Origin of the sequence: Brevundimonas sp. NPDC058933 (genome assembly GCF_049315965.1) — a bacterium.
Classification (GTDB): domain Bacteria; phylum Pseudomonadota; class Alphaproteobacteria; order Caulobacterales; family Caulobacteraceae; genus Brevundimonas.
Map to the genome: position 1 here is coordinate 1 of NZ_JBMOSL010000005.1, position 54,554 is coordinate 54,554.

Genomic DNA, 54,554 nt, shown 5'->3' on the forward strand with positions numbered 1-54,554 from the left:
GGCTTCGCCCTGCGGGCTCAGCCACCCTCCCCATGAAGGGGAGGGAGAGGCGTCGCGCTATTGGGATAATCGGAGGATTGAAGACATGACGGCGCAACGCGGCAAGGACATCTTGCTGAAGATCGAGGGCGCGGCGGGCGCCTTCACGACGGTGGCGGGCCTGAGGGCGCGGACGATTTCGTTGAACGCCCGGACGGTGGACGCCACCGACGGCGACAGCGCCGGGCGGTGGCGCGAGCTGCTGGCCGGGGCGGGTGTGAAGTCGGCGGCGGTGTCGGGGCAGGGGATTTTTCGCGATGCGGCGTCGGACGCCCTCATACGCGAGGCCTTCTTTGAGCAGGCGGCGAGGACGTGGCGGCTGATCGTGCCGGACTTCGGCGTGCTGGAGGGGGCCTTCATCGTGGCGGCGCTGGAATACGCCGGCGAGCACGAGGGGGAGGCGAGCTTTGCGCTGAGCCTGGCGAGCGCGGGCGAGATCAGTTTCGAGGCGCTGTGATGGTGAACGGCGTGCGGGGCGAGGCGACGGCGGTGCTGGCGGGGGCGGAGCGGAAGCTGTGCCTGACGCTGGGGGCTCTGGCCGAGATCGAGACGGGGCTGGGCGTCGCCGGGATGGCGGCGCTGGCCGAGCGGATGCGGGCGCTGTCGGCGCGGGATCTGATGGTGGTGCTGGCGGCCTTGTTGCGCGGAGGCGGCGAGGGGGTGTTGGCGGACGGGCTGGCGGCGGCGGCGGTTGATCCGCGCGAGGCGGCGCAGGCTGTAGCGAAGGCGTTTGCGGCAGCCGCATGACGCCCCAGGACCGGCAATGGAGCGAGATGATGCAGGCGGCGGCGCGGATGGGCGTGGGGCCGGAGGGGTTCTGGCGGCTGTCGCTGAAGGAGTGGCGGATGCTGACGGCGGGGCCGGTTCAGGCGGCGCCGCTGGGGCGCGGCGAGCTGGAGCGGATGGCGGCGGCGTGGCCGGATTGATGTGTGTTTTCCTCCCCATTTCATGGGGAGGTGGATCGGCGCCGTAAGGCGACGAGACGGAGGGGGCGGCGGGACGTCGGGAGAGGGCGGCGTCGCCCCCTCCACCACTTCGTGGTCCCCCTCCCCATGAAATGGGGAGGAAAGTTGAGATGACGGACAGTTTCAGGCCGGACGGGATCGACGCCGTGCCGGTGAAGGCGGCGGAGGCGGCGGCGGCGCTGGAGGCGCTGCGCGAGCCGGCGGAGCGGGCGGCGGCCTCGATCGAGGAGGCCTTCGGGCGGGCGGGCGAGAGCCTGACGCGGTCGCTGACGCGGGCGGCGGCGGACGGGGAGGTGACCCTGGCCGAGCTGGCGCGGGCGGTGCTGAACGCGGTCAATGCAGCGGCGGGCTCGGGCGGCGGCGGGCGGCTGTCGGATGCGATCGCGGCGGTGATGGGCGGTTTCGGCGGGGCGCGGGCCGAGGGCGGGCCGGTGCTGGGCGGCGGGGCCTATCTGGTCGGCGAGCGGGGGCCGGAGGTGTTTCGACCGGCGGGCGCGGGCAGCATCGAGCCGATCAGCGGCGGGGCCGGGGTGACGGTCAACGTCAGCGTGGACGGCGGGGCGCAGGGCTTGCTGCGGTCCGAGGCGCAGATCGCGCGGATGCTGGCGCGGGCCACGGCCCTGGGCGCCAGAAGGATGTAGCGCCGCGCGCCGAGCGATAGTCTCAAACCAGGGTGGCTCAAGCAGCGAGGCGCCGCGCGCCGAGCGATAGTCTCAAACCAGGGTGGCTCAAGCAGCGAGGCGCCGCGCGCCGAGCGATAGCCTCAAAAAAGAAGGGGCGCTCCGAAGAGCGCCCCTTGAACCTATTCGCCCTTGGGATTGGGGCCGAACTTGTTGTCGCCGCGCTGGCTGTCGGTGATGCCGATCCAGAGCAGGAAGGCCAGGCCGACCAGACCCATGACGGCGAAGCCGCCCATCATGGAGCCGACCATGGACATGAGCACGGCCGGGTCCTCGTTCTCGAAAGCCTGGGGGTCGGTGAAGATCGCCAGGCCGGCGGCGCTGATGATCATGATGAAGCCGATGATGGTGGCGACCCAGGGAATGACGACGAACCAGCCGGTCTTGCCCATGTCGTGCAGGCGCTTCACCGAGATGGCGAGGTTGGGCCAGATCAGGACAAGGCCGATCAGGCCGCCGATGATCGGGATCCAGCCGGTGACGACGCTGACGCCGAGCAGGATCAGCCAGCTGATCCAGAAGTGCTGGCGGCGCAGACGGCCGTTGAACGAGAGCATGGCGCTGGCGAAGTCGTAACCGCCGCCGGTGTCGCGGGCGACGTAGGCCGAGCTGGCGGCCTGGCCGAAGGCGGCGGCGGGCGAGCCGGCCAGGACCATGATCTGGGTCGCTTCCAGACCTTCAGGCACGAAGTCGACCCGAGCGCCAGTGGCGATCACGCCGCCGGCCTGGATGGCCGAACGGGCGAAGCCGTAGCGGATGCTGTCGTCGCCGCTGATCAGGCCGGTGCCCGACACGTCGTCGTAGCTCAGAATTTCACCGCGCACTCGGAAGTCTCCATGTCTGAACGGCCCCCGGCCGCTTTGGCGCGAGCATGACCGAGCGGCGGTTTGCAGACAACCCGAAGCGTGACCTTGGGGAAGAATTTCTGCGAATAAATCGCAGCTTGTCCCGGAATGGCGCAGTTCAAGACACAGGCGAGGACCCATGGCCTTTCACGAGGTGCGCCTGCCGGCGCGACTGGCGTTCGGATCGACCGGCGGGGTCGAGCGGCGGACGGAGATTACAACGCTGGGCTCAGGGTTCGAGCGGCGCTCGACGCCCTGGGCCGAGGGGCGACGGCGCTATCTGATCGGAGCGGGCCTGCGGTCGCTGGACGACATGGCGGCGCTGACGGCCTTTTTCGAAGCGCGACGGGGGCGGCTGTACGGCTTCCGGTTCCGGGACTTCGCCGACTTCAAGAGCTGCGCGCCCGGCGAGGCGGTGACGGCGACGGATCAGAGGATCGGGACGGGCGACGGGGTGCGGTGGACGTTTGGGCTGTGCAAGACCTATGGCGACCATGAACGGCGGATTGCGAAGCCGGTCGAGGGCTCGGTGCGGGTGGCGGTCGCGGGCGTCGAGACCACGGAGTTCGAGGTCGATGCAATGACCGGGGAGGTGACGCTGGCGGCGGCGCCGGCTGCGGGCGCTCTGGTGACGGCGGGGTTCGTCTTTGATGTGCCGGTGCGGTTCGACGCCGACCGGATCGAGGTGACGCTGGAGAGTTTCGACGCCGGCCGGATGGTCGCCATGCCCCTGATCGAGGTGCGGGTCTAGAGATGCGCGACATACCGGAGGAGATGGCCGCCCGCATCGAGAGCGGGGCGGCGACGCTTTGCCATGCCTGGGTGCTGAGGCGCGCGGACGGCGCGGCGTTGGGATTCACCGATCACGATCGGGACCTGACGGTCGAGGGCGTGAGCTGTCGCGCCGGGAGCGGCTGGACGGCGGGGGCGGGCGACGGCGAGGCGGGGCTGGCGGCGGGCGGCCTGTCGGCGTCGGGCGGGCTGGACGATGAGGCGATCACCGAGGGGGATGTGGCGGCGGGCCTCTATGACGGGGCGAGGATCGCCCTGTGGCGCGTGGACTGGGCGCGGCGGGATCTGGCGGTGCGACTCTGGGCCGGGACCTTGGCGCGGATCCGGCGCGAGAACGGAGCTTTTGTCGCTGATCTGGAAGGGCCGATGGCGGCGCTGGAGCGGGTGGTCGGGCGGACCTATGGCCGGACCTGCGACGCGGCGCTGGGCGACGGGCGTTGTCGGTTGAGCGCGGCGGCGACGGCGGGACGGAGCTGCGACAAGCGCTGGGCGACCTGTACGGGCGTGTTTGGCAATGGGGTCAACTTCCAGGGCTTCCCCGACATTCCGGGCGACGATTTCCTGATGGCGCGACCCGCGGGCGGCGGACGAAACGACGGCGGGAGCCGGCGATGAGGGCGGAGGTGGTGGCCGCCGCACGCGGCTGGCTGGGCACGCCCTATCGTCATCAGGCCAGCGTGAAGGGCGAGGGGGCGGACTGTCTGGGTCTGGTGCGCGGGGTGTGGCGCGAAGTCGTGGGCGAGGAGCCGGAGACGCCGCCCGCCTATCGCGCCGACTGGGCCGAGGTCGGGGGCGAGGAGGCGCTGTTGCAGGCGGCGCGGCGACGGCTGGTCGAGGTTCCTCTGGCTAAGGCGCGAGCGGGCGACGTCCTGCTGTTCCGGATGAGCGCGGGATGTCCGGTCAAGCATTGCGCCATCCTGAGCGCCGATGACGGGCCGGAATGGAAGATGATCCACGCCTATTGGGGGCGGTCGGTGGTCGAAGGCTGGATGGGGCCGTGGTGGCGGCGAAGACTGGTCGCGGCCTTCCGCTGGCCGGCGACGAAGGAGACCTAGATGGCGCAGGTGGTTCTGACGGCGGTGGGCGGGTCCATCGGCGGGCCGGTCGGCGCCTTCATCGGCGCGACCATTGGCCGGGCCATCGACAATCGCGTGGTCGCCAGCCTGTCGCCGGCGCGGCAGAAGGGGCCGAGGCTGGAGGCCCTGAGCCTGCAGTCGTCGGCGGACGGGGCGCCGATGGGCTGCGTCTTCGGCCGGGCCCGGGTGGTGGGTCAGGTGATCTGGGCTGCGCGGTTCCTCGAGACCAGGCACAAGCGGTCGGGCGGCAAGGGCGGGCAAACGACGGTCGAATACGACTATTCGCTGAGCTTCGCCGTGGGGTTGGGCGAGGGGCCCATCGACGCTGTGGGGCGGGTCTGGGCCGACGGTCAGCCGCTGGACCTGACGGGGGTGACGATGCGGGTGCATCGCGGGACCGAGGCGCAGACGCCGGACCCGCTGATCGAGGCGGTCGAGGGGGCGGCTCCGGCGTTTCGCGGCACGGCCTATGTGGTGTTCGAGGACCTGCCGCTGGGGCCGTTCGGCAATCGGCCGCCGCAGCTGGCGTTCGAGGTGTTTCGTCGGCCGATGGGCGTCGAGCGGCGGCTGGAGGACCGGCTGGAGGGGGTCTGTCTGATCCCCGGGGCGGGGGAGTTCTGTCTGGCGACCGAAGCCGTGATGCGGCGCGAGGGGTTGACGAAGAGCAGGCCTGAGAACGTCAACAACGCCGAGGGGCGGGCGGATATCGAGGTGTCGCTGGACCAGCTTGTGGTGCAGGCGCCGAACCTGAAGCGGGTCAGCCTGATCGTCGGCTGGTTCGGCGACGACATGCGGGCCGGGCATTGCCGCGTCCAACCCGGTGTGGATCGGCGCGACAAGATGACCAAGCCCATGCGCTGGAGCGTGGCCGGGCTGGAGCGGCATGAGGCGCATCTGGTGTCCCAGGTCGATGGCGGGCCGGCCTATGGCGGGACGCCGTCGGACGAGAGCGTGCGTCAGGCGATCCGCAGTCTGAAGGCGCGGGGCCTGGAGGTGACGCTGTATCCCTTCGTCTTCATGGACTGCCCTGGCTATCCGTGGCGCGGGCGCGTGGCGGGGACGGACGGCGCGGGGGCGGCGGCGGAGGTCGCAGCCCTGTTCGGGACGGCGGATGGTTGGGGGCTGCGGCGGCTGGCGCTGCACTATGCGCGGATGGCGGCGGAAGAGGGCGCGGACGGCCTGCTGATCGGCTCGGAGATGCGGGGGCTGACCGGCACGCGCGACGCGGGCGGCGGCTTTCCGGCGACGGCGCAGTTCAAGGCGCTGGCGGCGGAGTGTCGGGCGATTGTCGGGGCGCGAGTGAAGCTGTCCTATGCGGCGGACTGGTCGGAGTATTTCGGCTGGCGGAAGGACGGGGAGGCGCGGTTTCATCTGGACCCGCTGTGGGCCGATCCCAACATCGATTACGTCGGCATCGACTGGTATCCGCCGCTGGGCGACTGGCGCGCGGGCGACGGCGGGCTGGATGCGGAGGCGTTCGAGGGGCCGTCCGACCCGGCCTATCTGGCGATGCAGGTCGCGGGCGGCGAGAACTTCGACTGGTATTACGCCAGCGCCGAGGATCGGGCGGCGCAGGTGCGGACGCCGATCAGCGACGGGGCGCACGGCGAGGACTGGCTGTATCGACCCAAGGACCTGAAGGGGTGGTGGTCGAACGCTCACCACGAGCGGGTGGCGGGCGTGCGGTCGGCGACGCCGACGGCCTGGGTTCCGGGGATGAAGCCGATCCGGCTGACCGAGTTCGGCTGTGCGGCGGTGGACCGGGGCGGCAATGCGCCGAACCTGTTTCAGGACCCCAAGAGTTCGGAGAACGCCCTGCCGCCGTTTTCGACAGGGGCGCGCGACGACCGGATGCAGCGGCGGGCGATGGAGGCCGTGCTGGAGCATTTCGAGGGGCTGGAGAACAATCCCGTGTCGGTGGTCTATGGCGGACGGATGGTCGAGGGGGCCGACGCCTGGTGCTGGGACGCGCGGCCGTTTCCGGCCTTTCCGGCGCGAAGCGAGGTCTGGGCCGACGCCGGCGCTTGGCGGGCCGGACACTGGCTGAACGGGCGTATGGGCGGAGAGGCGGCGGATCTGGTCGCGGCGGTGCTGAAGCGCGGCGGGCTGGCGGAGGAGGCATTCGAGATCGGGGCGCTGGACGGCGAGATCGCGGGCTATGTGATTGATCGACCGATGCGGACGCGGGATGCGCTGGAGCCGCTCCTGGCGGGTCTGGGGGCGACGGCGGCCGAGCGGGGCGGGCGGATCGCCGTGCTGGGCGAGACAGCCGCGGGGCTGACGCTGACGGCGGAGGCCCTGGCCCTGCCGGACGAGGCGGCGAGCGTCGTGGTCGATCGGTCGCTGGAGCCGCGTCCAGGGGCGGCGCGGGTTCGGTTTGTCGATGAGGCGGCGGATTATCAGACCGGGTCGGTGGTGGTGCGCGGCGCGGGCGACGGCGGCGCGGTCGATCTGGAACTGCCGGCGGTGTGCGGCGCAGGCGTGGCGGGGGCCCTGGCGCGGCGGACGCTGGCGACGACCGGGGGCGAGACGGATCGGCTGACCGTGCGGCTGGGGCCGCTGGAGGCGCTGCGTCTGGAGCCGGGCGAGGTGGTGACGGTCGAGGGGCGGACGGGCGATTGGCGCGTGACGCGGCTGGATGTGGACGAGCAGCCGTCGGCGGTGCTGGAGCCGGTAGTGGTGGTGCGAGCGGACGAGGCGCCGGCGGACTGGCGGCCCGGCGACGGGCCGGCGGTGGTCGGGGCGCCCTTCCTGCGGCTGCTGGACCTGCCGCCTTTGCCGGGGGCGGAGGAGGACGGACGGCCGGTCGTGGCGGTGGCGGCGGAGCCGTGGACGCCGATGGCGGCGCACGGGGGCGCGAGCGTGGAGGCGCTGACGCCGCGGGCGACGGTGGTGCGACCGGCGACGGTCGGGGTCCTGACCGAGGCGGTCGGGCGCGGCGTGGTCGGGCGCTGGGACCAGGTGAATACGATCATGGTGCGCGTCGAGGGGCGGGCGCCGGAGAGCCTGACGGCGGGCGCGGTGCTGGGCGGCGGCAATGCTTTGGCGCTGGAGACGGCGGCGGGCTGGGAGGTGGCGCAATACCGGCGGGCGGAACTGGTCGGCGGCGAGGTCTGGCGGCTGAGCGGTCTGCTGCGCGGGCAGCAGGGGAGCGAGGAGGCGACGGCGGCGGGGGCTGTGGTCGGGGCCGTCGTGGCGTTTCTGGAACGCGATATGGCGCGGGCGGAGGTTGCGGCGGCCGAGCGGGGGCTGCCGAGGGTCTGGCGGGCGGGACCTGTGGGGGCGCCGCCGGGCGGGGCGGGCTTTACCGAAGTCGATTTCGTCTGGACCGGGCGGGCGGCGCGACCCTGGGCGCCAGCGCATCTGCGCGCGACGATTGAGGGGGGCGGGCGTCGGCTGTCGTGGACGCCGCGCGTGCGGGTGAACGGCGAGGGCTGGGAGGCCGAACCGGTCGAGGTCGATCCGCGCCGCTTCCGGCTGCGGGTGCTGGACGGCGCGGTCGAGCTACGGGTCTGGGAGGTCGAGGGCGTGGAGGCGCTCTATGCGGCGGGTCAGATGGCGGCGGACTGGCCCGGCGGGCTCGGCGAAGGCGCGCGGATCGGCGTGGCGCAGTGGGGCGCCGGCTATGGCTGGGGGGCCGAGGCAGTCGCGCGGTTGGTCTAAACCACGTCTGCCCCTTCCAGCGGGGGGGCGCATGGCTTAACTGACGCTCTGGTCTTTTTCTGATGTCGGAGTGAAGCGAACGTGGCTGGCGATCCCTACAAGGAACTGGGCGTTGCCAGAGGCGCGAGCGCGGACGAGGTCAAGAAGGCGTTCCGCAAGCTGGCCAAGGAACTGCACCCGGACAAGAACCCGGGCGACAAGGTCTCTGAAGAGCGGTTCAAGCGCATCACCGCCGCCTTCGACCTGCTGGGCGACGCCGAGAAGCGGGCCAAGTATGATCGCGGCGAGATCGACGCCGATGGACGCGAGCAGTATCGCGCGCCGCCGGGCGGCGGCGGCGGTCGTTCGGGCGGCTTTGGCGGATTCGGCGGTTCGGGCGGACGCGGCGGGTTCGAGGATATCGACCTTGAAGACCTGTTCGGCGCCTTTGGCGGCGGCGGGCGCACGGCGGGACGCGGCGGCTTCGGCGGCGGCGCCGGCAAGGGTCAGGATGTACGGGCCACGCTGGATATCAGCCTGGAAGACTCCATCGCCGGGACGACGCGCCGCATCCAGTTCTCGGACGGGCGGATGCTGGACGTGGCCATTCCCAAGGGGGCGTCCGAGGGCCAGGTGATCCGGCTGAAGGGCCAGGGCGCGCCGGGGCGCGGCGGTCAGGCGGGCGATGCTTTGATCGAGCTGAAGATCGCGCCGCACCCGGTGTTCAAGCGCGATGGGGCGGACCTGACCATGGACCTGCCGGTGTCGGTTCCTGACGCTATTCTGGGCGGCAAGATCCAGGTGCCGACGCCCGAGGGCGCGGTGATGATGACCATTCCCAAGGGCTCGAACAGCGGCAAGATCCTGCGTCTCAAGGCGCGGGGCGCCTATGCCGCAGGCAAGCGTGGCGATCTGTTGGCGAAACTGGTGGTGACGCTGCCGGAAACGCCGGACGACGATCTGATCCGCTTCGCCACCGAATGGCGCGACAAGCGCCCCTATACGCCGGGACGCTGACCCGACCCTTACTCTCCTCCCCTGGATACGACGATGACCGCCCAAGCCGTTGCCAAGCCTGACGCCAAGCCTGCTCGCCCGTGGTTCTCCGCCGGTCCGACGGCCAAGCGTCCGGGGTGGTCGCTGGCGGGGCTGCCGACCAACCTGCTGGGACGCGGCATTCGCGCGCCGGAGGTGGTGGAGCGGTTCGCCTATGGCTTGCGGCTGACGCGCGAGGTGCTGAGCCCGCCCGAAGACTATGTCATGCTCTATACGCCGGGATCGGACACGGGCGCGGTCGAGGCGGCGCTGTGGGGGATGCTGGGCGAGAGGCCGGTTCAGGTCGTGGCCTATGAGAATTTCGGCCAGGTCTGGGCGACGGACGTGCGCGATCACCTGAAGCTGGAGCCCGAGGTGCTGACCGCGCCCTGGGGCGAGCTGCCGGACATGAGCCGGGTCGATCCCCGCAAGGACGTGGTCTTTCCTTGGAACGGCACGACGTCGGGCGTGCGCATGGCCAACGCCGACTGGATTTCCGACGACCGCGAGGGGCTGACCCTCTGCGACGCGACCTCGGCGGCCTTCGCGATGGACCTGCCGTGGGACAAGCTGGATGTGACCACCTTCAGCTTCCAGAAGGCGCTGGGCGGCGAGGCCGGCATCGGCGTCATGGTGCTGTCGCCGCGCGCCGTGGCGCGGCTGGACAGCTATCGGCCCGAGCGGTCGATCCCCAAGGTGCTGCGCCTGACCGACAAGACCGGCTTTGACCGGACCCTGGCGGACGGGGTGGCGATCAACACCTTCTCGATCCTGACCATCGAGGACTGGATCGACGCCCTGGAATGGGCCAAGAACGCGGGCGGTCTGAACGAACTGATCCGGCGCACGGACCGGAACTATGCGGCGCTGGCGGAATGGGTGGAGCGGATCGACTGGGTCGCCATGCTGCCTGATCGGCCGGAAATCCGCTCGACCACCTCGGTCTGCCTGAAGTTCACCGATGCGCGCATCGCGGCGATGGACGAGGCGGGGCAGAAGGCTTTCGTGAAGCGGTTCAAGGCCCTGCTGGAAGACGAAGGCGCGGTGTTCGACATGGAGCCGCACCGTTACGCGCCGCCGGGCCTGCGGTTGTGGTGCGGCTGCACGGTCGAGACGGCGGACGTCGTGGATGCAACGCCTTGGCTGGAATGGGCGTTTGCGACGGCGGTCGGCGAGCTGGCCGCATAATTCTGCGACCTTGGGGCGACTCCGGACGATTCAGGGGTTATAGGCTCCCACCGCATTCTGGATTGCGGAGAAACGATCTTGGCGAACGTCGCGGTAGTCGGCGCCCAATGGGGCGACGAGGGCAAGGGCAAGATTGTCGACTGGTTGTCGAACCGGGCCGATATGGTCGTGCGGTTCCAGGGCGGCCATAACGCCGGGCATACGCTGGTCGTCGACGGCAAGGTCTACAAGCTGGCATTGCTGCCGAGCGGCGTGGTGCAGGGCAAGCCCTCGATCATCGGCAACGGCGTGGTCGTCGATCCCTGGCATCTGGTCGGCGAGATCGAGAAGATCGTCGCCCAGGGCGTGGCCATCAGCCCCGACATCCTGACCATCGCCGACAACGCCTGTCTGATCCTGCCGATCCATCCGGCTCTCGACGTGGCGCGCGAAGCCGCCGCCAGCGCGCCGGGCGCCAAGATCGGCACGACCGGGCGCGGCATCGGCCCGGCCTATGAGGACAAGGTGGGGCGTCGCGCCATCCGCGTCTGCGACCTGGCCAACGAAGACGACCTGAAGATCAAGATCGACCGTCTGCGCTCGCACCACGATCCGCTGCGCGCCGGTCTGGGGCTGGAGCCGATCGACCCGGCGGCCCTGCTGGCGCAACTGCTGGAGATCGCGCCGAAGATCCTGCCCTATGTGAAGCCGGCCTGGCGCGTGCTGGATCAGGCGCAGAAGGACGGCAAGCGCGTGCTGTTCGAGGGGGCGCAGGGCGCCTTCCTGGACGTGGATCACGGCACCTATCCCTATGTGACCTCGTCCAACACCGTGGCCGGACAGGCGGCGGCGGGCTCGGGCATCGGGCCGCGCGGCGTCGGCTATGTGCTGGGCATTGTGAAGGCCTATACGACCCGCGTCGGCGAGGGGCCCTTCGCCTGCGAGCTGAACGACGAGGTCGGCGAGCATCTGGCGGTCGTGGGCCGCGAGGTCGGGGTGAACACGGGACGGGCGCGGCGTTGCGGCTGGTTCGACGCGGTTCTGGTGCGCCAATCGGTGGCCATCAACGGCATCGACGGCATCGCGCTGACGAAACTCGATGTGCTGGACGGGTTGAAGACGCTGAAGATCTGCGTCGGCTATCGCATCAATGGCGAGGTTCTGGATTATCTGCCGTCCAGCCTGAAGGCCCAGGCCTCGGCCGAGCCGGTGTTCGAGGAACTCGAAGGCTGGAGCGAGAGCACCGCCGGGGTTCGCACCTTCAAGGATCTGAACGCCCATGCGCTGAAATACGTGCGTCGGATCGAGGAGCTGATCGGCGCGCCGGTGGCCCTGCTGTCGACCAGCCCCGAGCGGGACGACACCATTCTGATGCGCGATCCCTTCCAGGGGTAGGGAGCGAAGGAGGGGTGCGTCCCGGAACGGGAAACGGCCCCTTAACCCCCTGAGTTTACCTTCTTGGTTCCAGATGGAGCCGAGCCGTGTTCGCTTTAGACGCCAAGACGATGCAGAGGATTGCGCCGGTCGTGCGCCGGGTGCTGATCGTCGACCCCAATCCCGCCGCCGCGCGCCTCTTGTCCGACCTGCTGAAGGGTTTCGGCTCGCGCGATGTCGCAGTCGAGGGCGACGAGGCGCGGGTGATCGATCTGGCGCGCGAGATGGAGCCGGGTCTGATCCTGACCGAGCGCACAGGGCCGCGCCTGGACGGCGAGGCGCTGGCGCGGCGCATTCGGCGCTCCAGCCTGGCCTGCCGGCGCGTGCCGCTGATCATGGTCACGGCCGAGGCCACCGCCAGCAGCATCAAGGGCGCGCGGGATTCCGGCGTGCATGAGTTCCTGAGGAAGCCCTTCACCAGCGGCGACCTGTTCCGCCGGGTCGAGAACCTGGCCACCAAGCCGCGCGACTGGGTCGAGGCGGTAGGCTACATCGGGCCGGATCGCCGTCGCTTCAACTCCGACGATTACGCAGGGCCGGGAAAGCGCAAGGCCGACAAGCCCGCGTCGGCGGCGGAAGCCGTGATCGCGGTCAAGGATCAGGCGATGCGGATCCTGGCCTCGGCCATGACCCAGTTCGACACTGATCCTATGCAGGCGGTGCGGGCCATCAAGCAGCAGGCCGAGACGCTGAAGGCCCTGGCCATCAAGACGGGTGACGCCTCGCTGGCCATTGCTGCGGCGGGTCTGGAGACAAGCCTGACTGCCGGCGCGACGACCAAGGCGGCCCTGGCCGGACCGATCAGTGCGGTTCTGGCCCTAGCCTCGCCCGAGAGCCTGTCTCGGGCGGGCTAGGGCGTTTCTTTCCTCCCCATTCTATGGGGAGGGGAACCACGAAGTGGTGGAGGGGGCGTCGCCGCCCTCCACGATTTGGCGCGAGCCCGGACAGTTGGCGCCGCCCCCTCCGTCACGGCGCTTTGCGCCGCGCCACCTCCCCATGGAATGGGGAGGAAAGGCTCAGGAGCGCCCGTCAGGCGTCGACCAGGTTCCGCTCTTCGGCGGCGGCGCGCATGGCCTTTTGCAGCTTCTCGAAGGCGCGGACCTCGATCTGACGGACGCGCTCGCGCGACACGCCGTACTGGCCGGCGAGTTCTTCCAGCGTGACCGGATCGTCCTTGAGGCGGCGTTCCGTGAGGATGTGCTTCTCGCGGTCGGTCAGTTCCTGCATGGCTTCTTCCAGCAGGCTCATGCGGATGGATTTTTCCTCGGAGTCGGCCAGGGCCGTTTCCTGGGACACCGCATTGTCGTCGGCCAGCCAGTCCTGCCACTCGCTTTCGCCGTCGGCGCGCAGGGGCGCGTTCAGCGAGGCGTCGCCGCCGAGGCGGCGGTTCATGTTGGTGACCTCTTCTTCCGACACGCCCAGCTTGGTGGCGATGGCGGCGAGGTGTTCGGGACGCAGGTCGCCCTCTTCAAACGCGGAGATCTGGCTCTTGGCCTTGCGCAGGTTGAAGAAGAGCTTCTTCTGCGCGGCGGTGGTGCCCATCTTCACGAGCGACCAGGAGCGCAGGATGTATTCCTGGATCGAGGCGCGGATCCACCACATGGCGTAGGTCGCCAGACGGAAGCCCTTGTCGGGATCGAATTTCTTCACGGCCTGCATCAGGCCGACATTGCCCTCGGAAATCACTTCGCCGATCGGCAGGCCGTAGCCGCGATACCCCATGGCGATCTTGGCCACGAGGCGAAGGTGCGAGGTCACGAGGCGGTGGGCCGCTTCTGGGTCCTGATGCTCCGACCAACGCTTGGCGAGCATGAACTCCTCGTCCTTGGTGAGCATCGGAAACTTGCGGATTTCCGTGAGATAGCGCGACAGTCCCTGTTCAGGCGACATCACCGCGAGCGTCGAATTAGCCATTAGACGTGGTCCCTCCGACCAGTAAGCAAGAGCAGGCTTCGCGGCGTCGACCACCCAATGTGCATCGTCGCCTCACCCCTCAACCGATCCAGATGGGTATGGGTTGCCGCCATTTTTAGAGGCGGATCGTCACACGAAAGCGTGACTGTGGCTCCCACGCCACCCATTCCGGCGAGGCTCTATATAAAACATCTTCTGTTGCTATTCAAGGCGGGGGCGCATCAGCCTGACACGCTTGCCAGTCGCCCCGGCGGTTTCGTATGACACCGGTGGACATATGCTTCTGGGGAGGGGTGAATGGCGCAGGGCATGACACGAAGGGGGGCGATCCTCACCGTTGGCGCGTTGAGCCTGGCCGGGGCGGCAAACGCTGAAGGCCAGAACCGTGTCGAGCGTTGGGGTCTGTATGAGATCGCCCTGCCGGCGACGGCCGTGGGCAATCCCTTTGATGTGAAGCTGGTCGGCGTCTTCACCAATGGTCGGACCACGCTGCGTGCGCCGGGCTTCTATGATGGGGAGGGCGTGTGGCGCATCCGCTTCTCGCCGCCCGAAACCGGGGCATGGCGATGGACCAGTGAAAGCTCTCTGTCGGCCTTGGACGGACGGCAGGGGGGCTTTGAGGCGATGGCGCCGGGGGCAGGCAATCATGGGCCGGTCGGGGTCGTAGAGACCTATCATTTCGCCTATGCGGACGGGACGCCCTATCGCCAGATCGGCACGACGGCCTATGGCTGGACCCATCAGCCGCAGGCGAAACGGGCGCAGACGCTGGAGACGCTGAAGACCGCGCCGTTCAACAAGATGCGGATGCTGGTCTTCCCCAACGCCTCGGTAAAGACGAACGAAGCCCTGTTCCCCTTCGAGAAGACCGGGGCGGGCGAAAAGGACTGGGACCTGACGCGGTTCAATCCCGCCTATTTCCACCGACTGGAAGCCTGCGTCGCGGCGCTGGGCGCGCTGGGGATCGAGGCGGACGTCATCCTGTTCCATCCCTATGACGGGCGCTACGGTTTCGACGAGATGCCGGCCGAGGCCGATGATCGCTATGTCCGCTACGTCGTGGCGCGGCTGTCGGCCTATCGGAACGTCTGGTGGTCAATGGCCAACGAGTTCGACATCCTGAAGACCAAGACGGACGGCGACTGGGACCGCATATTCCAGGGGGTGCAGGCCAGCGATCCCTATGGCCGGCTGCGGTCGATCCACAACTGGCGGCGGCTGTACGACAACTGCAAGCCCTGGGTGACCCATTCCAGCATCCAGAACGGTTCGGCGGTGCTGGACGACGCACGGGCCGAGACCTATCGCAGCGTCTGGAAGAAGGCGGTGGTCTTCGACGAGGTCTGTTACGAGGGCTCGCTCAGCGAACGGTGGGGTAATCTGACCGGGCCGCAGATGGTGCGCGCCTTCTGGCATGGCCTGATCGCCGGAACCTATGTCGGCCATTCCGAGTGTTTCCCGATCGACGGCGGCGAGTTCTGGCTGGGCGAGGGCGGCGAACTTCGCGGCGAAAGCGCGCCGCGTCTGGCCTTCCTGAAGTCGATCATGGAGGCGGGACCGCCTCCGGGCATAGAGCCGATCGACAAGTGGTGGGAGCAGCATCTGGGCGGCGCGCCGGGGCAGTATTACCTGCGTTACTTCGGCGACGACGCTCCTGCGGAATGGGCGGTGGATATTCCGCGTGACGAGATCACTGGCGGCGAACGTTTCCGGGCCGATGTCATCGACACCTGGAACATGACGGTTGAGCCAGCGCCCGGCGTCTTCACCCTGGCGCAGAAGGACACCAAATACTTCTTCCACGATCCGGCGCGACCGACGCTGGCCCTGCCGGGACGGAAGTGGATGGCGGTGCGTCTGACGCGGGTCGCCTAGAGCGCGGCCAGAAGCGCCTCGAGTCGCTGCATGTCCTCCGGCGGGGCGGTTTCGAAGCGCAGGGCTTGGCCGGTGACCGGGTGGACGAAGCCGAGGACGGCGGCGTGCAGGGCCTGGCGCGTCAGGCCGACTTCGGCGACGGCGGCGCGGACGGCGATGGCGGGGCTGCCCGAGCCATAGACAGGGTCGCCGAGCAGGGGAGAACCCTTGGACGCCAGATGGACGCGGATCTGGTGGGTGCGGCCGGTGTGAAGGGTGCAGGCGACGCGGGCGGCGAGCGGGGCGGCCGACGCCTTGGCGGGCTGGCCGAAGGTTTTCTGCACCACATAGTCGGTGATGGCCTCGCGACCGCCGGCCTTGAGCACGGCCATCTTCTTGCGGTCGCTGCTGGAGCGGCCGATCTGGGTCTGGATGCGGCCCTTCTCGGGGGAGGGCGCGCCGCGGGTCAGGGCCACATAGGTGCGCTCGATGTCGTGGGTGGCGAACAGGGCCGAGAGGCCGGCGTGGGCGCGGTCGGACTTGGCGGCGACCATGACGCCCGAGGTGTCCTTGTCCAGACGGTGGACGATGCCGGGGCGGGCCACGCCGCCGATGCCCGACAGGCTGTCGCCGCAGTGAGCCAGCAGGGCGTTGACCAGGGTGCCGGTCTCGCAGCCGGGCGCCGGGTGGGCGGCCATGCCCGGCGCCTTGTCGATGACGATCAGGTCGGCGTCCTCGAACAGGACGGTCAGGGGGATGGCCTCGGGCTGGGGCGTGGCGGCGACGACCGGGGGCATGACGACGGCGTAGAGGCCGGCCTGGGCCTTGGCCGAACCGCTGGTGACGGGCTGGCCGTCACGACGGACGGCGCCCTCGGCCAGCAGGGCCTGAAGCCGGGCGCGCGACAGCGCAGGGAAGGCGGCGGCCAGGGCTTTGTCGAGACGGACGCCGGGCGCGTCGATCTGCGCCTCGAGAATTTCCGCGTCGTCGTCTTCCGTCAGCAAAGGTTCATCGGCCATAGGGCGATCTAGCATGGCTTGCCCGGCGGGTCGTCATGTCGTCCATTGCTGCGGCCAAGCTGTCGCAACGCCGACCGGAAGAGATCGAGATGAAGGCTCTGATCGCCGCTGCTGTCGCCGCCACGGGGATCGCCCTTCTGGCCGGCTGCACCACCATGACCAAGGACCAGTGCCTGGCGGGCGCCTGGGGCGAGAAGGGCTATCAGGACGGGGTGTCGGGCTATCGCCCCAGCCGTCTGGATGACCATACCCAGGCCTGCGCCAAGTTCGGGATCGCGCCGAACCCAAGCGCCTATCTCGCGGCGCGGGACGACGGGCTGAGGACCTACTGCACCTGGGAGAGCGGTTTCCGGCAGGGGCGGCAGGGCGCCAGCTATGGCGGGGTCTGCTCGCCCGCCGAGGAGCGCGATTTTCTGCCGGCCTATGAGGATGGACGGCGGATCTATGGCGTGGAGCAGGCCGTGTCCTCGGCGGAAAGCGCGCTGAACTCGGCCGTCAGCCGCATCGACGACCGCGAGGACAAGCTGGAGGCCAAGCAGCGGGAGTTGCGTCAGGACGGGCTGACGGACGAGCAGCGCCAGCGCATCCGTGATCGCATTCGAGAGGTGCGCGGCGAGATTCAGGACGCACGGCGCGACGCACGCCGCGCAGAAGAAGAGCTGAGCTACGCCGAGATCGAGGCGCGGGCGGTGCGCGCCGCCATCGGCGGTCGATACGGGGTGTGGTGAAGGCAACGGCCTCTTGATCCTACCCCGAGCAGCGTAGCGGAACGGGGAGGATCAAAGGCGGGAAATATCAGGCCGCCTTGGTGGCCGAGGCGCCGAAGTGCGGGTCCAGGTCGCCGGCGGCGTAGCGCTTGGCCATCTGGGCGGTGGACAGGGGGCGGATCTTCGACGCCTGACCTTCGCAGCCGAACTGCTGGTAGCGCTCGATGCACAGCTTGCGCATGGCTTCCTTGGCGGGCTTGAGCCAGGCGCGCGGGTCGAACTCGCCCGGCTTTTCCATCAGCAGTTTGCGCACGGCGCCGGTCATGGCCATGCGGTTGTCGGTGTCGATGTTGATCTTGCGCACGCCGTGCTTGATGCCGCGCTGGATTTCCTCGACCGGCACGCCCCAGGTCTGGGGCATCTGGCCGCCGTAGGCGTTGATGATGTCCTGCAGGTCCTGCGGCACCGAGGAGGAGCCGTGCATGACCAGGTGGGTGTCAGGCAGGCGGCGGTGGATTTCCTCGATCACGTTCATGGCCAGGACTTCGCCGTCCGGCTTGCGGCTGAACTTGTAGGCACCGTGGCTGGTGCCCATGGCGATGGCCAGAGCGTCGACCTTGGTGGCGCGGACGAAGTCCACGGCCTGATCCGGGTCGGTCAGCAGGGCCGAGTGGTCCAGCTTGCCTTCGAAGCCGTGGCCGTCTTCGGCCTCGCCCATGCCGGTTTCCAGCGAGCCGAGCACGCCCAGTTCACCCTCGACCGAGACGCCGCAGCTGTGGGCCATTTCGGTGACGCGACGGGTGACGTCGACATTGTATTCGTAGGAGGCGGGGGTCTTGGCGTCTTCTTCCAGCGAGCCGTCCATCATCACCGAGGTGAAGCCGTACTGGATGGCGGTGGCGCAGGTCGCCGGGCCGTTGCCGTGGTCCTGGTGCATGCAGACCGGGATGTGCGGATACAGTTCGGCCAGGGCGTCGATCAGCTTGGCCAGGACGATGTCGTTGGCGTAGCTGCGGGCGCCGCGCGAGGCCTGGATGATGACCGGGGCGTTGACGGCTTCCGCCGCCTCCATGATGGCCAGGCCCTGTTCCATGTTGTTGATGTTGTAGGCGGGCAGGCCGTAGTCGTTCTCCGCCGCGTGATCGAGCAATTGTCGCAGCGTGATGCGCGCCATGGGTATCTCCTGAGCCGGATATTGTTTTGCTGAGGCTTTAGCCCGAAGGGGCGAGGAAGTCACGCCGGGTTACAGGACCAATCCGGCGTTCGCTCAAGTCTGAGGCAAAGAAAACCCCGCCTCTTTGCCGAGGCGGGGTCGAAATCTCGACAAGAGGTCAGGTCAGGCGCGCAGGGCCTCGACGCCCGGAAGGACCTTGCCCTCCATCCATTCCAGGAAGGCGCCGCCGGCGGTGGAGACGAAGGTCATGTCGTCGGCCGTGCCGGCGTGGTTCAGGGCCGCGACGGTGTCGCCGCCGCCAGCCACGGCGACCAGCTTGCCGGACTTGGCCAGTTCGGCGGCGTGCCTGGCGGCGGCCACGGTGGCCTTGTCGAAGGGCGGGACCTCGAACACGCCGAGCGGCCCATTCCAGATCAGGGTCTTGGACAGGTCCATGGCGCGGGCCAGGCGGGCGACGGTTTCAGGACCGGCGTCCAGGATCAGGTCGTCGGCGGCGATGCGGTCCAGGGCGCGGACGCCCGATTCGACGCCCGGCTTGATCGTCTTGGCCACCACGACGTCGACCGGCAGCAGCAGCTCGCAGCCCTTCTGACGGGCCTCCTCGATGATCTCGAGCGCGGTGTCGGACAGGTCCTTTTCGCACAGCGAACCGCCGACATCGACGCCTTGCGCGTGCAGGAAGGTGTTGGCCATGCCGCCGCCGATGGCCAGATAGTCCAGCTTGGCGACCAGGTTCTTCAGCAGGTCCAGCTTGGTCGAGACCTTGGCGCCGCCGACGATGCCGATGACGGGCTTCTGCGGATTGCCCAGCGCCGCGTCCAGGGCCGACAGCTCGCGCGCCATGGCGCAACCGGCGTATGCGGGCAGCAGACGGGCCAGCCCCTCGGTCGAGGCGTGGGCGCGGTGGGCGGCCGAGAAGGCGTCGTTGACGTAGAGGTCGCCCAGTTCGGCCAGCTGTGCGGCGAAGGCCGGGTCGTTCCTTTCCTCGCCCTTGTGGAAGCGGACGTTTTCCAGCAGCAGCACGCCGCCGGCGTCGAGGTCGGCCACGGCGGCCTTGGCCTCGTCGCCCACGCAGTCGTCGGCGAAGCGGACGGGGCCGTGCAGCAGCAGTTCCAGCGGCTCGACCACGGGGCGTAGGCTCATCGCGGCCACGCGTTCGCCCTTGGGACGGTCGAAGTGGGCCAGCAGGACGACCTTGGCGCCCGCTTCGCGCAGGCGGTGGATGGTCGGCAAGGCGGCCTTCAGGCGGGTGTCGTCGCTGACCTTGCCGCCCTCCATCGGCACGTTGAAGTCCACGCGGACCAGAGCGGTCTGGCCGGACAGGTCAGCGGCGTCGTCGAGGGTGCGGAAGGTCATGATGAAGTTCCAGGTCTTCCTTCTCCCTGTGGGAGAAGGTGGCCCGCAGGGCCGGATGAGGGTCGAACGTATCAGTCGGCGTAAGCCGTGGTCAGGACGCGATCAAGCGGACGTGTGCACGAATAGCGGCGCTCATATCGGACTACCGCCGGAGAAGACATGTCCCATGAACATCAGCAGGCCGAGAAGCATCAGTTGAAGCTGCAAGGCGACCGCAGGGACGAGCCAGGCGACGAGCCGTCGTCCGTGGCGTGCATGATCGCGGGCGGCGGTGATCGCCAGTGCGGCCAGCAGGGTCGGGGGCGCAAACCAGGCCAGGGTGGAGACTGGATCAGGCCATGACCGCGTCAGAAAGGGAAGGGCGAGGCCGATGAGGAGCAGTAGTCCGGCACCGAACCCACGGATGACGATGGCGCCGTCCGCTAAGGGGCCGAGGTCGGCCTTTCTCAGGCTCCACCATGCCAGTAAGCCCCAAAAGGCGATGGCGGCAAAAGACCATGGCAGGGTGTGTCCTGCAAAAAGGAAGAACCCCGGCAGTCCTGTGAACAAGAGCATGCCGGGGTTCTTTGCGAGGTCTTAAAGGAACTTGGCCATCACCAGGGCGGTGTCGGCCATGCGGGTCGCGAAGCCCCACTCGTTGTCGTACCAGGTCAGGACGCGGGCCAGCTTGCCGTCGACGACCTGGGTCTGGGGCAGGGCGGCGGTCGAGGAGGCCGCAATGTGGTTCAGGTCGATGGAGACCAGGGGGTCGGTCGTCGTGGCCAGGACGCCCTTCATGGCGCCGTCGGCGGCGGCTTGCAGGGCGGCGTTGATTTCCGCAACCGTGACTTCGCGACCGGCGACGACCTTCAGATCGACGACCGAGACGTTCGGGGTCGGGACGCGGATCGACGAGCCGTCCAGCTTGCCCTTCAGTTCCGGCAGGACCAGGCCCAGGGCCTTGGCGGCGCCGGTCGAGGTCGGGATCATCGACAGGCCGGCGGCGCGACCGCGGTACGGGTCCTTGTGCATCGTGTCCAGCGTCGGCTGGTCGCCGGTGTAGGCGTGGATGGTGGTCATGTAGCCGCGCTCGATGCCGAACAGATCGTTCAGCACCTTGGCGACCGGGGCCAGGGCGTTGGTCGTGCACGAACCGTTGGACACGACGATGTCGTCGGCGGTCAGGGTCTCATGGTTGACCTTGAAGACGATGGTCTTGTCGGCGTTGTCGGCGGGGGCCGAGACCAGGACGCGCTTGGCGCCGGCCTTCAGGTGGGCCGAGGCCTTTTCCTTCGACGTGAAGATGCCGGTGCACTCGAAGGCGATGTCCACCTTCAGTTCGGCGTGGGGCAGGTTGGAAGGGTCGCGCTCGGCCGTGACCTTGATCTTGCCCGTGCCGACGTCGATCCAGTCCTCGCCCGAGGTGATCGTGCCGGGGAAGCGACCGTGCACCGAATCATAGCGCAGCAGGTGGGCGTTGGTCTCGACCGGGCCCAGGTCGTTGATCGCCACGACCTCGATGTCCGTGCGGCCATGCTCGACGATCGAGCGAAGCACGAGGCGGCCGATGCGGCCGAAGCCGTTGATGGCGACGCGAACGGTCATGGGGAGGTCTCCTGAGCAGGGCGGTTATCTATTGGATGCCTTACTCGGACGATCGGCGCTGCGATTCAACCCCGCCGCCGTAACAAGGTGTGATCGGACGTAACCGAAGAGGGACCTAGCCGGCGCGACGCAGCAGACGACTGGAGCCCGTCTGGCTGTCGAGAACCTCGAGTCCCGTGACGCGGCCTTCGCCGTCACGCAGGAAACGGATGCGACGATAGGGCTCGTCGATGTCGAAGAAGAGATCAGGCGACAGGGGACGCAGACGCCAGGCCGGGCGGCGCTCGTTTCGCCAGGTCAGACCGTCCTGGGTCGCCCGGACTGTCGAGCCGCCGAAAGCCCCGAGATAGGGGGCGGGGTCGAAGGGGACCGGCGAGGCGTCCAGCGCTTCGCTCACCCAGGCGGCCTCGGTGGCGGCGGAGGCTGTGGCGTTCGTTTGGCCGGCGAGGGCGGCCTTCCAGGCGGTGTCCAGCGCGTCCTCGGCGGGCACGGCCATGTCGGGGCGGACGCCGACCTTCTCCCAGTTGCCGCCGGTCAGGGGATTGGTCGGCGAGCCGGTCGAGACGAAGACGCGATAGCCCGAGGGCGTGAAGACGGGGCCGCCCGGGTTGGCGGCGCCGCCCGAGGTCTCGCCGACGATGACGGCGCGCCGGGCGGCTTGCAGCGTATAGGCGAAGGCTTCCGCCGCCGAGCCGGTGCGGCCGCTGATCAGGACATAGACCGGCACATCCACGCGCGGGGCGGCGTAGGGCTGGGCCGGGGCCTCGCGGCTTTCGCCTTCCCGCGAATGGAAGCGGTTGTAGACGTCGGCGTCCGGCCCGACGAAGGCGCTGACCAGATAGCCGACCATGGCGGGCGAGCCGCCGCCGTTGTTGCGCAGGTCGATGATGACGGCGTTGGTGGTCGAGATCAGCTGAAGGGCGGCGTCGACCTGTTTGCGGGCGGGATCATCGGCCCCCTCGAAGTCGGCGAAGAAGCGCATCTCGATCAGACCGACGTTGCCAGGCAGGATCTGCACCGCGCGGAAGCCCTGGCCCTGACGGGCGGCCACGACGGGGAAGGGCACCGGGACGAGACCCGACGAAGCCGTCGCTGATGCGGCGAGCGCGGGACCTGACGGCGCTGGCTTGCTCACGCTGAAATGCTGGTCATAGGGTTCCAGCCGCGCGGTCAGGGCCGTTTCGAGATCCCGCGGATCGGTCAGGGCGTCGTAGCGACCCTGTGCGGCCTCGGCCTCCAGCGCCGTGGCGATCACCTCCGCCTTCGCAGGATCGAAATAGGCTTGGCGGATGGCGGCGGCGACCTGGCCGACGACGACGCGCGGGGCGGCGGGGGCCTCGGCCTGATGCGTGAGGGCCGGCGAGGCGGCGAGAAACAGGGCGACGGCGAGGGCGGTCAGCTTCATGCCCGCCACCTTATGCCGTCATGGTCCCCTGGCGAGTGAACTCGCGGTAAGGTCTCAGCAGCAGCGGAAGGCCCCGCCGGCGCCGAAGCGCCGCGCCTCGTGCAGACGGAAGAAGGCGGTGCGATCCAGCGGCGGCTGGTCCGGGTGGGTGGCCGCGGCGTGGGCGACATAGACCTCATAGTCGGGCTGGCCGACCATGAGGCTGGCGGTGCGGCGGGCGTCCTTGCCCCACCGCACCAGGGTGTCGCGGCAGGCGCAGAGCAGGTCTGCGCCGCCGGCCGGTTCAGAGGGACTAGGCACGGGCCACATCCATCGCCTTGTCTTCCAGCGTCAACTCATGCTCGGCCGGGGTCTCGACCACGGTCGGGTGGTTGATCCCGCGGGCCTTGAGGCAGGCGCGGACGCCATAGACCACCATGGTCAGGACCACGAACAGGAAGCCCGCCGTCAGGGCGGAGTTGACGTAGTCGTTGATGATGATCCGGTGCATGTCGCCCGCCGTCTTGGCCGGGGCCAGCAGGTCGCCGGCGGCAAGCGCCTCCTGATACTTCCGCGCATGGGCCAGGAAGCCGATCTTGACGTCGGGGTGCAGCAGCTTCTGGAAGCCCGCCGTCAGGGTGCAGATCAGCAGCCAGACCGCCGGGACCGCCGTGGCCCAGGCGAAGCGCTCGCGCTTCATCTTGAACAGGACCACGGTGCCCAGGATCAGGGCGACGGCGGCCAGCATCTGGTTGGCGATGCCGAACAGGGGCCACAGGCTGTTGATGCCGCCCAGGGGATCGACCACGCCGGTGTAGAGGAAGTAGCCCCACAGGCCGACGGTCAGGGCGGTGGCCAGGACGTTGGCGGTCCACGACTTGGTCTCGCGCATTTTCGGCACGGCGACGCCCAGCAGGTCCTGGATCATGAAACGGCAGACGCGGGTGCCGGCGTCGACCGTGGTCAGGATGAACAGGGCCTCGAACAGGATGGCGAAGTGATACCAGAAGGCCATCATGGCCTTGCCGCCGATGACGTTCGACAGGATGTGCGCCATGCCGACGGCCAGGGTCGGGGCGCCGCCCGCGCGCGACAGGATGGAGTGCTCGCCCACGTCGCGGGCCAGTTGCTCCAGCTCGCCCGGAGTGATGTGGAAGCCCCACTGGGCCACGGCGGCGGCGGCCGAGACGGCGTTGTCGCCGATCACCGCGACCGGGCTGTTCATGGCGAAATAGACGGCCGGGTCCAGCACGGTGGCGGCGATCAGGGCCATGATGGCCACGAAGCTTTCGCACAGCATGGCGCCGTAGCCGATCAGCGGGATCTGGTTCTCGTTCTCCAGCAGCTTGGGCGTGGTGCCCGACGAGATCAGGGCGTGGAAGCCCGAGACCGCGCCACAGGCGATGGTGATGAACAGGAAGGGGAAGAGGGCGCCGGAGAAGACCGGGCCGCTGCCGTCGATGAAGGGGGTGACGGCCGGCATCTGAACGTGAGGGCGCACGATGATGATGCCGACGGCCAGACCCAGGATGGCGCCGATCTTCAGGAAGGTGGACAGGTAGTCGCGCGGGGCCAGCAGCAGCCAGACCGGAATGACCGAGGCGACGAAGCCGTAGGCCATCATGGCCATGGCCAGGGTCGTGCCCGACAGGGTGAAGGCCGGGCCCCAGAAGGGATCAGCCGCGATATGGCCGCCGCCGATGATGGCGAGGATCAGCAGGACCACGCCGATGATCGAGACCTCGCCCACGCGACCGGGCCGCAGGTAGCGGGTGTAGAGACCCATGAAGATGGCGATGGGGATGGTGGCGGCGACGGTGAAGGTGCCCCACGGGCTCTCGGCCAGGGCCTTGACGACGACCAAGGCCAGAACCGCCAGAATGATGACCATGATCATCAGGACGCCGACCTGGGCGATGATGCCGGGGATGGGGCCCATCTCGGTGCGGACCATGTCGCCTAGCGAACGACCGTCTCGGCGGGTGGACATGAACAGGACCATCATGTCCTGCACCGCCCCCGCCAGCACCGCGCCGACCAGAATCCACAGGACGCCGGGCAGATAGCCCATCTGCGCCGCCAGCACCGGACCGACCAGAGGGCCTGCGCCCGCGATGGCTGCGAAATGGTGGCCGAACAGGACGTTGCGCGGGGTGGGCACATAGTCGAGCCCGTCGTTATGCCGCACCGCAGGCGTGGGTCGTTTCGCGTTCAGGCCCATGACCTTTCCGGCCAGATAGCGGGCGTAGAAGCGGTAGGCGATGGCGTAGACGCAGAGCGCCGCCACCACGATCCAGACGGCGCTGATGCTTTCGCCCTGGTGCAGGGCGATGACGCCAAGGGCGACCGCCCCCAGTATGGCGATGGCGCCGAAAATCAGCGCGGTCCTGAGCTTGCCCATGGCGAACGGTCCTCCGGGTCGACTGCGTGCGACCTTTCGGCATTTCTGGACCCATTAAGGCCTCGGCGCCAACCGACTAAAGTCGAAGGTCGGCGGGTTTATTTGAGGCAGGGCAGGCGTTGCAGCGGCGCAGGCTCTGTTTTCCTCCCCATTTCATGGGGAGGGGGACCGCGTAGCGGTGGAGGGGGCGGCGCAAACGTCAGCCGTCGAGACGCCCCCTCCGTCACATCGCCTGCGGCTCCGCGCCACCTCCCCATGAAATGGGGAGGAAAGAGACGTCAGGGCCTGACGACCCGCACCTTGCCCGCCGCTTCGGTCGCGCGCTGGCGAGCCTGATCCGTATCGGCGCCGCGGGCCAGGGCCACGCCCATGCGGCGACGCTCGAAGGCTTCGGGCTTGCCGAACAGGCGCAGGTCGGCGGTCGGCACCGACAGGGCCTCGGCCACGCCTTCGTACATCACGCCCTCGGCTTCCATGCCGCCGTAGATGACGGCGCTGGCGCCCGGCTCGCGGAGCGTGACGTCCACGGGCAGGCCGAGGATGGCGCGGGCGTGCAGGGCGAACTCGCTCATGGTCTGGGTCGCCAGGGTCACCAGGCCGGTGTCGTGCGGGCGCGGCGAGACCTCGGAGAACCAGACCTGGTCGCCGGTGACGAATAGTTCGACGCCGAAGACGCCGAGACCGCCCAGCGCATCCGTCACCTTGCCCGCGATGTCCTGCGCCGCCGTCAACGCGGCCTCGCTCATGACCTGGGGCTGCCAGCTTTCGACGTAGTCGCCCTTCTGCTGGCGATGGCCGATGGGGGCGCAGAAGTCCGTGCGGACGGCGCCGTCGCGTAGCGACCGCACGGTCAGCAGGGTGATCTCATAGTCGAAGGCGATGCGGCCCTCGACGATGACGCGGGTCGTGTCGACCCGACCGGACGCCAGGGCGTAGTCCCAGGCTTCGGCCACCGCGTCCGCGCGCTCCACATAGGACTGGCCCTTGCCCGAGGACGACATGACCGGCTTGACGAAGAAGGGGAAGCCGACGGCTTCGGCTCCCGCCGCCAGTTCTTCAGCCGAGCCTGCAAAGGCGTAGGGGCTGGTCGGCAGGCCCAGTTCCTCGGCGGCCAGACGGCGGATGCCTTCGCGGTTCATGGTCAGTTGGGTGGCGCGGGCGGTCGGAATGACGCGCGCCAGACCCGCCGCCTCGATGGCCGCCAGGACGTCGGTGGCGATGGCCTCGATTTCCGGCACGATGATGTGCGGGGCCTCGGCCATGATCAGGCCGTTCAGCACCTGAGGGTCGGTCATCGGAATGACGTGGCTGCGGTGCGCCACCTGCATGGCCGGGGCGTTGGGATAGCGGTCCACCGCGATCACCTCGGCGCCCAGACGCTGCAGCTCGATGGCCACCTCCTTGCCCAGCTCGCCCGAGCCGAGCAGCATGACGCGGGTGGCGTGGTCGGTAAGCGGCGTGCCGATCTTCATGGCGTCAGGCTCCGGTGGCAGGTTCGATCAGGTCCCAGGCGTTGCCGTAGAGGTCTTCGAAGACCACCACCTTGCCATAGGCCTCGTGACGGGGCGTTTCGCGGAAGACGACGCCGGCCTTCAGCCAGGCGGCGTGGTCGCGCATCAGGTCGTCGGTGTAGAGGAAGAGCCAGACGCGGCCGCCCGCCTGATCGCCGACGCGGGCGACCTGTTCCGGCGTTGTCGCGCGAGCGAGCAGCAGAGAGGTCTGGCCGCCTTGGGGCGTGACCCGGACCCAGCGCTTGCCGCCGCCCATGTCGGCGTCCTCGCTGAGCGTGAAGCCCAGCGTGCCGACATAGAAGGCGACGGCCTCGTCATAGTCCCTGACCAGCAGGCTGACGGCGCCGAGATGCATGACCTTCTCCCTGTCATGCCGGACAGGCGCTGCGCGCCGTCCGGGGGATGCTGACTAGAGCCGGGCCTTGGCGGCTTCGACCACGGCCTCGGCGGTGATGCCGAACTCGCGGTAGAGGACTTCGGCCGGGGCCGAGGCGCCGAAGCCGGTCATGCCGACAAAGCCGCCGTCTTCGCCGATGAAGCGTTCCCAGCCCTGCTTGATCGCGGCTTCCACGGCGACGCGGACGGTGCCGCGACCGATGACGGCGTCCTGATAGGCCTTGGGCTGCTGCTCGAACAGTTCGAAGCAGGGAACCGAGACGACGCGGGTCGGCACGCCTTCGGCCTCCAGCGTCTCAGCGGCCTTCAGCGCCAGGGCGACTTCAGTGCCGGTGCCGAACAGGGTGACCTTGGCCACGCCGTTGGCGGCCTTCAGCTCATAGGCGCCCTTGCGCGACAGGTTCTCGCCCGCGTCGGTCAGGCGGACCGCCGGGGTCTTCTGACGCGACAGGCACATGCCCGAAGGCGTCTTCTTGTGCTGCAAGGCGACCTGCCAGCATTCCAGCGCCTCGACCGTGTCGGCGGGACGGAAGACCATCAGGTTGGGAATGGCGCGCAGCGCCGCCAGATGCTCGACCGGCTGGTGCGTCGGGCCGTCTTCGCCCAGACCGATCGAGTCGTGGGTCAGGACGTGGACCACCCGCACGCCCATCAGGGCGGCCAGGCGGATCGCCGGGCGGCTGTAGTCCGAGAAGACCATGAAGGTGCCGGCGTAGGGAATGACGCCGCCGTGCAGGGCCATGCCGTTCATGGCCGAGGCCATGCCGTGCTCGCGCACGCCCCAGTTGACGTAGCGACCGGCGTAGTCGGGCGCGTCCATGATCTGGGTGTTCTTGACGAAGGTGTTGTTCGAGCCGGTCAGGTCGGCCGAGCCGCCGACCATTTCGGGGATGGCGGCGAACACGGTCTCCAGCGCCTCGCCCGAGGACTGGCGCGTGGCCAGGGCGGGCTGGCTCGAAACCAGTTCCTTCAGCTTGGCGTCCAGGGCCTCGAAGGCGCCGGTGAGCAGGTCGCCGGCCATGGCGCGGGTGAAGTCGTCCCGCTGGGCGTGGTTCAGCAGGCGGTTTTCCCAGGACTTGCGGGGCTTGGCGCCCTGCTTGCCCACCTTGGCCCAGGCCTTCTGGATGCCTTCCGGCAGGTCGAAGGGGTCGAAGGACCAGTGCAGGGCCTGACGCGTGGCGGCGATCTCGGTCGCGCCGAGGGCCGCGCCGTGGGTCTTGTGGCTGCCTTCCATGGTGGCGGCGCCCTTGCCGATCTTGGTCTTGCAGGCGATCAGCGTCGGTTTGGACTGCTTGGTCGCCCAGGCCAGGGCCTTCTGGATCTGCTTGTGGTCGTGGCCGTCGATGGCCTTGACCGCCCAGCCCGAGGCCTTGAAGCGCGCCAGCTGGTCGGTGTTGTCCGACAGCGAGACCTTGCCGTCGATGGTGATCTCGTTGTCGTCCCACATGACGCAGAGCTTGTTCAGCTTCAGGCGACCGGCCAGGGCGATGGCTTCCTGCGACACGCCTTCCATCAGGCAGCCGTCGCCGGCGATGACCCAGGTGCGGTGGTCGACCAGGTCCGAACCGAAGCGGGCGGCCAGGTGGCGCTCAGCCAGGGCGAAACCGACCGAGTTGGCGATGCCCTGACCCAGGGGGCCGGTGGTCGTCTCGATGCCGGTCATGTGACCGTATTCCGGGTGGCCGGCGGTCCTGGCGCCCCACTGGCGGAAGTTTTCCAGCTGTTCGCGGGTCGCGTCCTTGTAGCCGGTCAGGTGCAGCAGGCTGTAGATCAGCATCGAGCCGTGGCCCGCCGACAGGATGAAGCGGTCGCGGTCGGCCCAGTCGGGACGGCTGGCGTCGAACTTCAGGAATTTCGAGTAGAGGACGGTGGCGACGTCGGCCATGCCCATGGGCATTCCGGGGTGGCCGCTCTTGGCCTTTTCGACGCCGTCCATGGCCAGGACGCGAATGGCGTCGGCCATCTGCTTGGGCGAAGGCTTGGCGAATGCAGCTTGGGCGTCGGTCACGGCGAGACCTTTCCTCAGGAAACAGGATATAGCGGGGCGGCGCCGCTTTACCCCGACGCGCGCACAGGTTCTATACGGAATCTGGACGAAAGGACCCCAATGGACGCCGTTACGGCCGCAAAGACACGCATCGACAAGGCCCTGGCCCTGCTGGAACGCAAGGTGCTGGAGCTGAAGGCGCGTCCGGCCACCGCCCCCGCCATCACCGACGACGACCTGTTTGCGCCGCGAGCGTCGAACGCCGCCGACCTGACGCGTATCGCCGAGCTGGAGGCTGCGGGCCGTGATGCGGCCGAGGCCCTGGGCCGCGCGGCCGAGGCCGTGCGCGACGTTCTGGCCGAACAGGAGGCGCGCTGATGGCGACCGTTACAGTCGAGGTCAACGGCCGCTCCTACGCCGTCGGTTGCGCCGACGGCCAGGAAGAGCGCGTCGGCATCCTGGCCCGTCAGTTCGACACCCATGTCCGCCAGATCGCCGGCGACGTCGGCCATGTCGGCGACCTGCGCCTGTTCCTGATGGCCTCGCTGATGCTGGCCGACGAACTGCATGAAGCGCGTCAGCGGCTGGAGAACGGGCAGGGGCCGGCTGAACAGGACGGTCCGGTCAAGGCTCCGCCGCCGCCCGCTGGCGACGGCGTGGCCGAGGCGCTGAACGCGGTCGCGGCGCGCATCGAGAAGATCTGCCAGACGATCTGACAGCTCTCCAGCCGTCATCCCGGCCAAGCCTTGCAGAGCAGGGCGCAGAGCGGGATCCAGGCGCCGGCTTTCAGATGGTTCCTTGTCGGGATGATCTGACCGGCTGGGTCCCGGATCGTCCCTTCGGGCCGTCCGGGATGACGGAAGAAACAAGACGCGCCTGATCCGCCATTGTTGAAACCCGCCGGAACGCCTATCTTGCTCGACGGCGGGTCCTGCTGCGGCTCACGTCGAAGACAACATATCCTTCTGACCTTAATTCACTCTAAGGGATCTGTCCCTGTCCGGGCTCGAGGGCCTGGGCATATGGAGCCCACCTGGCTACCCAGGTCGAGAGGATTTAAACGTTCTTCACGGTTCTTGCGGCGCCGCCACCCTTTCATTTTGTTGCGCTATGCTCGCGACGCGGTCGCTCGCGGCTTGAGCGCGTTTTATGCGCTATCGTTAAGCGCGTTGACGTCCAGATGGGCTTGAGACGGCGCATGGCCTCCAAACACGAACTCCGCGCCTCCATGCGCGCCCTGCGCAAGCGGCTGGCCGAGGTCGATAATGAAGCGGCAGAGCGCGCCGCCGGTCACGCCGAGGCCCTGCCCGCTGGCGACACCGTCGCCCTCTATCGCGCCATGGGGTCGGAGCTGGACGCGGACGCCCTGGCCAATAGCCTGCATCAATCCGGGCGTCGCCTCTGCCTGCCAGTGGTGATCGAGCGCGACGCGGCCATGATCTTTCGCGCCTGGGCGCCGGGCGAGCCGCTGGAGCTGGACGCCGCCGGATGTCCCGCGCCTCTGCCACTCACCGAAGTCGTCACGCCTGATCTGATCCTGACGCCCCTGCTGGCCTTTGACGCGTACGGCGGGCGGCTGGGGCAGGGCGGGGGCTATTACGACCGGACCTTCGCCGTCCTGCCGGATGCGGTGCGCGTCGGCTTCGCCTATGCGGGGCAGGAGGTCGAACGCCTGACGCTCGAGCCTCATGACATGCGTCTGCATGGCGTTCTGACCGAGACCGGCTATAGAGCCGTCCATGAGATTGGCATTTTTCGGTGACGTGGTCGGCAAGTCCGGGCGCGATGGGCTTTCGGATCATCTTCCGGGGCTGAGGCGCGACCTCAAACTCGACTTCGTGGTGGTCAACGCCGAGAACGCCGCAGGCGGCTTCGGCATCACCGAGAACACGGCGCGCGAGATCTTCGCCGCCGGCGTTGACGTCCTGACCCTGGGCAACCACAGCTGGGACCAGCGCGAGGCCCTGACCTATATCGTGCGCGAGCCGCGTCTGATCCGTCCCGCCAACTATCCGCGCCTGATGGATGCGCCGGGACGGGGCGCCGATGTCTTCGTCACCGCGGACGGTCGTCGGGTTCTGGTCATCAACGTCCTGGGCCGGGTCCACATGGACCCGATGGACGACCCGTTCAGCGCCGTTGAGCGCGAACTGGAGGCCGCGCCCCTGGGCGTCGTCGCCGACGCCGTCATCGTCGACATGCACGCCGAGGCCACCAGCGAAAAGATGGGCATGGGCCACTTCTGCGACGGCCGCGCCAGCCTGGTGGTCGGCACCCACACCCACGTCCCGACCGCCGACGCCCAGATACTGCCCGGCGGCACGGCCTATCAGACCGACGCTGGCGGTTGCTGCGACTACGACTCGGTCATCGGCAACGACAAGGAAGAGCCGCTGCGTCGCTTCACGACGCGGCTTTCCGGCGGGCGCTACACCCCGGCCAGCGGCCCGGCCACCATCTGCGGCGTCTTCGTCGAGACCGACGACCGCACGGGTCTGGCCGTCCGCGTGGAGGCCATCCGCGTCGGGGGCCGCTTGAGCCAGGCCATCCCGCAGGTCTAGGTCGCCTCGGCCCGATCCCGTCGCGCCCGCAACCGCAGGCGCATCGTCCGGCTGCTCCGCAACGTCACCTGATGGACCGGTCGGGGCTCGACCGGGGTGATGGCCTCGACCTCGGCGACCTTGAGGATTTCGGCCAGGGCGATGATGGCCTCCTGCATGGCGAAGGCGGCGCCGATGCAGATGCGCGGGCCGCCGCTGAAGGGCAGCCAGGCGTAGCGGTCGATGGACTTGCGCTTTTCCGGCAGGAAGCGTTCGGGGCGGAAGGCGTCGGGTTCGTCCCACAGCTTTTCGTGACGATGGATGACCCAGGGCGCGATCAGCACGCTTTCACCCGCCTTGACCGCGTGGCCGCCGATGACGTCGTCGGCCACCGCCTGACGGATCATGGCCGGGGCGGGCGGGAACAGCCGCATGGCCTCTTGGATCACGGCCCGGTGCCAGTGAAGATCACGCAAGCCGCCGGCGCTGCGGTCCCAGCCGTCGGCCTCGGTTTTCAGGATCTCGGCCACGCGCTTGTCGCGGCTGATCAGGTGCAGGGTCCAGCCCAGGGTCCGCGCCGTCGTCTCATGCCCGGCCAGGATGAAGGTCAGGATGTTGGCGGCGACCTCGTGATCCGACAGGCCCGAGCCGTCGCCTTCTTCATCGCGGGCGCTGAGCAGGGCGGTCAGAAGGTCTTCGGGCGCTTCCTCGCCCTGTTCCAGCCGGGCACGACGGCGCGCCACCAGGGCGCCGACCCGTTCCTGGAAGAAGCGCGCGTCGCCGCCTGAGGCGACGCGGCCCAGACGCGGGATCCAGTCGGGGGCCTTCAGCGCGTCCAGCGGACTGATCCGCGCGCCGACCGCCAGGAAGTGGTTCAGCGCCTTTTCGAAGCCCGCCGCATCGCCGTCCAGATCATCCGAGAACAGGGTGGCCGACAGGATGTCGAAGGTCAGCCCGCTCATCTCGCTGTCGATGTTCAGCACTCGCGCGCCGTGTTCCAGCCGCCAGCTCTCGACCCGGCGGCGGCAGACCCGGTCCATCGCCTCGGCCGTGCGCGCCGTATGGGCGGGGGTGAAGAGAGGGGCCATGATCCGCCGGGCGCGTCGCCACTGCTCACCCTCGGTCAGCAGCAGGCCGTCGGCCAGCATCGGGCCGAGGACGCGGCGTTGCAGGTCGCCCTTCTCATAGTTGGCGGCGTTGTCGGTCAGGACGTGACGCACCCCGGCCGGATCGCTGACCACCAGAGAGCGACCCAGCGGCGACTGGCCGGAGATATAGAGTTCGCGGAAATGGGCCTCGCCCCAGATGGTCAGGGGGTCGCGCCAGCTCTGCCACAGGAAGGGCAGCAGGCTGAGGCGCCGGGTGCGGCGCGGCGGGGTCCAGGGGCGGAAGGTCGAGGCGGCGGCGTCAGTCACGGAGCGCTCCTTTTCAGGGTCGAACCATACTTATTGACCATCTTGTCAAAAAGAAGAGGTCTTCACCTCTTATTGCGACGCCGCCTTGTCGCGGGCCATGGCCGCTTGCTGCGCTTCCAGCGCCCGCAACCGGCCCTCGTCGGCGCGGAGGTCGCCGGTCAACTGGCCCTTGAGGGCCGGATCGCTGGTCGTGGCGAGCAGAGCGCGGGTGTCGGCGACGGCCTGCCGCCGGGCGGCGATCAGGCGGGCCAGTTCGTCGCTGGCCTGGGCGGACGGCCGCGCGGCCTCTTCTTCCTCGGTGGTCTTCAGCGCGGCGGCCTGACGGGCGGCGGCGGCGTCGCGCAGGGCGTGCTGGACCGGGTCGCCGCCCTCGACGTCGCAGGCGGCCAGCAAGGCCGCGCCGCCGAGGATGAGGGCGACGGCGCGAGCGCGCATCAGCCCTCGATCCAGTTCGGCATCCAGCCTTCGTGGATCTCGCGCAGGTGGGCGACGGGGATGCGGTAGAGCTCGCCCTTCGGACCCGAGGAGGCGAAGTCCGCGCCCTTGGCGACGCCGACGACCGAGGCGTGCAGACCAGCCTCCCTGGCTTGCGCCAGCAGGGCTTCGGCGTCCGACACCGCGACCAGATAGCGGGCCTGGTCCTCGCCGAACAGGAAGGCGTGGGCGTGGGCGGCGCTGCTGGCGTTCAGCTCGATCCCGACGTCCGAGGCCAGGGCGATGTCCGCCGCCGCGCCGACCAGGCCGCCGTCCGACAGGTCGTGCACGACCGTCAGCTCGCCGGTCTCGATCAGGCCGCGCACGAAGTCGCCGGTCTTGCGTTCCAGCTTCAGATCGACCGGCGGCGGGGCGCCGTCTTCACGACCCAGAACCTCGCGCAGATAGATGGACGAACCCAGCTCGCCGTGCGTCTGGCCGATCAGGACCAGAACATCGCCCTCGGCCACGCCGCCGAAGCCGGTGGTCACGTCATAGTTGGTCAGCAGGCCGACCGCGCCGACCGTCGGGGTCGGCGGAATGGCCACGCCGTTGGTCTCGTTATAGAGGCTGACGTTGCCGCTCACGACGGGGAAGTCCAGCTCGCGGCAGGCCTCGGCCATGCCGTCGGTGGCGCGCACGATCTGGCCCATGATCTCGGGGCGCTGCGGGTTGCCGAAGTTCAGGTTGTCGGTGATGGCGATGGGACGCGAGCCCACGGCGGTCAGGTTGCGCCAGGCCTCGGCCACGGCCTGCTTGCCGCCTTCATAGGGGTCGGCCTGGACATAGCGCGGGGTGCAGTCGCTGGTGACGGCCAGACCCTTGTCCGTGCCGTGGACGCGGACCACGCCGGCGTCGGCGCCGGTCGAGGAGTCCTGAAGCGTGTCGGCCATGACGTGGCGGTCGTACTGTTCCCAGATCCAGCGCTTGGACGCCATGTCCGGGCAGGCGATGACCTTGATCACCGCGTCGTTCCAGCTTTCCGGCGCCGGAACCTCGGACGGCTCCAGGCGAGGCTGAAGCTCGGGCTGGACCCAGGGACGGTCGTAGAGGGGCGCGTCGTCGAACAGCGGGGCCAGCGGCACGTCGCAGACCACCTCGCCGTGATGCTTAAGCACCAGATGGCCCGTGTTGGTCGTCTTGCCGATGATGGCGAAGTCCAGGCCCCACTTCTGGAAGATGCGATAGCCGACGTCCTCGAAGCCCGGCTTCAGGACCGCCAGCATCCGCTCCTGGCTTTCCGACAGCATCATCTCATAGGCGGTCATGCCCTCTTCGCGCTGGGGCACCTTGTCGAGGTCCAGCTCGACGCCGACGCCGCCCTTGCCCGCCATCTCCACGGACGAAGAGGTCAGACCCGCCGCGCCCATGTCCTGAATGGCGGCGACCGCGCCCGAGGCCATCAGCTCCAGCGTGGCCTCGATCAGCAGCTTCTCGGCGAAGGGATCGCCGACCTGGACGGTGGGGCGCTTGGCCTCCGACTCGTCGTCGAACTCGGTCGAGGACATGGTGGCGCCGTGGATGCCGTCGCGGCCCGTCTTGGAGCCGAAATAGACCACGTCATGGCCCGCCTCCGGCGCGGCCGAGTAGTAGATCTCATCGGCCTTGGCGATGCCCACGCACATGGCGTTGACCAGGATGTTGCCGTTGTAGCCCTTGTGGAAATTGGTCTCGCCCGCGACCGTCGGCACGCCGACGCAGTTGCCATAGCCGCCGATGCCGGCGACCACGCCCTTGACCAGTCGCTTGGTCTTCTCATGCGAAGGCTCGCCGAAGCGCAGGGCGTTCAGCAGGGCCACCGGGCGGGCGCCCATGGTGAAGACGTCGCGCATGATGCCGCCCACGCCCGTCGCCGCGCCCTGATAGGGTTCGATGTAGGAGGGGTGGTTGTGGCTCTCCATCTTGAAGATGCAGGCATCGCCGTCGTCGATGTCAATGACCCCGGCGTTCTCGCCCGGGCCGCAGATGACGCGCGGTCCCGTGACCGGGAACTTCATCAGCTGCTTCTTGGAGGACTTGTAGGAGCAGTGCTCGGACCACATCACCGAGAAGACGCCCAACTCGACATGGTTGGGCTCGCGGCCCAGCCGGTCCAGCAGGACCTCATACTCGTTCGGAGCCAGACCGTATTCAGCGGCCAATTCTGCGGTGGTCTTTTGCGGAGCGCTCATGGGCGGGGCTTCTAGCCGGGTCTGAGCCTCCTGTCAGCCCGTCCGATCAGCGAGCGCGCTCAACACCGCGTTTCAAACTGAAGACCAGGATGACGGCGGCCACCACCAGCAGGAAGGCGGCGCCCAGGGCGGTGAAGCCAAGCAGCGGATTCCGCTCCTGTTCCGCCACGAAGGCCCCGACCAGACCCCAGGCGATGGGCAAGGGATAGGCCAGGGTCCGCAGGCTGGCCGTCACCGCCGCGCCGATGAGAACCACGACCACGACGGCGGCGATGGCCCAGCCGGTGGGCGACAGGAAGGCGGGCAGGGCGTCGAACGCCGTCGCCGTGGTAATCAGGTTCAGCGGCGCGGCGATGGTCAACCACCCGGCCAGCGCCGCCAGCGGCCAGATCAGGAACCAGCGGTCGCGCTCGGTCAGCCCGGTCGAACGTATGGTGCGCGCCACGGCCAGCATGGGAACCAGCAGGGCCAGCAGCGAGGCGAAGATGATCACGACGCTGGCCGCCTTCAGGTTCAGCGCAGCGGCGATAATCCACATGCCGATGCCGAACAGGGCCACGGCCGAGGGCCAGCCCATCCGGTTGATCAGCACGCTTTCACCCGTCTGCGGCAGGGCCTGACGCCCGGCATAGGTCAGCAGGCCCAGATAGATCAGGCCCCAGATCGAAAAGGCGTAGCCGGCCACCTTCAGGGTCTGATTACCGTCCGCCGCGAACTCGGCCTGGGACAGCCCGAAGCCAGCCAGATTCTGTACGAGCGGAACAACTACGGCGAAAACAGCGGCGGCCAGCACCACAAGCCGACGAGTGCGTTGGCGCGGGTTGGGACGTTCAATGGCGGACATGGTCGACGGCTCCGGCTCAGCTTCGCCGTAACTACGCGTCAGAGATGGATTCGGTTCACCGGAACCGCAGGGCTCGCGCTCCGCTTAGGTCCGGAAGCACCCTGCAACAGGAGACCGCCATGGCCGACCCCGACAACCTGCCCGACGACCTCGCCCTAGAAACCGACGAGGTCGACACCAACCGCGCCCTTGAGCAGGGTTTGGGCGTCGGTGCGCGCGAACTGGCCGCGATCGGGGAATCTGGTGAAGCGGGCACTCTGGAGCGTCCGCTTGATGAAGACGGCGAGCCGATTCAGCCGGAGATCGAGGTCGATGAGCTCGGCCGGAGCGCCAGCGTACTGGATCGCGCCAGCCACACCAAGGCGCGGTCCGAGTAGGAGTCTGAGGCGACGCCGCTTGACGGCGTCGCCGCCCCATCGTTCCCTTGTTCCATGAGCGATGTTAGACTGTCCGATGCCGGTGTTCTTCTTGCTCAGGCGCGGGCGGCGCGAGACCGTGACGACTTCGCCGCGCTGGCGGTCGCCGCGGACGCTCTGCTGCGCCTGAATCCGCGTGAGCCTCGCGCTCTGGTGCTGAAGGCCGATTCCTTGGCGGGACTGAAAGATCATCGCGCGGCCGTCAGCTTCTACGGCGCCGCGTTGGCCCAAGGCCGGGCTATCGCTTCACCCCCGCCAGAACTTCGCGCCGAACTGGAACGCGCGGCCCGCGCCCAGGCCGAAGGGGCGCGGCGGTTTGAACAGGGGCTACGCGACGGGCTTGTGGCGCGCGGCTTTGATCCGGCCTCCTCCAGCACGCGGTTCGCGGCCTCGCTGGACCTGATGACAGGCAAGCGACGGCTCTACTATCAGCAGCCGAAATTCTACATGTTTCCCGGCCTGCCGCAGGTGGAGTTCCAGCCGCGCGAGACGGTCGCCTGGCTGGTCGGGGTCGAGGCCGCGGCGCCGGCGATTCGCGCCGAGTTGGACGCCGTCCTGGCCGAGCCGGCCCTGTTCGCCCCCTATGTCGAGGATCGCGCCAACCGCCCGAAGAGCGATCAGGCCGGCATGCTGGACAACGCCGCCTGGAGCGCTGTCTTTCTTTGGAAAGACGGGGCCGAGGTTCCCCAGATCGCCGCGCGCTGCCCCGAGACCATGCGGGCCTTGGCTGAGGCGCCCCTGTGCCGAATTCCGGGCCGTTCGCCGTCCATCTTGTTTTCAAGGCTTCAGGCCGAAGCGAAGATTCCGCCCCACCACGGCCTGATCAACACCCGCCTGATCTGCCACCTGCCGCTGATCGCACCGCCCGGTTCGCATTTCCGCGTCGGCGGCGAGGTGCGCGAATGGAAGGAAGGCCAGGCCTGGGCCTTCGACGACACCATCGAGCATGAGGCGTGGAACGACAGCGGCCGCGACCGCACCATCCTGATCTTCGACGTGTGGAAGCCCGAGATCACGACGGAGGAACAGGACCTGATCCGCGCCCTGTTCGCGACCATCGACGCCGCCGGTGGTTCCGACGCGCCGAAACTGGGGTTCTAGGCCGCCGCGTAGATGCTCTGGAACAGGGTGGCGCCGTCGGCGCTGCCCAGTTCCGCTTCGAAGGCGCGGTCGGGGTGGGGCATCATGCCCAGCACATTGCCGCGGGCGTTCTGGATTCCGGCGATGTCGGCGACCGAGCCGTTGGGGTTGTCGACGTAGCGGAACACCACCTGGCCCTCGCCCTCCAGACGGGCCAGGGTTTCGGCGTCGGCGAAGTAGTTTCCGTCGCCGTTGCCCTGGGTCATGACCACTTCGCGCTGGCCCTGATAGCCCGAGGTGAAGCGGGTCTGGCCGTTGGCGACCGTCAGGCTGATGGGCTTGCAGACATACTTCAGACCGGCGTTGCGCAGCAGGGCGCCCGGCAGCATGCCGGCCTCGCACAGGACCTGGAAACCATTGCAGATGCCCAGAACGGCGACGCCGTCGTCGGCGGCCTTCTTGACCGCCTGCATGATCGGGGCCTGGGCCGCCATCGCGCCGCAACGCAGATAGTCGCCGTAGGAGAAGCCGCCCGGCAGGACGATCAGATCGAGGCCTTTCGGCAACTCGGTCTCGGCGTGCCAGACCATCTGGACCTGTTCGCCAGTGGAACGTTCGACGGCGACCTTGCAGTCGCGGTCGCAGTTGGAACCGGGGAAGACGATGACGGCTGCGCTCATGGGCGGGCCTCCTAGCACCCTTCGAGACGAATGTCAGGCGTCGCGTTGCGCGGTCTTGCGTCCGGTCAGCCAGGCGACGACCCAGACCGCGAATCCGCCCAGCGACAAGGCGACGCCGACCCACCCGGTCGAGGTCCAGCCCCAGCCCGCCGCCACGGCCATGCCGCCCAGCAGGGGGCCGATGGCGTTGGCGGTGTTGAAGGCCGAGTGGTTCAGGGCGGCGGCCAGCGTCTGCGCGTCCCCGGCCACGTCCATCAGCCGGGTTTGCAGGATCGAGCCCAGCCCGCCGCCGCCGCCGATCAGGAAGACCACGATCAGCATGGACCACAGATGCGGCGCTGCGAACGGATAGAGGGCCAGCGCGGCCACGCTCCACAGCAGCAGGCCGCCCGCCGCCGTCATGCCGAAGCGGTCGGCGGCCCAGGCCCCCAGCACATTGCCGCTCAACATCCCAAGGCCGAACATGGCGAAAACCCAGGGCAGGACCTCGGCGCCCACGCCGGTCACGGCGGTCAGGGTCGAGGCCAGATAGGCGTAGACCGCGAACATCCCGCCGAAGCCGATGGCCCCGACGCCCAGGGTCAGCCAGACCTGCCCGCGCTTCAATGCGCCCAGCTCGCGCAGGGGGCTGGCGTCGGCGTGCGCCGGGTCGCGCGGCGCGAACAGGGCGACCAGAGCCATGGTGACGACCGCCAGAAGGCTGACGATGGCGAAGGTCCAGCGCCAGCCGAACTCGTGGCTGACGGCGGTGGCGACGGGCACGCCGATCACAGTGGCGACGGTCAGACCCATCAGGATGGTCGAGACGGCGCGGGTGCGCAGTCGCAACGGCACCAGGGACGCCGCGACCAGCGCGGCCACCCCGAAATAGGCGCCATGCGGAATGCCGCTGAGAAAGCGGAAGGCCAGCATCCACTCATAGGTGGGCGCGATGGCGCTGAGCGCGTTGCCGACGGCGAACAGCGCCATGAAGCCGATCAGCAGCAGCCACCGCGGCAGGCGCGCGCCCAGCACCGCCAGAATCGGCGCCCCGACCACCACCCCGGCGGCGTAGGCGCTGATGACGTGCCCGGCGGTCGGTTCGTCCACGCCCAGCCCTGCTGCGAAGTCGGGCAGGACGCTCATGGCCGCGAACTCGGTCACGCCGATGGCGAAGCCGCCCATGGCCAGGGCCAGCAGCACAAGCGCCACCTTTCCGGGGGCCTGAACCGTCTCTGCCGTGGCTGATGGCGGGCACGGGCGGTTGTCGATACAGGCGGCGGCGTCGGTGGGGGACATGAACTATCGCATTGCAGCAAACTTTACGCTGCGTCGCAAAATAGGGTTTGAGCCCAGAGCTTCAACCTTGGCGGATGGACAGGCTCATCACACTTTGTGTTCGACGATGATCAGGCGTCGCTGAGCTCGGCCCGGACCCGGGGGTGTGACACCGAAAGCCCCAGGGTCTGAGCGGCGTACAGTTCCAGCAGCAGCCGGTCGCGATCGTCCGGCAGCGGCAGCCAGCGGGCCTTGATCGGGCGATTGCGGCCGAGATCACGCGACGGTTCGCTGACGCTGACCCTGGGCGCGCCGCCGCCGACCGGATGCTGAACCTTGGCCGCCAGCGACAATCGCAAAGAGGGCGCCAGCATCCGACGCTCTTCCAGATGCGGCGGGCTGCCGACGTGGATCGGTTCGTCGTCATGATAGAAGACATAGACCGCTCCGGGCGTGGGCAGGCGCGCCCGGGTCAGGGACTTCAACGGCTGATCCATCAAGCGGCGGAACAGGTCGGGGACGCCCGCCAACCTCTGATCGTGATCGAGAGGCGCTGTCGTCACGCGCCGGCGTTCTCGTAGGTGGCCGTGATCGAAGCCTTCGCCAGGGTGTGGAAATGCAGATTGAAACCGAAAACGGCGCCTGAGTTGTCTGAGGTCACGTCCAGACGATCCACGTCCACGGCGAAGACGGTGAAGATGTAGCGGTGCGGGCCATGGCCGGGGGGCGGGGCGGCGCCGCCGAAGCCGGCCTCGCCATAGTCGGTGCGGCCCTGAACCGCGCCCTGGGGCAGGTTTGCCCCGCCGACGGCGCCCGCACCCGCCGCCAGCTCTGTCACGTCGACCGGGATGTTGGCCACGGTCCAGTGCCAGAAGCCTGACCCGGTCGGAGCATCGGGATCATAGCAGGTCACGGCGAAGCTCTTGGCGCCCTCGGGCGCGCCCGACCAGGACAGTTGCGGTGATGTGTCGCCCAGGGCCTTCACATGGGCGTCGGGCAGGATGTCGCCCTCGCGAAAATCGGCGGAGGTCAGGGTGAAGGTCATCGGCGGCTTTCCCATACATCTGTTTCGCGGACGGAACGGTCGGGCTTCGACACCGTTGCGCAGCGACAGTCTGTTCCTAGCCAAGCTTGATCGAGGTTCAAAGCGCGGAGAGCCGGATGTTGCAAGCCCTTCTCGACCGGACCTTCCTGACGCGCTCGATCCGTGTGCGTTTGCCGGACGGACGCGAATTGACGGCAGGGCCGGGCGAGCCCGAGTTGACGGCCGCCATTTCCGACATGAGGACAGCGGCGGCCATCGCCGCCAATCCCGAGCTGGCGCTGGGCGAAGCCTTCATGGAGAGACGTTTTCAGGTCGAAGGCGGCGACATCTACGACTTCCTGCAACTGACGACGTCGCAACTGGCGATCAGGCCGCGCGGCGGGAAGCTGAGCCTGCTGCAACGCCTCAGGCGCGGCGCGGAGCAGGCCAACGACCGGCTGCATGCGCGTAGTAACGTCCACCACCATTATGACCTGACAGTCGACTTCTACCGGCTGTTCCTGGACGAGGACCTGCAATATTCCTGCGCCTTCTTCGAGACGCCCGACGCGACCCTGGATCAGGCCCAGACCGCCAAGAAGCGGCGGCTGATCGACAAGCTGGTGCTGTCGCCGGGCCAGAGCGCGCTGGACATCGGCTGCGGCTGGGGCGGACTGGGCCTGTCGATGGCCGAGCGCGGCGCGCGGGTCACTGGCGTCACCCTGTCGACCGAACAGCATCGCACCGCCAATGAGCGCGCGGCGGCGCGCGGTCTGTCGGACCGGGCCGAGTTCCGGCTGCAGGACTATCGCGACCTCAACCAGACCTTCGACCGCATCATCTCGGTCGGCATGTTCGAACACGTCGGCGCGCCCAACTATCAGGAGTATTTCGACACGGTCGCCCGGCTGCTGGACGACGACGGGGTGGCGGTGATCCACGCCATCGGCCGCAAGACGCCGCCCAGCCGCACCCAGCCCTTCATCCGCAAATACATCTTCCCCGGCGGCTATATCCCGGCCCTGTCCGAGGTCCTGCCCGCCATTGAACGCTCGGGCCTGTGGGTCACGGACATGGAGGTGTTGCGGCTGCACTACGCCGAGACGCTGAGAATCTGGCGGGAGCGCTTTCTGGCGCGCCGCGAAGAAGCCTTGGCGCTTTACGATGAAAGGTTCTGCCGGATGTGGGAGTTCTACCTCGCCGCCAGCGAGGTCGCCTTCCGCGAACTGGGCCACATGGTCTTCCAGTTGCAACTGACGAAGAAGCAGACCGCGGTCCCGCTAAGCCGGGATTATCTGTGCGAATAGCCTCTTCTTTTCCTCCCCATCGCTGCGCGACAGGGAGGAAAACAAAAAGGCCGCCCCGGAGGGCGGCCCTGATCGTCTGAACCGTCTTCGCCTTTAGGCGACTTCGATCCGGTAGCTTTCGATGACCGTATTGGCCAGCAGGGTGTCGCACATGCGCTTCACCTCGGCTTCCTTGTCGGCGACGCTGTCGTCGAGGTCGAACTCGATCAGCTTGCCGACGCGGGCGTTGGCCACGCCGGTCCAGCCCAGCCCTTGCAGGGCGCCTTCGACGGCCTTGCCCTGAACGTCCAGAACGCCGGGCTTCAGGAAGACGTGAACCTTCACCTTGGCCATTAGTGCAGTCCTCCTTGGATCACAGTCGGCATGTCCTTCATGATGCCGAGGCGGCGGGCCACCTCGGTGTAGCTTTCGATAACGTCGCCCATGTCGCGACGGAAGCGGTCCTTGTCCAGCTTCTCGCCGGTGGCGGTGTCCCACAGACGGCAGCTGTCAGGGCTGATCTCGTCGGCCAGGATGACGCGGGCGAAGTCGTTTTCCCACACCCGGCCGAACTCGATCTTGAAGTCCACCAGGGTGATGCCGACGGCGCCGAACATGCCGCACAGGTAGTCGTTGACGCGGACCGTCATGGCCAGGATGTCGTCCAGCTCCTGGGTCGTGGCCCAGTTGAAGGCGGTGATGTGCTCTTCCGTCACCATCGGGTCGTTCAGCTCATCCTTCTTGTAATAGAATTCGATGATCGAACGGGGCAGGGCGGTGCCCTCTTCCTGGCCCAGACGGGTGGCCAGCGAGCCGGCGACGACGTTGCGGCAGACGACTTCCAGCGGAATGATCTCGACTTCGCGGATCAGTTGCTCGCGCAGGTTCAGACGCTTGATGAAGTGGTTGGTCACGCCGATGCCGTTCAGGCGCGACATGACGAACTCGCTGATGCGGTTGTTGATCACGCCCTTGCCTTCCAGCACGGCCTTCTTCTGGGCGTTGAAGGCGGTCGCGTCGTCCTTGAAATACTGGATCAGCGTGCCGGGCTCGGGTCCCTCGTAAAGGATTTTGGCCTTGCCCTCGTAGAGCTTCTTGCGCTTGGAATTCATGGTCGAGTCCCGAAAGGGAAGAAAACAGACTGCCTCAAAACGAAAAACGCGCGGCCCTAGGGGTCGGGGCGGCGCGATCCTGAATCGACGACGTGCATATAAGATCGAACGCCCTTTAGCCGAAGGCCGTCTGTGACACAAATATCCTCCTGTAACATGGCGTCAGAGGCGCGACCGCGAGTCTGGTTGCGTTCGTCTGGAAGGGGGGTATAGACGGCGATGCGGACCCCAATTCCGTCCGCCACTGGAGTGACTACGCGCATGACGACCTTCGAAGATCGGGAAAAGGGCTACGAGTCCAAGTACGCCCTCGATCAGGAACAAGAGTTCAAGGCCATCGCGCGTCGCAACAAGATGCTGGGCCTGTGGGCGGCCGAGAAGATGGAATTGTCGGCTGATAGCGCCGAACAATACGCCGCAGCCGTGGTCCGCGCCGATTTCGAGCAGCCGGGCGAGGAAGACGTCTTCCGCAAGGTCGCTGGCGACTTCAAGGCTTCCGGCATGACGGTATCGGAAGGCGAACTGCGCTCGAAGATGGACGAGCTGGCCTCGATCGCCCGCGAACAGATCCGCGCCGGCGAATAGGCCCCGGTTCATTCCGGACGAAAAAAGGGCCGCGACCGGCATGGTCGCGGCCCTTCTTCGTTGGGGCCGGGATTACTTCGGCATCAGCACCGTATCGATGACGTGGACCACGCCGTTCGACTGGCCGACGTCGGCCTGGGTGATGGTCGAGGTTCCGCCCTTGGCGTCAGTGATGGTCCAGCGGCCGCCGCCAGCGTCCTTGACCATCAGCTTCTCACCCTGAACCGTGGTCAGGGTCGCCGTGCCGCCGCCCTTCTGGGCCTCGGCTGCGATGTCTGCGGCGGTCAGGCGACCGGGCACGACGTGATAGGTCAGGATCTTGGTCAGAGCGGCCTTCTGGGCCGGCTGCATCAGACCTTCCCGCGTCGCCGCCGGGATCTTCTCGAAGGCGGCGTTGTCAGGGGCGAAGACCGTGAAGGGGCCGGCGCCTTGCAGCGTCGTGGCTAGGCCAGCCGCCTGAACGGCGGCTACCAGGGTGGTCAGATTGGGGGCCTTGGCGGCGTTGGTGACGATGTTGTCCGCCGGGCTCATGGCCACGCCGCCGACCATGGGATCGGTGGTGACGGGGGTCATGGCGGCCGACTCGGCGGGCGTGGCTTCGGCTGGCGCGGTCTCGACCTTGTTGTCGTTGTTGCCGCAGGCGGCCAGCGTCAGCAGGGCGGCGGCGGATACGGTGGCTAGGGTGGCGGTACGGATCATTTTCATGGCGTCTCTCCATCGACGGCCGCTCGGAGCGGCGGCTGGCGTCGGGGAGAACTACGGGCGAGCGAGGCAAATGGTTCAAATTTTCCGGCGCGGCCCGTGATCGGTTTGACCCTGATCGCTCAATCCAGATAGGGCGCGAGCACCGACCATAGCCGGGCCTTTTCCTCGAAAGGGCGTGCATGGGCCGGGCTGGAGGAGGGCAGGTCGATCAGGGCGACGCCGTCCAGATCGGTCAGGATGCGACGCCCCGTCCTGGCCGCCAGCCCGCCATTGAAGGCGACGGCTCGCAGTTCAGGCAGACCCGCCGTCAATCCGCGCAGGTCTGCCGCCTCTGGCGAGCGGATGGCGGCGTCCAGACTGCCGGCGCGTTCCGCCGAGGCTATCACGTCCCACAGACCGACACCGTGCGCCCGCAGGCGATGCAGCCGCTCTTCATAGGCCAGCGCGGGCAAGGCTTCGTCCAGCAGACTGCTCATCAACGGCCAGAAGGCGTTGCGCGGATGGGCGTAATATTGGGCGGCCCTAAGCGAGGCGTCGCCGGGCAGGCTGCCCAGGATCAGGACGCGGGTGCGGTCGTCGACGACAGGATCGAAGCCGATGGATCGCCCAACCGCAGACAAGGGTCTCAGCCCTCGCCGAACACCCGCTTGAACACCACGTCGACGTTCTTGGTGTGATAGCCGAGGTCGAACAGGGCTTCCAGCTGATCGGCGGGCAGGGTGACGCGGGCGTCTGCCTTGAGGAAGTCGAGGAAGACGCCTTCGCCGCGCCAGACCTTCATGGCGTTCTCCTGAACCGCCGCATAGGCGTCTTCACGCGACACGCCGGCCTGGGTCAGGGCCAGCATGACCCGTTGCGAGTGCACCAGACCGCCCAGGCGGTCGATGTTCTTCTGCATGTTCTCGGGATAGACGTTCAGGCGCTCGATCACGCCCGCCAGACGGTGCAGGGCGAAGTCCAGGTGGACCGTCGCATCCGGGCCGATGCCGCGCTCGACCGAGGAGTGGCTGATGTCGCGCTCGTGCCACAGGGCGACGTTTTCCATCGCCGGGACGACAGCCGAGCGGACGAGGCGAGCCAGGCCGGTCAGGTTCTCGGTCAGGATCGGGTTGCGCTTGTGCGGCATGGCCGACGAGCCCTTCTGGCCCTTGTCGAAGAACTCCTCGGCTTCGAGGACTTCGGTGCGCTGCAGATGGCGGATTTCCACGGCCAGACGCTCGATCGACGAGGCGACGACGCCAAGCGCGGCGAAATAGGCGGCGTGACGGTCGCGCGGGATGACCTGGGTCGAGACGGGCTCGACGGCCAGACCCATCTTGTCGGCGACGTATTGTTCAACCGCCGGATCGACGTTGGCGAAGGTGCCGACGGCGCCCGAGATGGCGCAGGTGGCGATCTCTTCACGCGCGGTGATCAGGCGGCGCTTGGCGCGCTGGAACTCGGCGTGATAGCCGGCCAGCTTCAGGCCGAAGGTCACGGGCTCGGCGTGGATGCCGTGCGAGCGACCCACGGTCGGGGTGTATTTGTGTTCCTTGGCGCGGACTTCCAGCGCGGCCAGCACGCGGTCGACGCCGCCCAGCAGCAGGTCGGTCGAACGCGCCAGCTGCACCGCGAAACAGGTGTCCAGCACGTCCGAAGACGTCATGCCCTGGTGCAGGAAGCGGGCTTCCTCGCCGACGATTTCCGACACATGGGTCAGGAAGGCGATGACGTCGTGCTTGGTGGTGCGTTCGATCTCGTCGATGCGATCCGCATCGAAGGTCACGTCCTTGCCCTTGGCCCAGATGGCGTCGGCGGCGTCCTGCGGGATCACCCCCAGTTCGGCCATCTTGGTGGCCGCATGGGCCTCGATCTCGAACCAGATCTTGTACTTGGTCTCTTGCGACCAGATGGCGACGGCTTCGGGGCGGGTATAGCGCGTGATCATGGATCGGTCGTGTCGTGCGCGACGGCCCGCGAGTCAAGGTTCGCCATTGACTTCTCGCGGCCTTGTCCCAAATAGGCTGCGTCAGAGGACGACCTCTCCCTACATTGGGCATGACCGCCGGGACGACCCGGTTCGCCATGCAAGGGAGTATTGTCGTGGCCTGGATTCTCCTTCTTTTCGCCGGTCTGTTCGAGATCGTCTGGGCCTTTCTGATGAAGGCGTCGGACGGGTTTTCGAGGCCGTGGCAGACGGTCGGCACCATCGTCTTCATGATCGTCAGCTTCGGCCTGCTGTCGATGGCGATGAAGACCCTGCCGCTGGGCACCGCCTATGTGATCTGGACCGGCATCGGCGCGGTCGGCGCCTTCGTGGTCGGCATCGCGGTGCTGGGCGAACCGATCACCCCCATGCGGATTGCGGGCGCGGTGCTGATCATCTCGGGCCTTGTTGTGCTGAAGCTTTCCTCCAGCCATTGAGGCAGGCTCAAGCTCGGGAGTCTCGCCATGGAAATGATCATCGGACCGCGTCTCTATTCCACATGGTCGCTGCGGCCATGGCTGGTGCTGAAACGGGCCGGAGCCGAGTTCACGACGCGTGAGGTCTCCTATCGCACCGAAGAGCAGAAGGCCGAGCTGCGTCGCCTGTCGCCGTCGGGCTTCGTGCCTCTGCTCAAGGTCGACGGCGAGACCATCTGGGACACGCTGGCGATCAGCGAATGGGCGGCGGAACGCTATCCCGAGGCGCAGCTCTGGCCGGTCGATCCGACCGCGCGAGCCCTGGCCCGTTCGGCGACAGCCGAAATGCACTCCGGCTTCACGACCTTGCGCGATCTGTGCGGCATGGGGCCGGATCATCCCATCGCTGGCGAGGCGCGGTCCGAGGCGCCGTCCGATCCGGGGCTGGATCGGGATCTGGCGCGGCTGGTCGAGCTGTGGCGGCAGATGCGCAGCCGCTTCGGCGCCGACGGTCCCTGGCTGTTCGGTGACTGGTCGATTGCGGACGCCTTCTTCACCCCCGTCGCGGCGCGGGTGCGCCATTATCAGATCGAACTTGGCGCGCATGGCGATGCGGACGGCGTCGCCCGGACCTATGTCGAGGCTCTGCTGGCCCAACCTGATTTTCAGGAGTGGGAGCGGCTGGCGCTTGCTAACGCCGCTTAACCTCGGCGGAAAACCAGCGATTAACGAGTGATGTTACAATCTGGCTTCACGGCGTCGGGCCGTGGGGGACGGGCCATGCGGACGATCAGCAGAAACACCGACTGGGGCAAGACGGCGCGCGGCTATTTCCTCGCGGGTCTGGCCTTCGCCTTCGTCTGGGCCATGCTGTTGTCCAGCGTGGTCTGACGACGATCTAGCGCGTCCCGGCCATGGGGGCGGCCTCGGCCACCTGCATCGTCGCGGGCGGCGCGACATAGTCCAGGCGGATCGGCACGGCCCGGGCGCCCGACGCCACGGCGTCCAGCGTGTTCAAAGGCGCGCCCAGCATCCGTTGATAGATCCAGTATGCGGCGACGACCTTTTCCACGTAGTCGCGGGCCTGCGGCACGTCGATGGTTTCGATCAGCAAAAGGGGATCGGCGTCCGGCCCCAGTTTGCGGATCGCCGCCAGCATCGGCCCGGGACCAGCGTTATAGGAGGCCACAGCCTTCAGGATGTCGCCCTGGAAGGACTCGATCTGGAACAGGCGGTTCACGTACTCCTGACCCAGCTTCATATTGGTCGAGGCCGAAAGCAGCCGTTCAGGATTGCGGACGTAGCCCTGATCTCCGGTCATGTAGGCGGCTGTCGCCGGCATGACCTGCATCATGCCATAGGCGCCGGCGCCGGAGCGGGCGCTGGCGTTGAAGTCGGTTTCCTTGCGGGCGATGGCGTAGACCAGAGCCTTCTCGATGGTGAAGCCGCCCTCGGGCTCCAGCACCGGCATGGGATAACGGGTGGCGTCGATGCGGCTGGCCTCGGCCTGGGCCGCCCGGTTCGGGGCCACGGTGCGATAAAGGCCGGCCCAGAGGCGACGGGCGGCGTCCCCGTCGGCGCTGCGCATGCCCGTGCGGGCGGATTCTTCCGCCTCGTTGCGGCGGCCGACCTCATAGAGGGCGACGGTGCGCCGTGCGGTTTCGTCGGATCGGATGAAGGCGTTCAGTTCGCGCGCATCCACGCCGGTCGGCTCGGGCGAGAGGCTGGCGCGTTGCAGCGTCGCTCCATAGGCGCGCGGTCCCATATTCTCGATCACCGGCTCTTCGCCCAGCTGACGCAGGGCGACCTGGCCATAGAAGGTGGCGGGCCAACGCGCTGCGAGGCGGAGATTTTCGGCCACCCTGTCTTGGCGGCCGGACTGGGCGGCGGCGCGGGCGGTCCAGAAGGCGCCGGCGGCGCGGACCCAGGGGTCTTCGGTGGGATCTTGCGCGACGCGCTCGAAGGCGCGGAAGGCGTCGGAAAACTCATTAAGCCGCCAGGCCGCCAGGCCCGCGCTCCACCAGTCGCCCATCTCGGCGCCGGTTCGATAGGCGCCCGCCAGGTCGTCGTTATTCAGGGCTACGCGCGCGGCCTTGGCCGGATCCGACACGCCGCCGTCGCCCGCTCCGGTGACGCTGGCCCAGGTTCGCTCCAGCAGATTTCCGGGGCGTTTGGGCTCCGGGGCGCCGTCGGGAAGCCGGCGCATCGCCAGGGTGTAGACGCGCGACGCCATCGGCAGGTCGGAATAGCTTTCCAGCCAGGCCGCCAGTTCGTCATAGGCGGCGACGTGAGTGGGGTGGAACAGGCGCTCGAACTCCACCTGTCCGAGCAATACGCGATCCTGGGCCTGGCGCGCCGAGGAACGGGCCAGTTCCAGATCGCCTCGTCGCAAGGCGTCGAAGGCGGTGGTGTAGCTCAGCCGATCGGAACTGCTCAGCGCCGTGGGCGTTCGATCCGAGTCATTGGCGATATAGGCCTTGCCGCCGTCATCGGCGCTGGATTCAGCAGCCAGGGCGGCAGGCGCAACCGTGACGCAGAGCGCAGCAGCGAACAGGGGCGCGAGTGACGCGCGGCGGAAAAGGTACATACGCGGCGGCCCCCTTCGTCGGCGCCGCTCCCGTCTCGACTCGGGATTGTCAGCGCTCTGTGGACTGGTCGTCAGCCGATAACCATGCCTGACTCACGCGTCGGGCTCAACCTGGGCCGTATCCAAATGCGACGCCAGCGCCAGGATGTCGGCCCAGACCACGCGTTTGGCCTGCGGCTGACGCAGCAGGAAGGCGGGATGCAGGGTGGCGAGCGCTGGGGCGGAGACCCCGCCTTCGGCCAGTCGCCATTCGCGCCATTGGCCACGAATCTTCATCAGGCTTTCCTCGGTGTTCAACACCGACTTCGCCGCCGCCGCCCCCAGCAGAAGCACCGCTTTCGGCTGCATCAGGGCGAAGGCGCGCTCCAGGAAGGGCGCGCAGGCGGCCTGCTCCTGGGGAGTCGGCAGGCGGTTGCCCGGCGGCTTCCAGAAGACGGTGTTGGTCATGAAAACCTGATCCGCCAGACCGGCCGCCGCCAGGATGCGATCGGTCAACTGTCCGGCCTGTCCGACGAAGGGCTGGCCGCGCAAATCCTCCGTCTCGCCGGGGGCTTCGCCGATCAGCAGGATGGAGCCCTTCGGATTACCACGGGCAAACACAGCCTGCCTCGCGCCCATGGCGCGCAGGGGGCAACCCTCGAACGCGGCGATCGCTTGCGCCACGTCGTCCATGGATGCGGCTGCGGCCGCCAGGCGCCGCGCCTCGTTCACAGCCTCGGCGCCGGACATTCCGCCGTAAAGGGCGGTGACGCTGGCCGAAGCCTTTTGCACCATCTGGGACGGAGGCGGGGCGACGAAGACCGTCCGATCGACCGGCGCGTCCAGATAGCAGGCGTCCACGCCTGCATCGCGCCAGAAGGCGAGCAAGGCTTCGGTTGCGGCGGCGTCGGGGGGCTGAGGCGTCATTCCGCGACAGGGATAAGCCTTGACCGCCGCTGCGTCACCTCACGATAAGACGGATAACCACGATGACAACGAGGATTCAGGGGATCATGGGCGAGCAAGCGATCGAAGGCGGCGCAACAAACGCGTGGCAGGAAGCCGTCATCGACAAGCTGCCGCCGGCGGAAGCGCTGGAAGGCGTCGAGCGCGAGGTCATGGACTATGATGTCGTCATCGTCGGCGGCGGCCCCGCCGGCCTGTCGGCCGCCATCCGCCTGAAGCAGCGCGCCGAGAAGGACGGGAAAGAGATTTCCGTCGCCGTGCTGGAAAAGTCAGCCGAGATCGGCGGCCATATCCTGTCGGGCGCCGTCATCGACCCCAAGGCCCTGAATGAGCTTTTCCCCGATTGGAAGGAACGCGGCGCGCCGCTGGAGACCCCGGTCAAGACCGACAGGTTCTTGGTGCTCGGCCCGGCGGGGCAGGCGTCCCTGCCGATGTTCGCCATGCCGCCCTTCATGCACAACCACGGCTGCTACATCGCCTCGCTCGGCAATGTGGCGCGCTGGCTGGCCGAACAGGCCGAGGCTATGGGCGTCGAGGTCTATCCCGGCATGGCCGCCAGCCACGTCGTCTGGGATGAACCGTCAGGCAGGGTGAAGGGCGTCGTCGCCGGCGTCTTCGGCATCGACCGCGAGGGCAGGCCGACCGGCGAATTCCAGCCCGGTCTGGAACTGCACGGCAAGTATGTCTTCATCGCCGAGGGCGTGCGCGGGTCGCTGGCCAAGACCATCATGGCCCGCCACGACCTGACCGCCAACGCGGACCCGCAAAAGTTCGGCATCGGCCTGAAGGAACTGTGGCAGATCCCGGCCGAGAAGCACCAGCCCGGCCTGGTCCAGCACACGACCGGCTGGCCGCTGGACGACAAGACCGGCGGCGGGTCGTTCCTGTACCATTTCGGCGACCGCTACGTGTCGGTCGGCTTCGTGGTGCACCTCAACTATCAGAACCCCTATCTGTCGCCGTTCGACGAGTTCCAGCAGTTCAAGCACCACCCGGCCATCGCCGAGCATCTGGAGGGCGGGACGCGCGTCTCCTACGGCGCTCGCGCCATCACCGAGGGCGGCTTCCAGTCGGTGCCCAAGCTGGCCTTCCCCGGCGGCGCCCTGATCGGCTGCTCGGCGGGCTTCGTGAACGTGCCCCGCATCAAGGGCAGCCACAACGCCATGAAGACCGGCATGCTGGCCGCCGACGCCGCCTATGAGGCCGTGATCGCCGGCCGCGAGGGGGACGTGCTGGAAGCCTATGAGGAAGCCTACAAGACCTCCTGGGTCTACAAGGAGCTGAAGATCGTCCGTAACGCCAAGCCCATGCTGTCCAAGCTGGGCACCATGATGGGCGGGGCGGTCAGCATGTTCGACATGTGGGTCAACCACCTGACCGGCGGCTTCTCGGTCTTCGGCACCATGAGGCACGCCAAGACGGACGCGGCCTCGACCGGCCTGGCCAAGGACTTCAAGCCGATCACCTATCCCAAGCCGGACGGCAAGCTGTCGTTCGACAAGCTGTCGAGCGTCTTCATCTCGAACACCAACCACGCCGAGGACCAGCCGGCCCACCTCAAGCTGCTGGACCCGTCCGTGCCGATCAGGGTCAACCTGCCCAAGTACGGCGAACCGGCGCGGCTCTATTGCCCGGCGGGCGTCTATGAGGTGCTGACCGACGAGCAGGGCCAGAATCCGCGCTTCCAGATCAACGCCCAGAACTGCGTCCACTGCAAAACCTGCGACATCAAGGACCCGTCGCAGAACATCGTCTGGACCACGCCGGAAGGCGGCGGCGGCCCCAACTATCCGAACATGTAAGGCTCAGAGGTTTCAGCCTCTTGCGGGCGGAAGGGAAAGCGTGAAGGGTCCGCCCATGCGCTTCCCCTTCCGCCGTTCCGCCCTGTTCGCCGCCGCCTCGCTGATCGCGCTGGGCCTGGCCGCGCCGTCCCTGGCGCAGGAGGCGCCGGCCGCGCCGGCCGCGCCGGTTCCGGCCGCAACTGTCGAACCAGCGATAGAGGTAGATCCGTCGGAGCCTGACACGGCGACCCCGGCCGACGCCGAAGGCCAGGACCCCGAAATCATCATCGCCGATGCGCCGGCGGCGCCCGAGACCCCGCCCATCCCGGCGATCTGGGCCCCGATCCCGACCGACGCCGAGGGGCGCAGCGCCTACGGCTACTACCTCGCGGGTCGCAACGCCCTGACCAGCGGCGAGAGCGAGGCAGGCGCCGACTATCTGGCGCAGGTCGAGGCCCTGACCCCGGAACAACCCCGGGTGCGGGAACAGGCCTTCACCGCCTCGCTGCTGGCGGGCGATCTCGATGTCGCCGGCCGCATCGCGCCGGAAGGAGAGGGCGTCTCGCCCGTCATCGTCCAGGCCGGGCGTCTGGTCGCCGCCGTGCAGACCTTCGTCCATGGCGATGCGCGCAAGGCGGACGCCCTGCTGAAGGCGGCCCCCATCGGCTCGCCGCATGAGCGCGCCGGCCTCTATCTCCAGCCCTGGATCGCCGCCGCCGCCGGCGACTGGGACCGCGCCCTGGCTCTGCCGCCGGCTGATCTGGACCCGATCAGCACCCTGGTGGCCCGCGCCAACCGCGCTCGCCTGCTGGAGCTTCGCCGTCGCCACGACGAGGCCGACGCGGAGTGGCGCGACCTGACCAGCCACGCCCTGGCCTCGCGCCTGTTCCGTCTGCCCTACGGCGAATTCCTGGAACGTCGCCGCAAGCGCGATGAAGCCCTGGTCCAGTATGACGCCGCCGTCACCGCCGGGGCGACCGATCGCGCCACGACGTCGGCCCGCGCCCGCGTGCTGGCCAAGGGGCGTGCGCCCGCCGCGCCGACATGGCGCCAGGGCGCGGCGCTGGCGCTGAAGACCGCTGCGGACCAGGCCATCGCCCAGCGCGCGCTGGAGTTCGGCGTGGTCTATCTTCGCCTTGCCCTGAACCTTGATCCTACCGATGAGAACCGCTTCCTGATCGGCCAGACCCTGCAACAGGCCGAACTGGAGCCGGCGGCCCGTGCGGCTCTGGCCCAGGTCGGGCGACAGGATATCGAGCTCTATGCCGCCGCGCGCGTTCAGAGCGCGCTGAGTTTCGAAAAGGACGGCCAGGCTGAACAGGCCCTGGCCGAGTTGCGCCGCGCCCTCGAGGCGCGTCCGAATGAGGCCAGCATCGCCTATCTTCTGGCCGGGCAACTGGTGCAGATGAAACGCTTCGACGAGGCGCTGGTGGTGCTGAACGGCCCTCTTCTTGCCACGGCCGAACAGGGCTTCGAGGTGAACTTCCTGCGCGGCGCGGCCTATGAGGCCCTCGATCGCAAGCCCGAGGCCGAGGCGGAGCTGTGGGCCGCGCTTCAGAAGCAGCCCAACAACCCGACCGTGCTCAACTATCTCGGCTACCTCTGGGTCGACAGCGGCGTGCGGGTCGAGCAGGGGGCCGAGATGATCGCCCGCGCCTTCGCCGCCGATCCGTCGGACGGCAACATCCAGGACTCGCTGGGGTGGGCCCAGTATCGCCGGGGCCAGTTCGATGTGGCCGTCGAGAATCTGGAACAGGCCGTGGCCAAAGAGCCCGCCAACGCCGAGATCAACGACCATCTGGGCGACGCCTACTGGGCCGTGGGTCGCCAGCGCGAAGCGGGCTTCCAGTGGAACCGCGTCCTCACTCTGGACGTCGAGGCCGAACGCAAGGCCGAGGTCGAGGCCAAGCTGCGCGACAAGCTGGCTCAGGAACCGACCGACGACAGCGGCGCGGGCGCCGCGGACTGATGCGGTGACGCTGAGCGGCCTGGCTCCGGCCAAGATCAACCTGTTCCTGCACGTCGGGCCCGTGGCGGGCGACGGCTATCACCCGCTGGCCAGTCTGGTCGCCTTCGCCGACATGGGCGACGCTGTGACCGTGAGGCGGGCCGACGCCCTGTCGTTGACCGTCGCCGGCCCGTTCGGCGGCGCCTTGGCGGACGAGGGCGACAACCTGATCCTGCGCGGCTTGCGGGCGCTGGGCGAGACGGCCGGGATCGGCGCGCCGCCGGTGGCGGTGACGCTGGACAAGCAGCTTCCCATCGCCGCTGGCCTGGGCGGCGGTTCGGCCGATGCCGGGACGGCTAT

The 54,554-nt window shown here is 68.3% G+C and carries 55 protein-coding genes and 1 other RNA gene (1 of these 56 running past the window's edge); 28 read left to right on the plus strand and 28 right to left on the minus strand.

What is annotated here, in order from left to right; all coding sequences use genetic code 11:
- Nucleotides 1-85 precede the first annotated feature (85 nt).
- The 4 genes from ACOZBP_RS10800 (at nt 86) to ACOZBP_RS10815 (ending at nt 1,645) form a co-directional block, all read left to right on the plus strand.
- Nucleotides 86-496, plus strand: a complete 411-nt coding sequence (locus tag ACOZBP_RS10800; RefSeq protein WP_422676440.1) for a phage major tail protein, TP901-1 family — start codon at nt 86-88, stop codon at nt 494-496.
- Complete coding sequence (locus ACOZBP_RS10805; RefSeq protein ID WP_422676441.1) at nt 496-786, plus strand: GTA-gp10 family protein; 291 nt, start codon at nt 496-498, stop codon at nt 784-786. The genes ACOZBP_RS10800 and ACOZBP_RS10805 overlap by 1 nt, the downstream gene beginning before the upstream one ends.
- Complete coding sequence (locus ACOZBP_RS10810; RefSeq protein WP_422676442.1) at nt 783-965, plus strand: phage tail assembly chaperone; 183 nt, start codon at nt 783-785, stop codon at nt 963-965. The genes ACOZBP_RS10805 and ACOZBP_RS10810 overlap by 4 nt, the downstream gene beginning before the upstream one ends.
- A gap of 149 nt (nt 966-1,114) precedes the next feature.
- Nucleotides 1,115-1,645 (plus strand): phage tail tape measure protein, encoded by a 531-nt coding sequence (locus ACOZBP_RS10815; RefSeq protein ID WP_422676443.1) that lies wholly within the window; start codon nt 1,115-1,117, stop codon nt 1,643-1,645.
- Between the two features lie 161 nt (nt 1,646-1,806).
- Here the strand turns inward: ACOZBP_RS10815 and ACOZBP_RS10820 are convergent, their stop codons facing one another.
- A complete protein-coding gene (locus ACOZBP_RS10820; RefSeq protein WP_422676444.1) occupies nt 1,807-2,508 on the minus strand; it encodes a DUF805 domain-containing protein in 702 nt (233 codons plus the stop codon).
- 160 nt (nt 2,509-2,668) lie between these two features.
- On the opposite strand from ACOZBP_RS10820, the gene ACOZBP_RS10825 reads away from it, so the two are divergent.
- From ACOZBP_RS10825 to ACOZBP_RS10860, 8 genes are all read left to right on the plus strand, one after another.
- Nucleotides 2,669-3,280, plus strand: a complete 612-nt coding sequence (locus ACOZBP_RS10825; RefSeq protein ID WP_422676445.1) for a phage distal tail protein, Rcc01695 family — start codon at nt 2,669-2,671, stop codon at nt 3,278-3,280.
- A gap of 2 nt (nt 3,281-3,282) precedes the next feature.
- Nucleotides 3,283-3,936 (plus strand): baseplate hub protein, encoded by a 654-nt coding sequence (locus tag ACOZBP_RS10830; protein WP_422676447.1) that lies wholly within the window; start codon nt 3,283-3,285, stop codon nt 3,934-3,936.
- On the plus strand, nt 3,933-4,376 hold the full coding sequence (locus tag ACOZBP_RS10835; RefSeq protein WP_422676448.1) for an NlpC/P60 family protein: 444 nt from the start codon (nt 3,933-3,935) through the stop codon (nt 4,374-4,376). Before ACOZBP_RS10830 ends, ACOZBP_RS10835 begins: the two co-directional genes overlap by 4 nt.
- The gene (locus tag ACOZBP_RS10840) at nt 4,377-8,060 is read left to right on the plus strand and encodes a baseplate multidomain protein megatron (protein WP_422676449.1); all 3,684 of its coding nucleotides are present in this window, start codon (nt 4,377-4,379) and stop codon (nt 8,058-8,060) included.
- Between the two features lie 81 nt (nt 8,061-8,141).
- Complete coding sequence (locus tag ACOZBP_RS10845) at nt 8,142-9,056, plus strand: DnaJ C-terminal domain-containing protein (protein ID WP_422676450.1); 915 nt, start codon at nt 8,142-8,144, stop codon at nt 9,054-9,056.
- Between the two features lie 33 nt (nt 9,057-9,089).
- Entirely contained in the window at nt 9,090-10,262 is a 1,173-nt protein-coding gene (locus ACOZBP_RS10850) for a phosphoserine transaminase (protein WP_422676451.1), read from the plus strand.
- Nucleotides 10,263-10,340: 78 nt separating this feature from the next.
- A complete protein-coding gene (locus tag ACOZBP_RS10855) occupies nt 10,341-11,636 on the plus strand; it encodes an adenylosuccinate synthase (RefSeq protein ID WP_422676452.1) in 1,296 nt (431 codons plus the stop codon).
- Between the two features lie 86 nt (nt 11,637-11,722).
- A complete protein-coding gene (locus tag ACOZBP_RS10860) occupies nt 11,723-12,529 on the plus strand; it encodes a response regulator (RefSeq protein WP_422676453.1) in 807 nt (268 codons plus the stop codon).
- Nucleotides 12,530-12,704: 175 nt separating this feature from the next.
- Here the strand turns inward: ACOZBP_RS10860 and rpoH are convergent, their stop codons facing one another.
- The gene (gene rpoH, locus ACOZBP_RS10865) at nt 12,705-13,589 is read right to left on the minus strand and encodes an RNA polymerase sigma factor RpoH (protein ID WP_422676454.1); all 885 of its coding nucleotides are present in this window, start codon (nt 13,587-13,589) and stop codon (nt 12,705-12,707) included.
- 297 nt (nt 13,590-13,886) lie between these two features.
- Here rpoH and ACOZBP_RS10870 point away from each other — a divergent pair, with 297 nt between their 5' ends.
- Nucleotides 13,887-15,464, plus strand: coding sequence for a DUF5605 domain-containing protein (locus tag ACOZBP_RS10870; protein ID WP_422676455.1), 1,578 nt, complete (start codon nt 13,887-13,889; stop codon nt 15,462-15,464).
- On the opposite strand, the gene ACOZBP_RS10875 is transcribed toward ACOZBP_RS10870, so the two are convergent.
- Complete coding sequence (locus ACOZBP_RS10875) at nt 15,461-16,462, minus strand: RluA family pseudouridine synthase (RefSeq protein WP_422676456.1); 1,002 nt, start codon at nt 16,460-16,462, stop codon at nt 15,461-15,463. The genes ACOZBP_RS10870 and ACOZBP_RS10875 overlap by 4 nt on opposite strands.
- Before the next feature lie 35 nt (nt 16,463-16,497).
- On the opposite strand from ACOZBP_RS10875, the gene ACOZBP_RS10880 reads away from it, so the two are divergent.
- Entirely contained in the window at nt 16,498-17,190 is a 693-nt protein-coding gene (locus tag ACOZBP_RS10880) for a DUF2799 domain-containing protein (RefSeq protein WP_422676457.1), read from the plus strand.
- 67 nt (nt 17,191-17,257) lie between these two features.
- Here ACOZBP_RS10880 and fba read toward each other — a convergent pair whose 3' ends face one another.
- From fba to tkt, 10 genes are all read right to left on the minus strand, one after another.
- Nucleotides 17,258-18,343 carry a class II fructose-bisphosphate aldolase gene (gene fba / locus ACOZBP_RS10885; protein WP_422676458.1) on the minus strand — a complete coding sequence of 362 codons (1,086 nt, stop codon included), beginning with the start codon at nt 18,341-18,343 and terminating at the stop codon, nt 17,258-17,260.
- 162 nt (nt 18,344-18,505) lie between these two features.
- Nucleotides 18,506-19,699, minus strand: coding sequence for a phosphoglycerate kinase (locus tag ACOZBP_RS10890; RefSeq protein WP_422676459.1), 1,194 nt, complete (start codon nt 19,697-19,699; stop codon nt 18,506-18,508).
- Between the two features lie 132 nt (nt 19,700-19,831).
- Nucleotides 19,832-20,254: a hypothetical protein gene (locus tag ACOZBP_RS10895; RefSeq protein ID WP_422676460.1), complete on the minus strand. Its 423-nt coding sequence runs from the start codon at nt 20,252-20,254 to the stop codon at nt 19,832-19,834.
- A gap of 21 nt (nt 20,255-20,275) precedes the next feature.
- The gene (gene gap / locus ACOZBP_RS10900; protein WP_422676461.1) at nt 20,276-21,283 is read right to left on the minus strand and encodes a type I glyceraldehyde-3-phosphate dehydrogenase; all 1,008 of its coding nucleotides are present in this window, start codon (nt 21,281-21,283) and stop codon (nt 20,276-20,278) included.
- A gap of 115 nt (nt 21,284-21,398) precedes the next feature.
- Complete coding sequence (locus ACOZBP_RS10905; protein ID WP_422676462.1) at nt 21,399-22,688, minus strand: S41 family peptidase; 1,290 nt, start codon at nt 22,686-22,688, stop codon at nt 21,399-21,401.
- Between the two features lie 54 nt (nt 22,689-22,742).
- A complete protein-coding gene (locus ACOZBP_RS10910) occupies nt 22,743-22,988 on the minus strand; it encodes a YbdD/YjiX family protein (protein ID WP_422676463.1) in 246 nt (81 codons plus the stop codon).
- Entirely contained in the window at nt 22,981-25,068 is a 2,088-nt protein-coding gene (locus ACOZBP_RS10915; RefSeq protein WP_422676464.1) for a carbon starvation CstA family protein, read from the minus strand. Before ACOZBP_RS10915 ends, ACOZBP_RS10910 begins: the two co-directional genes overlap by 8 nt.
- A gap of 278 nt (nt 25,069-25,346) precedes the next feature.
- A complete protein-coding gene (gene purT, locus ACOZBP_RS10920; RefSeq protein ID WP_422676465.1) occupies nt 25,347-26,540 on the minus strand; it encodes a formate-dependent phosphoribosylglycinamide formyltransferase in 1,194 nt (397 codons plus the stop codon).
- Nucleotides 26,541-26,544: 4 nt separating this feature from the next.
- Nucleotides 26,545-26,934: a VOC family protein gene (locus ACOZBP_RS10925; RefSeq protein WP_422676466.1), complete on the minus strand. Its 390-nt coding sequence runs from the start codon at nt 26,932-26,934 to the stop codon at nt 26,545-26,547.
- A gap of 54 nt (nt 26,935-26,988) precedes the next feature.
- On the minus strand, nt 26,989-28,938 hold the full coding sequence (gene tkt, locus ACOZBP_RS10930; RefSeq protein WP_422676586.1) for a transketolase: 1,950 nt from the start codon (nt 28,936-28,938) through the stop codon (nt 26,989-26,991).
- Between the two features lie 144 nt (nt 28,939-29,082).
- On the opposite strand from tkt, the gene ACOZBP_RS10935 reads away from it, so the two are divergent.
- The 5 genes from ACOZBP_RS10935 to ACOZBP_RS10955 all read left to right on the plus strand — a co-directional run bounded on the left by ACOZBP_RS10935 (nt 29,083) and on the right by ACOZBP_RS10955 (nt 31,523).
- Entirely contained in the window at nt 29,083-29,340 is a 258-nt protein-coding gene (locus ACOZBP_RS10935) for a hypothetical protein (protein ID WP_422676468.1), read from the plus strand.
- Nucleotides 29,340-29,678 (plus strand): cell division protein ZapA, encoded by a 339-nt coding sequence (locus ACOZBP_RS10940; protein ID WP_422676469.1) that lies wholly within the window; start codon nt 29,340-29,342, stop codon nt 29,676-29,678. Before ACOZBP_RS10935 ends, ACOZBP_RS10940 begins: the two co-directional genes overlap by 1 nt.
- A 212-nt stretch (nt 29,679-29,890) precedes the next feature.
- A non-coding RNA gene (gene ssrS, locus ACOZBP_RS10945) (6S RNA) lies at nt 29,891-30,051 on the plus strand.
- A 109-nt stretch (nt 30,052-30,160) separates the two neighbouring features.
- Nucleotides 30,161-30,724, plus strand: coding sequence for a 5-formyltetrahydrofolate cyclo-ligase (locus ACOZBP_RS10950; protein ID WP_422676470.1), 564 nt, complete (start codon nt 30,161-30,163; stop codon nt 30,722-30,724).
- Entirely contained in the window at nt 30,702-31,523 is an 822-nt protein-coding gene (locus ACOZBP_RS10955; protein ID WP_422676471.1) for a TIGR00282 family metallophosphoesterase, read from the plus strand. Before ACOZBP_RS10950 ends, ACOZBP_RS10955 begins: the two co-directional genes overlap by 23 nt.
- Here ACOZBP_RS10955 and ACOZBP_RS10960 read toward each other — a convergent pair.
- The 4 genes from ACOZBP_RS10960 to ACOZBP_RS10975 all read right to left on the minus strand — a co-directional run bounded on the left by ACOZBP_RS10960 (nt 31,520) and on the right by ACOZBP_RS10975 (nt 36,406).
- Nucleotides 31,520-32,917, minus strand: coding sequence for a cytochrome P450 (locus tag ACOZBP_RS10960; protein ID WP_422676472.1), 1,398 nt, complete (start codon nt 32,915-32,917; stop codon nt 31,520-31,522). The two genes, ACOZBP_RS10955 and ACOZBP_RS10960, sit on opposite strands and share 4 nt — an antisense overlap.
- A 69-nt stretch (nt 32,918-32,986) precedes the next feature.
- Entirely contained in the window at nt 32,987-33,352 is a 366-nt protein-coding gene (locus tag ACOZBP_RS10965; RefSeq protein WP_422676473.1) for an indole-3-glycerol-phosphate synthase, read from the minus strand.
- Nucleotides 33,352-35,562 (minus strand): phosphoribosylformylglycinamidine synthase subunit PurL, encoded by a 2,211-nt coding sequence (gene purL / locus ACOZBP_RS10970; protein ID WP_422676474.1) that lies wholly within the window; start codon nt 35,560-35,562, stop codon nt 33,352-33,354. The genes ACOZBP_RS10965 and purL overlap by 1 nt, the downstream gene beginning before the upstream one ends.
- A gap of 46 nt (nt 35,563-35,608) precedes the next feature.
- A complete protein-coding gene (locus ACOZBP_RS10975) occupies nt 35,609-36,406 on the minus strand; it encodes a hypothetical protein (protein ID WP_422676475.1) in 798 nt (265 codons plus the stop codon).
- A 119-nt stretch (nt 36,407-36,525) separates the two neighbouring features.
- On the opposite strand from ACOZBP_RS10975, the gene ACOZBP_RS10980 reads away from it, so the two are divergent.
- Together ACOZBP_RS10980 and ACOZBP_RS10985 are read left to right on the plus strand one after the other, a co-directional pair.
- Complete coding sequence (locus tag ACOZBP_RS10980) at nt 36,526-36,783, plus strand: hypothetical protein (RefSeq protein ID WP_422676476.1); 258 nt, start codon at nt 36,526-36,528, stop codon at nt 36,781-36,783.
- A gap of 54 nt (nt 36,784-36,837) precedes the next feature.
- A complete protein-coding gene (locus ACOZBP_RS10985; protein WP_422676477.1) occupies nt 36,838-37,923 on the plus strand; it encodes an aspartyl/asparaginyl beta-hydroxylase domain-containing protein in 1,086 nt (361 codons plus the stop codon).
- Here ACOZBP_RS10985 and purQ read toward each other — a convergent pair.
- The 4 genes from purQ to ACOZBP_RS11005 all read right to left on the minus strand — a co-directional run bounded on the left by purQ (nt 37,920) and on the right by ACOZBP_RS11005 (nt 40,884).
- Complete coding sequence (gene purQ / locus ACOZBP_RS10990; protein WP_312784737.1) at nt 37,920-38,582, minus strand: phosphoribosylformylglycinamidine synthase subunit PurQ; 663 nt, start codon at nt 38,580-38,582, stop codon at nt 37,920-37,922. The two genes, ACOZBP_RS10985 and purQ, sit on opposite strands and share 4 nt — an antisense overlap.
- Nucleotides 38,583-38,615: 33 nt before the next feature.
- Nucleotides 38,616-39,860, minus strand: a complete 1,245-nt coding sequence (locus ACOZBP_RS10995) for an MFS transporter (protein WP_422676478.1) — start codon at nt 39,858-39,860, stop codon at nt 38,616-38,618.
- Between the two features lie 110 nt (nt 39,861-39,970).
- On the minus strand, nt 39,971-40,402 hold the full coding sequence (locus ACOZBP_RS11000; protein ID WP_422676480.1) for a hypothetical protein: 432 nt from the start codon (nt 40,400-40,402) through the stop codon (nt 39,971-39,973).
- A complete protein-coding gene (locus tag ACOZBP_RS11005; protein ID WP_422676481.1) occupies nt 40,399-40,884 on the minus strand; it encodes a YbhB/YbcL family Raf kinase inhibitor-like protein in 486 nt (161 codons plus the stop codon). Before ACOZBP_RS11005 ends, ACOZBP_RS11000 begins: the two co-directional genes overlap by 4 nt.
- 116 nt (nt 40,885-41,000) lie before the next feature.
- Between ACOZBP_RS11005 and ACOZBP_RS11010 the strand changes: the two genes are divergently transcribed.
- Nucleotides 41,001-42,170, plus strand: coding sequence for a class I SAM-dependent methyltransferase (locus ACOZBP_RS11010; RefSeq protein ID WP_422676482.1), 1,170 nt, complete (start codon nt 41,001-41,003; stop codon nt 42,168-42,170).
- Nucleotides 42,171-42,263: 93 nt separating this feature from the next.
- Here the strand turns inward: ACOZBP_RS11010 and purS are convergent, their stop codons facing one another.
- Both purS and purC read right to left on the minus strand, forming a co-directional pair.
- Nucleotides 42,264-42,503 (minus strand): phosphoribosylformylglycinamidine synthase subunit PurS, encoded by a 240-nt coding sequence (purS, locus tag ACOZBP_RS11015; protein WP_422676483.1) that lies wholly within the window; start codon nt 42,501-42,503, stop codon nt 42,264-42,266.
- Nucleotides 42,503-43,261 (minus strand): phosphoribosylaminoimidazolesuccinocarboxamide synthase, encoded by a 759-nt coding sequence (gene purC / locus ACOZBP_RS11020; RefSeq protein ID WP_422676484.1) that lies wholly within the window; start codon nt 43,259-43,261, stop codon nt 42,503-42,505. The genes purS and purC overlap by 1 nt, the downstream gene beginning before the upstream one ends.
- Nucleotides 43,262-43,522: 261 nt before the next feature.
- Here purC and ACOZBP_RS11025 point away from each other — a divergent pair, with 261 nt between their 5' ends.
- On the plus strand, nt 43,523-43,846 hold the full coding sequence (locus tag ACOZBP_RS11025) for a DUF1476 domain-containing protein (protein ID WP_422676485.1): 324 nt from the start codon (nt 43,523-43,525) through the stop codon (nt 43,844-43,846).
- A 72-nt stretch (nt 43,847-43,918) separates the two neighbouring features.
- On the opposite strand, the gene ACOZBP_RS11030 is transcribed toward ACOZBP_RS11025, so the two are convergent.
- The 3 genes from ACOZBP_RS11030 to purB all read right to left on the minus strand — a co-directional run bounded on the left by ACOZBP_RS11030 (nt 43,919) and on the right by purB (nt 46,478).
- Entirely contained in the window at nt 43,919-44,551 is a 633-nt protein-coding gene (locus ACOZBP_RS11030) for a fasciclin domain-containing protein (protein ID WP_422676486.1), read from the minus strand.
- 119 nt (nt 44,552-44,670) lie between these two features.
- Complete coding sequence (locus ACOZBP_RS11035) at nt 44,671-45,171, minus strand: DNA-deoxyinosine glycosylase (RefSeq protein WP_422676488.1); 501 nt, start codon at nt 45,169-45,171, stop codon at nt 44,671-44,673.
- 5 nt (nt 45,172-45,176) lie between these two features.
- Nucleotides 45,177-46,478 (minus strand): adenylosuccinate lyase, encoded by a 1,302-nt coding sequence (gene purB, locus ACOZBP_RS11040; RefSeq protein ID WP_422676489.1) that lies wholly within the window; start codon nt 46,476-46,478, stop codon nt 45,177-45,179.
- Between the two features lie 155 nt (nt 46,479-46,633).
- On the opposite strand from purB, the gene ACOZBP_RS11045 reads away from it, so the two are divergent.
- Both ACOZBP_RS11045 and ACOZBP_RS11050 read left to right on the plus strand, forming a co-directional pair.
- Nucleotides 46,634-46,954, plus strand: coding sequence for a DMT family transporter (locus ACOZBP_RS11045; protein WP_422676490.1), 321 nt, complete (start codon nt 46,634-46,636; stop codon nt 46,952-46,954).
- A 27-nt stretch (nt 46,955-46,981) separates the two neighbouring features.
- Nucleotides 46,982-47,638 (plus strand): glutathione S-transferase, encoded by a 657-nt coding sequence (locus ACOZBP_RS11050; RefSeq protein WP_422676491.1) that lies wholly within the window; start codon nt 46,982-46,984, stop codon nt 47,636-47,638.
- Between the two features lie 193 nt (nt 47,639-47,831).
- Here the strand turns inward: ACOZBP_RS11050 and ACOZBP_RS11055 are convergent, their stop codons facing one another.
- Together ACOZBP_RS11055 and ACOZBP_RS11060 are read right to left on the minus strand one after the other, a co-directional pair.
- Nucleotides 47,832-49,520: a lytic transglycosylase domain-containing protein gene (locus ACOZBP_RS11055; RefSeq protein ID WP_422676492.1), complete on the minus strand. Its 1,689-nt coding sequence runs from the start codon at nt 49,518-49,520 to the stop codon at nt 47,832-47,834.
- A gap of 93 nt (nt 49,521-49,613) precedes the next feature.
- Nucleotides 49,614-50,426: a uracil-DNA glycosylase gene (locus ACOZBP_RS11060; protein WP_422676493.1), complete on the minus strand. Its 813-nt coding sequence runs from the start codon at nt 50,424-50,426 to the stop codon at nt 49,614-49,616.
- 191 nt (nt 50,427-50,617) lie between these two features.
- Here ACOZBP_RS11060 and ACOZBP_RS11065 point away from each other — a divergent pair, with 191 nt between their 5' ends.
- The 3 genes in view from ACOZBP_RS11065 to ACOZBP_RS11075 are tightly spaced (at most 55 nt apart) and all read left to right on the plus strand, a layout consistent with a single transcriptional unit that may run on beyond the window.
- The gene (locus ACOZBP_RS11065; protein ID WP_422676587.1) at nt 50,618-52,267 is read left to right on the plus strand and encodes an electron transfer flavoprotein-ubiquinone oxidoreductase; all 1,650 of its coding nucleotides are present in this window, start codon (nt 50,618-50,620) and stop codon (nt 52,265-52,267) included.
- 55 nt (nt 52,268-52,322) lie between these two features.
- Nucleotides 52,323-54,215, plus strand: a complete 1,893-nt coding sequence (locus tag ACOZBP_RS11070) for a tetratricopeptide repeat protein (protein WP_422676494.1) — start codon at nt 52,323-52,325, stop codon at nt 54,213-54,215.
- Nucleotides 54,216-54,219: 4 nt separating this feature from the next.
- Nucleotides 54,220-54,554, plus strand: partial view of a 4-(cytidine 5'-diphospho)-2-C-methyl-D-erythritol kinase gene (locus ACOZBP_RS11075; protein WP_422676495.1) — the 5' portion only. Its footprint extends 532 nt past the window's final position; 335 of the gene's 867 nt are visible here — the first part of the coding sequence; it begins with the start codon at nt 54,220-54,222; its stop codon lies off the right edge, out of view.

What these genes read in the sequence shown, in the direction of transcription:
- ACOZBP_RS10800 (WP_422676440.1), top strand. Translation starts at nt 86, where the DNA reads ATGACGGCGCAACGCGGCAAGGACATCTTGCTGAAGATCGAGGGCGCG.
- ACOZBP_RS10805 (WP_422676441.1), top strand. Translation starts at nt 496, where the DNA reads ATGGTGAACGGCGTGCGGGGCGAGGCGACGGCGGTGCTGGCGGGGGCG.
- ACOZBP_RS10810 (WP_422676442.1), top strand. Translation starts at nt 783, where the DNA reads ATGACGCCCCAGGACCGGCAATGGAGCGAGATGATGCAGGCGGCGGCG.
- ACOZBP_RS10815 (WP_422676443.1), top strand. Translation starts at nt 1,115, where the DNA reads ATGACGGACAGTTTCAGGCCGGACGGGATCGACGCCGTGCCGGTGAAG.
- ACOZBP_RS10825 (WP_422676445.1), top strand. Translation starts at nt 2,669, where the DNA reads ATGGCCTTTCACGAGGTGCGCCTGCCGGCGCGACTGGCGTTCGGATCG.
- ACOZBP_RS10830 (WP_422676447.1), top strand. Translation starts at nt 3,283, where the DNA reads ATGCGCGACATACCGGAGGAGATGGCCGCCCGCATCGAGAGCGGGGCG.
- ACOZBP_RS10835 (WP_422676448.1), top strand. Translation starts at nt 3,933, where the DNA reads ATGAGGGCGGAGGTGGTGGCCGCCGCACGCGGCTGGCTGGGCACGCCC.
- ACOZBP_RS10840 (WP_422676449.1), top strand. Translation starts at nt 4,377, where the DNA reads ATGGCGCAGGTGGTTCTGACGGCGGTGGGCGGGTCCATCGGCGGGCCG.
- ACOZBP_RS10850 (WP_422676451.1), top strand. Translation starts at nt 9,090, where the DNA reads ATGACCGCCCAAGCCGTTGCCAAGCCTGACGCCAAGCCTGCTCGCCCG.
- rpoH (WP_422676454.1), bottom strand. Translation starts at nt 13,589, where the DNA reads ATGGCTAATTCGACGCTCGCGGTGATGTCGCCTGAACAGGGACTGTCG.
- ACOZBP_RS10870 (WP_422676455.1), top strand. Translation starts at nt 13,887, where the DNA reads ATGGCGCAGGGCATGACACGAAGGGGGGCGATCCTCACCGTTGGCGCG.
- ACOZBP_RS10875 (WP_422676456.1), bottom strand. Translation starts at nt 16,462, where the DNA reads ATGGCCGATGAACCTTTGCTGACGGAAGACGACGACGCGGAAATTCTC.
- ACOZBP_RS10880 (WP_422676457.1), top strand. Translation starts at nt 16,498, where the DNA reads ATGTCGTCCATTGCTGCGGCCAAGCTGTCGCAACGCCGACCGGAAGAG.
- fba (WP_422676458.1), bottom strand. Translation starts at nt 18,343, where the DNA reads ATGGCGCGCATCACGCTGCGACAATTGCTCGATCACGCGGCGGAGAAC.
- ACOZBP_RS10890 (WP_422676459.1), bottom strand. Translation starts at nt 19,699, where the DNA reads ATGACCTTCCGCACCCTCGACGACGCCGCTGACCTGTCCGGCCAGACC.
- ACOZBP_RS10895 (WP_422676460.1), bottom strand. Translation starts at nt 20,254, where the DNA reads ATGCTCTTGTTCACAGGACTGCCGGGGTTCTTCCTTTTTGCAGGACAC.
- gap (WP_422676461.1), bottom strand. Translation starts at nt 21,283, where the DNA reads ATGACCGTTCGCGTCGCCATCAACGGCTTCGGCCGCATCGGCCGCCTC.
- ACOZBP_RS10905 (WP_422676462.1), bottom strand. Translation starts at nt 22,688, where the DNA reads ATGAAGCTGACCGCCCTCGCCGTCGCCCTGTTTCTCGCCGCCTCGCCG.
- ACOZBP_RS10915 (WP_422676464.1), bottom strand. Translation starts at nt 25,068, where the DNA reads ATGGGCAAGCTCAGGACCGCGCTGATTTTCGGCGCCATCGCCATACTG.
- purT (WP_422676465.1), bottom strand. Translation starts at nt 26,540, where the DNA reads ATGAAGATCGGCACGCCGCTTACCGACCACGCCACCCGCGTCATGCTG.
- ACOZBP_RS10925 (WP_422676466.1), bottom strand. Translation starts at nt 26,934, where the DNA reads ATGCATCTCGGCGCCGTCAGCCTGCTGGTCAGGGACTATGACGAGGCC.
- tkt (WP_422676586.1), bottom strand. Translation starts at nt 28,938, where the DNA reads ATGGCCGACGCCATTCGCGTCCTGGCCATGGACGGCGTCGAAAAGGCC.
- ACOZBP_RS10935 (WP_422676468.1), top strand. Translation starts at nt 29,083, where the DNA reads ATGGACGCCGTTACGGCCGCAAAGACACGCATCGACAAGGCCCTGGCC.
- ACOZBP_RS10940 (WP_422676469.1), top strand. Translation starts at nt 29,340, where the DNA reads ATGGCGACCGTTACAGTCGAGGTCAACGGCCGCTCCTACGCCGTCGGT.
- ACOZBP_RS10950 (WP_422676470.1), top strand. Translation starts at nt 30,161, where the DNA reads ATGGCCTCCAAACACGAACTCCGCGCCTCCATGCGCGCCCTGCGCAAG.
- ACOZBP_RS10955 (WP_422676471.1), top strand. Translation starts at nt 30,702, where the DNA reads ATGAGATTGGCATTTTTCGGTGACGTGGTCGGCAAGTCCGGGCGCGAT.
- ACOZBP_RS10965 (WP_422676473.1), bottom strand. Translation starts at nt 33,352, where the DNA reads ATGCGCGCTCGCGCCGTCGCCCTCATCCTCGGCGGCGCGGCCTTGCTG.
- purL (WP_422676474.1), bottom strand. Translation starts at nt 35,562, where the DNA reads ATGAGCGCTCCGCAAAAGACCACCGCAGAATTGGCCGCTGAATACGGT.
- ACOZBP_RS10975 (WP_422676475.1), bottom strand. Translation starts at nt 36,406, where the DNA reads ATGTCCGCCATTGAACGTCCCAACCCGCGCCAACGCACTCGTCGGCTT.
- ACOZBP_RS10980 (WP_422676476.1), top strand. Translation starts at nt 36,526, where the DNA reads ATGGCCGACCCCGACAACCTGCCCGACGACCTCGCCCTAGAAACCGAC.
- ACOZBP_RS10985 (WP_422676477.1), top strand. Translation starts at nt 36,838, where the DNA reads ATGAGCGATGTTAGACTGTCCGATGCCGGTGTTCTTCTTGCTCAGGCG.
- purQ (WP_312784737.1), bottom strand. Translation starts at nt 38,582, where the DNA reads ATGAGCGCAGCCGTCATCGTCTTCCCCGGTTCCAACTGCGACCGCGAC.
- ACOZBP_RS10995 (WP_422676478.1), bottom strand. Translation starts at nt 39,860, where the DNA reads ATGTCCCCCACCGACGCCGCCGCCTGTATCGACAACCGCCCGTGCCCG.
- ACOZBP_RS11005 (WP_422676481.1), bottom strand. Translation starts at nt 40,884, where the DNA reads ATGACCTTCACCCTGACCTCCGCCGATTTTCGCGAGGGCGACATCCTG.
- ACOZBP_RS11010 (WP_422676482.1), top strand. Translation starts at nt 41,001, where the DNA reads ATGTTGCAAGCCCTTCTCGACCGGACCTTCCTGACGCGCTCGATCCGT.
- purS (WP_422676483.1), bottom strand. Translation starts at nt 42,503, where the DNA reads ATGGCCAAGGTGAAGGTTCACGTCTTCCTGAAGCCCGGCGTTCTGGAC.
- purC (WP_422676484.1), bottom strand. Translation starts at nt 43,261, where the DNA reads ATGAATTCCAAGCGCAAGAAGCTCTACGAGGGCAAGGCCAAAATCCTT.
- ACOZBP_RS11025 (WP_422676485.1), top strand. Translation starts at nt 43,523, where the DNA reads ATGACGACCTTCGAAGATCGGGAAAAGGGCTACGAGTCCAAGTACGCC.
- ACOZBP_RS11030 (WP_422676486.1), bottom strand. Translation starts at nt 44,551, where the DNA reads ATGAAAATGATCCGTACCGCCACCCTAGCCACCGTATCCGCCGCCGCC.
- purB (WP_422676489.1), bottom strand. Translation starts at nt 46,478, where the DNA reads ATGATCACGCGCTATACCCGCCCCGAAGCCGTCGCCATCTGGTCGCAA.
- ACOZBP_RS11050 (WP_422676491.1), top strand. Translation starts at nt 46,982, where the DNA reads ATGGAAATGATCATCGGACCGCGTCTCTATTCCACATGGTCGCTGCGG.
- ACOZBP_RS11055 (WP_422676492.1), bottom strand. Translation starts at nt 49,520, where the DNA reads ATGTACCTTTTCCGCCGCGCGTCACTCGCGCCCCTGTTCGCTGCTGCG.
- ACOZBP_RS11060 (WP_422676493.1), bottom strand. Translation starts at nt 50,426, where the DNA reads ATGACGCCTCAGCCCCCCGACGCCGCCGCAACCGAAGCCTTGCTCGCC.
- ACOZBP_RS11065 (WP_422676587.1), top strand. Translation starts at nt 50,618, where the DNA reads ATGGACTATGATGTCGTCATCGTCGGCGGCGGCCCCGCCGGCCTGTCG.
- ACOZBP_RS11070 (WP_422676494.1), top strand. Translation starts at nt 52,323, where the DNA reads ATGCGCTTCCCCTTCCGCCGTTCCGCCCTGTTCGCCGCCGCCTCGCTG.